We start from the raw sequence: 57,671 nt of genomic DNA on the forward strand, positions 1-57,671 counted from the left end.
GTAAGAGTAAGGGTAAGAGTAAGGGTGAGGGTGAGGGTGAGGGTGAGGGTGAGGGTGAGGGTGAGGGTGAGGGTAGCGAGTGGGACGGGATGAGTGTTGAGCGTGCACACGGGTAGGGTCGTTACCTTCGGTGACGACCCTACCCGTGTGCTACCTAATCAAAGACACCGCGGAGGTGATTTTCTTAAATGCCAACTCATACCGTTCATGCATCGGGCATGAAGGCAATTAATCTAAGACTGCATCGCCGTCTCTTAACGCCTGCTGCAGCTCGGCGATGTTAATATCGCCCGGATTCAAGCCGTGGCGAATCGCGATGCCTGCTGCTGTTCCGGCAGCTTGCCCAGTGGCCATGCAGCTCGGAGTTAGCCGAGTGGTAGCTAATGCTTCGTGAGTAGTGGAGATGCATCTTCCACCTGTCAGCAGATTCCGGATACCTTGCGGAAGCAGACAGCGGTATGGAATGTCATAAGCGCCGTCGCCTTCAACCCATGCGGCTGTGACGCCTTTGCCTGACGGATCGTGGATGTCGATCGGATATCCGCTGCGCGCAATTACATCATCGAAGCGTCGGCCTTCCACGACATCTGCAACCTGAAGCGCATATACGCCATCGATGCGTCGTGTTTCCCTGACTCCGATCTGCGCACCCACCTGTGAAATAGATGCTCGTTCAAAGCCGGGTAAGCTCTTAGTCATAAAGTCAGCAACCTGCATGACCTGCTTGCGCCCCAAAGTTTCCGCTTCAGTCAAGTCCTCGATGTTAGTCCCGTCCATCCCCTGTACCCGCGTGGTATTCACAAGCACCTCATCCTCATTCGGACCTGTAAAGAACAAAACCTGATCGCGATTAATAGGCAGGTTCGCTTCCTTCCAATGCTTGAAATAGCCCATTACGCCAGACAAAGGCAAATCAGGCAGCTCGGCGAACGGAGTTTTTCTATAAAACTCGTCCGGATGGTCCAGCATATATTGCTTAACCTTCGCCAGATCGACTCCTCGCATACGAAACTTCATCGTCATCGGTTGTGTTTTGCCGTCCTCCTCACGCCCTTTTAAGCAGGGAGCTCCTGATAAATAAGCGATATCGGCGTCACCTGTTGTATCGATGAAGATGCTGCCCTCTACGTTGAAGCGTCCGGATTTGCCAGTAACCTGAATCGATTGGATATGCCCGTCGGTCACTTGGACAGCATCAGTGAAGCTGTGTAGCAGCAGCCGAACTCCGGCTTCCTTAAGCATGTCGACGGCTAATATTTTATAGACCTCCGGATGGTACGGCGTAATAGTGTGTACGAATCCGACGGTATCCCGTAAGTGACCTGGCGAAGCCCCTTGAGCGGCTAGACGGTCAATAATTTCTTGGCCTAACCCTCGTATTACCTGCTTACCAGCAGTTGTGTGAAAGGTCATCCAAGGATACACTAATGCTGCGGTGGACATTCCTCCAACAAAGCCGTAGCGTTCGATAAGTACTGTCGATGCTCCGCTCCTTCCCGCTGCAATAGCGGCACATACACCAGCGGGGCCGCCTCCAATGACGACAATGTCTGCTTTTATAGTTTGGCTAGCTGTGGACATTCGGTTCACTCCTTGTGATTTCATCATGAATTGGCTTCAGTATAAAAGAAAATTAACATTAAAATTAGTTTAACTTTAGTTTAAAATATAGTTGTATCCATACGAACCTGAGAAGGGGAGGGAAGAAGCCTTGTCGAGAAAAAAAAGTGTCACTTTAAAGGATTTAGCCGATGAGCTGGGCGTCACGATTCAAACCATTTCCAAAGCGCTTCGGGGTCATCCGGGTATGTCAGAGGAAACGAGGCAATTGATCTGGCACAAGGCCAATGAAAAAGGTTACCGGACCAAAGAGCAGCTGCGGCAGCTGGAACAGGATCGCATAGCTCCTTATCCTCTATTTCAGCGCAGGTTTGTACTGGTGCAAAGTGAGCAGTCGCTCGGCTTTCACCGGCTCTTAATGCAAGGGCTTCATGAGCGGTTTGCTGAGTATGGACACCGCATCACTCCATTGGTACTGCCGCAAAGCTTGCAGCCTGCGCGATTCGAGGAATGGGTAGAAGAGCAGTCGATTCTGTATGCGGATGGAATTTTTATTGCTCCACGCGTGACGCCGGACTGGTTTGAAGGGCGGCTTTTGCAACTGGATGCACCGCGAATATTACTGAATTATCCGCCGCCGGAAGCGAAGGTGGACAGTGTGGTGTGGGATGTGTACGAAGCGATGTACGTATGCGTTCGGACCTTACACCGTAAGGGACATCGTAACATTATGTATGTTGGTGACATAAGCTCGCAGAGGGGATTTATTTTGCGCTGGCAGGCGTTTGTAGAAGCAATGAAAGAGGTCGGAGGGGACACCCGCATGGAGCAGCATGTTATTGAAGAACGTCAAACTGATGAGCAGTGGCTGGACTTAGTGGAGCAAAGATTCAAAGAAACTACGCCAACAGCGATTATTTGTGGCATAGATGAGGATGTGACTCCGATCTATTACAGGCTGAAGTCCCTTGTGGAGATCCCCCGGCAATGCTCGTTCATTGGGTTTCTTAATGAGCCTTCGACAATGCTGCCATTAGTGGACAGGCCTTCGCTGCTTATTCGTGAGACGGGCTATCGGGCGGCTGATCGGATGCTATGGCGTATTGCGAATCCTCAGCAGCCATATGAGCATATTCGACTGAGGGCTGATTTTCAGCATGGAAATACGGTGGCTTTAGCCCAGAGATGAGTCATGCCAAGTAATGGGAAGGATGATCAGCTGCTTCATATATAGTAGCAATTACACAAGTTGACAAGCTTTCTGGGCGGGTGTACTCTGAACATAGAAATAGGTCAATTTACCTAGTGATATCAGGTGCAGGAGGCGGATAGAATTGAAAACAGAGTACGAACACGTGAACTCAATGAGGAGTCTCGGACTTCAGGAGAGCGGCTTGGATGCTTTGAGTGCGGGCGGTTTGCTTAAGAACAGCATGCACTTTTGCCCGGTACAACTGGGTAAGCGTACGAATGTTGGCCTTTGGATTCTAATGGGAATCAGTCTGGCCACTGCGGTTTGGTTGAATTCTACAAATTACCACCCAGCACTGTTAGGGATATATGCTGTACCGGTCATTATTTTCTCTTTATTTGTGATGAATGTATATTGGGTAGGTGCATTCGCTGCGGCTGTGGTTGCTTTGTGGCTCTATTTCACGGAAGCTGGCTGGATTGCAATGGCAGGCGCGGGAGGCATGCTGTTAATGGCTCTGCTTATGCAGCGTGTTGTGATTGTGTCCAGGCGTAATTTCCAGCAAAAAGCAGAATACGAAGAATTGTTTATGAATACGATCTTATCCTTTTCCAAAACTATTGATGCTCGCGATCCCTACACCTCGTTTCATTCTAAGAATGTGGCTGGCTATGCACAGAAAATCGCTACAGAGCTGGGGCTGTCGAAGCGGGAGGTAGAGGCTGTACATCTCGCTGGATTAATACATGATATCGGCAAGATCGGAACACCTGAAAGCATTCTGCAAAAGGAAAGCAGACTGACGGATGAGGAATTCGATATTATGAAGCGTCATGCGGAGGATGGCTATCAAATTATAAAGGATATCAAACGGCTGCAGGAGCTTGGAGCATCTGAGATGATCCGACATCATCATGAGCGTATGGACGGACGGGGATATCCTCTTGGTTTGAAGGGGGACGAAATTCCTCTGGGAGCACGAATTCTGGCAGCCAGCGATGCCTTCGACGCTATGACGACGAACCGTTCCTATCGGCAGAAGCTGTCTATTGAAACAGCAGCCGAAGAGCTGCGGAGGCACAGTGGTACACAGTTTGATCCACAGGTGGCTGACGCGCTCTTAAAGATTCTGGTACGAGAAGAGATAATACCTGCGGAGCAGCGGTTAGAACCCGACCTACAGTTGGCTGCGTTGCAAAAAACATACTGAATGAAACGAAACCGCCATACAGAATCAGCTTATTTAAAGGCCGATCTGAATGGCGTTTTTTTTAGTTGAATAGAATAGAAGCTTGTGTACTGTGCTGCACTCAGCATTGACCACCAGCCAGCTGATTCCCAATGATGGCTCAGCGGTTGGTATAAGAAGTGAACGTGTTGTACAGCATCGAGGTCAGGTTCAACCCGATATAATCGGCACCCCATGCCCGGTGCTGCTCCAGCGTTGCCCGATCAGGGGCCAGGATGCCCACGGGAACCCCATATTTGCGGCCGGAAGCAAGGACTTTATCCCGCATCGCTTTGAGCTCGGGATGATCCGGTTGGTCCGGGTATCCGGCGCTGACAGATAAGTCGGTTGGTCCGACAAATGCAAGATCGATGCCGCTTTGCATGATACTGTCGACCTGCTCAACCGCTTGCGGTGTTTCAATATGCACGCAGACGAGGACATCATCATTGCTTTGCTGTAAATAGCTGCTGCCTTTGTTTCGGCCGTATTGTGCGGCACGTACGGAGTAAGCAACTCCCCGGTTGCCTAGCGGAGGGAATTTGGCGGCTGCTACCACAGCCCGGGCTTCTTCTCCCGTGTTAATCTGCGGCACATGAACACCCTTGGCTCCACGGTCAAGTGCTTTAAGTATTTCAGAGGGTGCAGAGCTGACGACACGTACAATCGGAGTGACGCCCGACACTTCACAAGCGCGAATCATTTCCTCTACCTGTGACCAGCTGAAAGAACCGTGCTCATTATCAATGAGTACGAAGTCGAAGCCGGAATGCCCTAAAATTTCGGCTAGAGCTGGTGAATAAATACCGACAAAGCAGCCTAGTGCGGATTTGCCTTCTTTCATCATTTGCTTGATAGGGTTACTCATAGCTTGCTATCACTCCTCAATTAAGATTGTAGGATTTATATGTTCGAAATTATCCGTTAAACTCCGCAAGTGCAGCAAGCAGTGCTTTAATGTAGCCTACGGAATAAGTCCAAGCCAACAGGTGGTTGTTGTCATCCCCCTCTAATTGCGGCATATGGTCAGCGTTCAAACAACCGTTAAACCCTATTTTGTGTAAAGCCAATACGATTCTGAACATATTCATATCGCCATCATCCAATAGCGCTTCTTCAAAGCCATAGGCTGTCGCCAGGCTGCCCCTGACATTGCGCAAATGTACAGAAAAGATCCGGCCCTTGCGCCCGTAATTCTGGATCTCGTCCAACACGAGTGAGGATCCCCCAGCCTCGCCCCTTGTCCCTACACAGTACACATAACCGACCCTTTTACTAGGAAAAGCATCAATAATCCTGTGGAAGCCAAGGCTGCTATAGGGCATTCCAGGAAGCGGGGTATCCGTGGGATGCATAGCCAGCAGCAGCTTATGATCTTCAGCAGCCGGAACTAATTGAGAATAAACATCACAAAAGCGGGACCACCAGCGTTCCTGTTCCTCTTTGGTAGGTAGTCCGGTCATGATGTTGGCCCAATTCTCGCCACGGGCTGTCAGACCACCTCGCTGTTTGGCGCTGTACATGACATTTTTATCAAAACGGTTATCGCCTTGAATTCTTTGCCGTACCATGGGAATTCCGGCTTCGCCGAATGCTTTCATAGCCAGGACCGAATGCTCAAGCTCTTGCTCAGAGCTCTCTAATTGCTCCACAAATCGGCTGGATATATCCGGTAAAGTGACACGGTTAATGTCCATTCCCCAGAATTGAATTCGTTTCTTGAGTTTGAGAAGCTCGTCCAAATCAGGGTAGCCTTGTTCCTTAACCCCTGCAAATGAGGATCCGTTGCCAAAGTCAATGCAGTCAACACCAATTTGCGTTAGCAGCCGAAGATGGCTGTCCGATACATCCGTTCGAGTGAGCGTAACTGATACTTTCAACTGAGAATCTCCTCCGTTTCTGTAAGGAAAGCCGATTAACTAAACCTATTCTAGGGTGAATAACATGTCGATTGTACCATGAGGACAGTTTTTTGAGAACGTTTTCTTACGTAAAGACTATTCGTGAGTCCTTTGATATTTTGCCTCGAGGGTCATGAATGCTCCGGCCAGTCCATATATTAGTTTTGTATGGTGTGGATTGCAATTTTATATAAATGGAGTGAGTCTTTTGAGTGGACAACCGGCGGTACAGCAGTTAGTTTTGGATATTTCAGGGATGACTTGCGCAACATGCGCAGCACGAATAGAAAAGGTTGTGGGAAGGATAGACGGCGTGGAGCGGGTGAATGTTAACTTAGCGCTGCACCGGGCGTCATTGGCCATTATTCCGGATAAGACTAGTATGGAGCATATTGAAAGCAAGATTGAGCAGCTGGGGTTTAAGGTTCGTAAGCGAAGCTCTTTCACGTCGAAACAGGAGCTTCCGGTTGATGCTGATGCTTTTGAGATTCGACGCACGGGCATGCGGTTTATGATCTCTTTTATTATGATGCTGCCTTTTATTTGGGCGATGGCTAAGCATCATGGTTTCTCCTCATCGTTATGGGTTCCTGATTTAATCATCAACCCATGGTTTCAATTGGCCTTGGCGACTCCAGTACAGTTTATAATAGGCCTTCCTTTTTATATTAAAGCGTTTCATGCTCTGAAAAATGGCAGCGCCAATATGGACGTACTGGTTGTAATGGGAACTTCAGCCGCTTACGTATACAGTCATTATTTAATGTTTCATCCTAGCCTTGGTCATGTTGGTCATGCTGCTCACGAGGCATCAGGTATGGGTCAGCATGCGGCGCTGTATTTCGATGCTAGTGTGATGATCATGACCATAGTATGGTTTGGTAAATGGTTGGAAGCGGTGGCCCGCAAAAGAACGTTAGGCAGCTTGCAGCAAATGTATGCACTACGACCCGTAACGGCGCATGTGGTCAGGGGAGGCCAAGAGTTTCGGGTTCCATTCGCTGAGATTTTCAGTGGAGACCTTCTGATAGTGCGGCCAGGTGAAAGTATTCCAGTCGATGGTTATGTAGTTGAGGGCCATTCCGCTGTTAATGAGGCTATGGTCAGCGGTGAGAGCATTCCGGTAGACAAACAGCCCGGAGATCGTGTAATTAGTGGAACTATTAATACTAACGGTGTACTGAAAGTGAATGCAGTTGAGGTAGGCGGAAGTACGACATTAGCGAAGATGATTGGTTTGATGGAGGAAGCTCAGACCTCGAAAGCTCCGATTCAACGGCTGGCGGATACGATTTCCGCTGTATTTGTGCCTATCATTATTGCTTTAGCGTCAGTCGCTTATGCCATATGGTACTTGTTTCTGGAGCCAGGTGAAGCAGGGGGGGCATTGGAGAAGGGGATAGCGGTGCTGCTTATTGCCTGTCCATGTGCACTTGGATTAGCAACTCCAACTTCGATATTGGTTGGTTCAGGCAGAGCAGCTCACTTCGGAATTTTATTTAAAGAGGGCAAATATTTGGAAATGGTTCCTCGCGCAGATGTACTGCTTCTGGACAAAACAGGAACCATAACCATTGGAGTGCCTCAACTGGTAGGTGTTATGGCACTGAATGGATCTGAGTCTTCGCTGCTTCGCACGCTTGCTGCAGCAGAGCAGCATTCGGAGCATCCGTTGGCCCGTCCGATCGTGGAGGCAGCGAAGCTTAAAGGGTTAGCGCTGCCGGATTGCGGGAGCTTCGCAGCGATCCCAGGGCATGGCATTCGCGCTAACGTAGAGGGTCAGGTAGTGCTGGCAGGCACTCGGAGATGGCTGCTGGAGCAGGGTGTGCCGCAGCTTCCCGCATTCAGTCGCATCGAACGATGGGAGCAGCAAGGCTGCAACATTGTATTTGTAGCTATAGACGGCGTATGGGCGGGTGCCGTAGCTTTAAGCGACACAATCAAGCCAACATCACGCAAAGCCGTGCAGCAGCTTACCGCGCTTGGAATCACGGTGATGATGGTGACGGGAGACCACCGCTCCACTGCTGAGGCAATAGCAAGACAAGCCGGAATCCGGCATGTCTATGCTGAACGGCTGCCAGAAGGCAAGGCAGCATTGGTTAAGGCGCTCCAGGATCAGGGCAGCAGAGTAGCCATGGTGGGCGACGGTATTAACGATGCTCCTGCCTTGTCTGCGGCGGATATTGGTATTGCTGTAGCCCGCGGAACCGATATTGCCAAAGCGGCGGCAGATGTCATATTGCTAAAGAACGATCTGAACGGATTAATCCGTATGATCCATATTAGCCAGAGTACGATGCGCGTTATTCGGCAAAATCTTGGATTTTCGCTGCTTTATAACGCTATGGCGATTCCTTTTGCTGTGAGTGGCTATCTTGCCCCTTGGATGGCTTGCACGGCTATGGCATTCAGCTCGGTAACCGTGTTGTGCAATGCATTAAGATTGCGTCGCGCTTAATAGTTAACTAAGTATCTAGCTTCTGTTCCGCTGCTCACTACTAACCTCACTAATTTTTCGCATACACTTCCAATATGATTACACGAAACTAACTATTATGCACATTTTATTAATAGTTAGAAACTGTTGCAGGGGAACTTAGACTGACTCTAAGGGAGTGTTCATTATTGTAAATATGGACGGTCTTATGTTAGCTGCATTGACTGGCATTCTCGGTGCTCCTCACTGCATCGGTATGTGTGGGGGAACGGTTAGCGGCTTTGCTCTTAATGCCGAAGGAAGTGCATTTCGTGCGGTTTCGGCCTACAATCTGGGAAGAATAACGACCTATACGGGGCTGGGGGCACTTATGGGGACTGCGGGCTCCTTCGTTGAAACCGCAGGAAAGCTCGCTGGACTGCAGGGGATAGCCAGCATTGCAGGCGGTGTGTTTATTTTGCTTTGGATTTTCAGAAAATACGCGATTCCTTTGGGGAGATGGGGGCCTTTACGAATTCCTTTTCTCAGAAGCTTATCGCTTAGGCTAAAAAAAAGTAAAGAAATGGGAGCAATATATGGCAGCGGATTACTGCTTGGGTTTATCCCGTGCGGGATGACCTACGCGATGCAGATGAATGCAGCAGCCAGCAGTGAAGCGTGGAGCGGAGCCTTGATTATGGCTGTGTTCGGGCTTGCGACGCTGCCAGCGCTGTTTTTTGCCGGCTTGTTCGCCGGAGTATTCAAGAAATCACTGCGCGGTAAGCTGCTCTGGGCAGGTCAAGCTGTAGCCGTATGGATTGGGGTCTTATCAGTGCTGCGCGGTATGGCTGCAAACAGCTGGATTCCCAGCATACATCCATGGTTATGGTGAAGTATTCCAACAGAAACAGGAATTACATTCATCTATCGGCGTACAGTCAAAAAAGGATGCTCGACGGTAAAAGTCCGCCCCTCTAATTGCACCTTGACTTCGGCCGCCGAATTCCCAGCCATCAACGGGATCCCGTCTCCCTGATAAACTCCTGGCTGAATTTCCTTAGCTTTAACGGTACTCGTTCCACAGAACATATCAGGCATGAAAATAGTAATGTCTACCGCTGCGCCACTTACGGGGTGTTGATTGGCTTGGTGAATCGTTACGGTGAACGCATTAGGCTTCAGCATGACTGCCTCGGTAGAATTTGCCAAACTCACTTGAAACGTGTAATTGTCCTGCGCAAGCTCTGTTGTTGGCCGGTATGAGGGGGAGGCCGCACCTATACCAGCTCCTGTCAACAGCCATCCAAAAAATGCTATAACAGCAAGCACAGCAGCACAACAGAAAATCATGTTACCCCGGTTTATGCTCATCTAACCACCTGCTTTCCCTTCGGCGTAAGAGATGATATAACGTAGCCTGTATTGCCTCATCGAAAGGGATTCGAATAGAAGCCCTTCTAATAATTATCGCGGAATGTGAAGGTTTATGCCTTTTTCGATTAACAAGTAAAACCTGAGACTAAGCTTAAAAGCGTATGTTGCTACGTTAAGATGAAAATTGGGAGGGGGTTAGGTGGTTATTTAGTTATTTGGTTACGCCGCTGTTAATCCAAGAAAGTGAAGGACTTGTTCCTTTATTTCCTTGAAAGACACAAAAATAGAAGCATAACGGAACAGCCAGTTCCGTTATGCTTCTGTTTTTGTGTAAAGTGCTCATAAACAGCACAAATAACGGAATTCTGAATTCCGCTATTGCTTAAAATTGAAGCTGGCAGCTTGAATAACGGAACTCACAGTTCCGTACAAATTCTTCAGGGTACTGTTGGTCTTGCTTTACGCAACTGGTCTTGCTTTACGCAACTGGTCTTTGCTTTACGCTCTCGGTCTTGCTATATGATACTGGTCTTGCTTTACGCTACCTTGATCTTGCTTTACGCTACCTTGTTCTTGCTTTACGCAACTTGCCTCACTTTACTTTACTGCGTTAAGCTGAGCCTGAATCCAACGTCTTGCCTCTTCTATCTGAATCGGCATAGCTGCGCGATCCTCCCATAAACCGTGGAACATTTGCGCTACAGGAGGAAGGTCAAGGTTAGCTTCCTCCAGCAGATGAGGATGCTCGCAGAAGAGCTCTCTTGGGCTCATATTTCCCAAGCAAGCTCCATTCTTCACAACGATTACATGATCGGCCCACTCGGCAACAAGCTGCATGTTGTGAGTAGCGATAATGACGGTTTTTCCATTAGTGATGAGCAGCTCCATAATTCCTTGGATATGCCTTTGTCCGGAGGGATCAAGGAAAGCCATAGGCTCATCCAAAATAACTACGTCCGTATCCATAGCTATAACACCGGCAACAGCTACCTGCTTCTTCTGTCCGAAGCTCAGCTCACTTGGATTAAGGTCGGCCAGATGAGTGACACCAACCAGCTCCATACTCTCCATTGCGCGCTGTTTAGCCTCGCTTGCGGAAAGGCCCAACTGTGTCGGTCCGAACGCCACATCATCCTTCACAGTCATCGATATGATTTGGTCATCTGGATCCTGAAATACAACTCCAACCCGCCGTACTAGTTCTGCTTGTGTTTTCTTATTCAGTCGTTCGCCTTTGAACAGTATTTCACCGGATTCCGAGCTGAATAAGCCATTCATATGGAAAATTAGCGTTGATTTACCGGCTCCGTTTGGGCCGACAATGGCTGTTTTTTTGCCGAGGGGGATTGCAAAGCTGATTTCATTCAGAGCTGCCGCCCTATCCTGCTTGTAGCGATAGCTTACCTTTTTAAACTCAAAGACGGTACCAGCCGGGCTATCCATCATGTTCTCCATATCCCCGCTATCCATCTTATTCTCCATATCCACCCTATCCGTCTTATTTACCATATCCCCGCTATCCATCTTATTCTCCATATCCGCGAAATCTGTCTTATTCTCCACATCCACCTTATCCATCCAAGATCACCGCCCTAAGATATCATAAACAAAAACAATCAATACCGGGATCAACCAAGCCGGCATAAGAGCCCAATCGGTTCCTGTTGCCGGAGCAAGCTCCAGCTGAGGAGGGATGCCTCTATAGCCCCGTGACATCATCCCCATGTATATCCGCTCGGACCGTGCAAGCGAACGAAGCAGCAGATTGCCGAGCAGCTGCGAGAGCGTGGCATAGCTTGACCATGAAAAGAAGCTGCGCTGCTTCATCCCTCGACTCCGAAGAGCTTGAAACATTCGGACGGCTTCCTCACGGATCACATCTGTAAAGCGCAGCGTAAAGAGGATGAGCTCAATAAATATTCCCGGTACTCTTAGCCGAACCAAAGCCTGGAAAAATTCCGGCATAGTCGTCCGGTAAAACAGCAATGTAAGCAGCTGCAAGGTGAAGAGTAACCTCGTGGCATAAATGGATGCCTTTTCCACCCCATACATAGATATGTCAAGAAAGCCCACTTCAACAAGGGAGCGGTCTTCATACAGGGAGAAAAACAGCAGGGAGAACACGATAAAAGGAAGCGCAAATCGCAGCCGACGCCATAGAAAGGAGAGAGGGACTCGGCACAAGGTCAGCAATAGCTGCCCATATGCAAGCAGAAAAATAAGCGTATCCAAATGCTTGATGGAGACGCCCATAATAATAAGTAAAAGTACTATTATAATTTTATAAGGCGGATATTGAATAAGAAAGCTCATTGGTTACGCCCTGTAAGAAGTTTGCCAATCAGAAGGAAGAATCCGAAGGTAAGCGCAACTCCTAGTATTCCTGCCAAGCTTGAGGAGAACCATGATTCCATCCCAGGAATCGCATAATCAGGCAAAGGAGAAGGTAGAATGCTTGCGGCAGCATGTTCTATGTAGCCTGTTTCTTCACCTGCTTTTTCAAACCCATCAGGACTTGATGAAGCAAATAGCGATATGAATCCTCCGATAACCAGCGAAACAATAAACCAGCTTATAATATTTTTTTTCATTGAGTCAACGACTCCTCTTGTCTAAGTTGAAACGATGACCGAAGTGCGAACGGAAGGACGATTGCCGTAATGATGCCTTCTCCAATTCCGATGAAAGTATGCCAGAATAATAATGCTTTTACTCCTGTACCGAAAGGTACTACGCCAGATAAGGCGAGCTCAATTGCGACTACCAAGGTAACGGTCTGGACGCTGAGCCAGCTGGTTATAAATATTTTTACCGATCGCGAAATGAAGGAAACGGACCGCAGGAGTCGGTATACAAGCGCAGCAACACCGGGAGCTAGAATGGCCATGTTCAGCAAATTAGTGCCTAGAGCGGTAATTCCTCCGTCCTGAAAGACGATTGCTTGGATGGCAACTACAGTAGTCATAATGAGTGTAGCTGGCCAGAAACCGAATAATAAAGCGGCTAAAGCCCCTCCAATAAGATGACCCGAAGTCGCTGCTCCCAGTAACGGGAAATTAATCATCTGCGATGCAAAAATAAATGCGGACATAACGCCCATAACGGGTACGGCGCGATATTGCAGCTTGCTTCTGGAATACTGTACGCTTTTGGCGAGTACAGCCACTGTAACAATTGCAGAGGACGCCCATACTTTGGGATCCAATATACCATCAGGAATATGCATAGTTCATTCTCCCAATTTTATCGTTTAAAAAGCAGTTTTATCATATCACTGTGGCACGAACGTGTAAATAAGTAACACTAATTTTGTCAATTTTTACAATGTGAAGAGGTAACTCTTAGTGGTAAATTATAGGTACATGTTAAGGGGGGATGATGAGCGTGGAACGTAAACGAATATCGAAAACTACTCTAGATGCATCTGTTATTTGTTTAGGGACATCTAATATAGGAAGTACAATCAGTAACGAGGATTCGAATGACATTTTGGAAACTTATACGGCAAATGGCGGTAATTTTCTGGATACGGCAGAGGTATATGCAAACTGGTTGCCGATTGAGCCTAACAGCAGTGAGCGTTTTCTTGGCAAATGGATGAAGGAGCAGGGAAATAGAACCGACATGATTGTAGCAACAAAGGGGGGGCATCCGCCGCTGGACCAAATGTCAGTTTCCAGATTATCGGCAGAGGAAATCCGCAACGATCTCGAAGGAAGCTTACTGCGGCTCCAAACTGACTATATTGATCTGTATTATTTGCACAGAGATGACCTCGCTTTGCCTGTCGAAATGATGGTTGAAGCATTGGAATCGCATGTCCGCAAAGGGAATATACGCTATTATGCCTGCTCCAATTGGACGTTGTCACGGATGGAGGAAGCTCGGAGATACGCAGAGGAGAAGGGCTATAATGGATTTGTGGCTGTAAGCAACCTTTGGAATTTAGCGGAGGTAAACGAAGGGACTGTTGGGGACCCTACTGCGGTTATTACGGATCGCGAGCTGCTCATCTGGCATAAAAGTACGGGTATGCCGCTTATTCCCTACAGCTCGCAAGCGAATGGTTTTTTTAGTGGGAAATACCGCAAGGGGATGGGGATAGATCCAGCTATTGCAGGCAAAAATGCATTCCGTAAGTACGGCAACGATACCAACTTCGCGCGTTTGGAGCGTGTAGAGCAAGCTGCCAGCGAACAGGGGGCCACTTCGAATCAAATTGCGTTAGCCTGCCTCTTGAAGCAGTCTTTCCCTGTATATCCAGTAATAGGCTGCAAAAATAAAGAGCATTTAATCGACAGTCTAGGTGCAACCAATATTGATCTTACTCCCGAAGCCGTTTCGTATATTGAAGGGAGAGAGCATTAGTTTTCTATTAAATAGGAAGGAAGAAGAGTAGTGCTAATTACTTGCGTTCTGTGATACAATGTGCACAGAATAACCAATGAAGATTACAATGTTTACAGAGAGGTATCTCACCATGGATAACAAGTCATTGTTGGTCAAAATGCGCGAAATGGAGCAACAATATATAACACATTGGATTGATGCTTTGTATAACCAATCCTCAGGAGATACCAATCATGAGGAACTATCAAGAAGAGGACAGTCTTTTTTTCAGTATATTACGGATTGCCATATTCCTGCTGACAATCATCCTCTATTGCTTGAGGCGGTGAGTTGGGCCGATAAGGTTGAAAATCATGAGGACCAAATAAAGTGGATAATAAATAACTCGCATTTGTGGCGGAGTGCATTGCTAGAAGTAGGCGGAGACACGTTGTCTTTGGGGCTTTTTAAGCAGATTAGTTCTAGAATCGATCATTTTGAAATCGTGCTGTGCTGCTCCTGTTGGGAGAAAGCAAAGTCGCGAATTAAGGAAATGGATGTTGAATTTGATAGGTTTCACGAGGATAGAATCAATCTGATTGGTAAAATGGCTTCCAGTATGGCGCATGAAATTCGTAACCCGCTCACCTCGATCAAAGGATTTCTAAAATTACTTCGTTTAGGGATTCATCAACAAGCATTTGAAAAGGCAGACACCTACCTCGATTATATAGAGCATGAGTGTGATAACATTTTGATGCAGGTAACTGGGTTTCTCAGCTTTTCCAAGCGCCCGATTATCGAGGAAGAATTGGTATGTGTATCAGCAAGACAAATTCTCGATACTAACATATCACTGCTTAATCCGCGACTTATTGATGAAAATGTCGATCTGCTGCTTACTGTGCCCGAAAAAATGAAGTTAAAAGTTCAAAAATTGGCAATCCAGCAGGTGCTGTCGAATCTCTTAAACAACGGTATAGATGCTCTATCTGTCCTTAAATCAAATAAGAAAATGAGTATTTCCTGCTCTGAAGACAGCGCTTACAACTATATTCGTGTGAGTAATAACGGGCCCTCTATACCCGCGGAGTTAGCCCAAACGATCTTCACTCCTTTTGTGACCAATAAAGAGCACGGAACAGGGCTAGGCCTTGCTATATGTAGGCAAATCATGACGAAGAATAATGGGGATATTTCCTTTACAAGCAATGAATCGGAGACAGCATTCCTGCTTAAGTTCCCTAAAAAAGGGAAGGCGCCAGAGCAAGGGGTACAAGTTGTTGTTTAGCTGGAAAATAAAACGCCTGCTTAAGAGCAGGCGCGAGTTAGGTTGAGATGTAGGGGGAAGATGCCCATTCATTATTGCTTCTGTTCCCACCACTTGAGATAAGAGAATGGATCAATGGAGTGCCATGAGGGGGTCGTGCTGTATATGCCGAAATGCAAATGCGGCACGAATTGATCCTGAGTACCTTCTGGACCATAGCCTGTGCTGCCGACATAACCAATAAGCTGACCTTTTGTAACCTTGGTCCCTTTAGCGATGCCGTCTGCATAACCATTCAGATGCGCATAGTAGAATTGAGTCGTATCATTAACACGAATGGTGAGACGCCATCCTCCGAGCTCGTTCCAACCGAAGTTAACAATCTCGCCATCTAACACACTGTAAACGGGAGTACCTTTTTCAGCGTATATATCAACGCCTTCATGCTTACGGATCTCATCTCCATTAGCAGACCAATACCGTTCATCGGCATAATTATTTTCAAACTGCTGTGTATAGGTTCCTTGAGCTAAAGGAAATATTCCGTCTGTTAATGCAGCCGGCTTTACTAAGCTGGGAGATGAGGCAACAACAGCGGTGCCATACTTATCGGGAATATTCAATATTAAACCATCCCAAACATTATTGGGGTTGCTAATTTGCGGATTTGCGGTAATTAATGTCTCAAGGCTAACACCTTGTTTAAGGCTAATATCCCACATCGATTCTCCGCCTTTAACAGAATATGTAGCAGATCCGGGAACTTGAAGTGTTTGACCTGGATAAATCTCGTTGGATGCGAGTTGGTTTACCTGAATCAATGTGCTAGTGTTGGTGTTGTATGTTTGTGAAATTTTCCATAAGCTGTCTCCGGATTTTACTGTATACACAGCTGCTTGGGCTGACCCTCCAAATAGCAGCATACCTGCCGTCATTACGGCAATTCCAGCTGTAAAAACTCTCTTCAAACCTATCAGCTCCTTAATTGAGGTAATTTAATAGTTTTATAAGACATATTCTCATGATAGCCAAACCATTTCCTTTTGGGTACCGAGAAATAATGGTAATGATACGTCTAGTAAAAAAAAGAAGGAGCTGTGGAGACAGCTCTTTTTGTCATTTTGGATAAACATTGGATATAGCGACGTAGGGATATTTTTCGGAAAACAATACTTGCATTTAATATATGTATGCGATATATTGCATATTAAAGGAGATGCTTATGCCGATACCTACCAATTTTTCAACGCCAATTAGAATGACTGCTAAAGAACGTGCGTTTTCGCAAATCCAAAGATGGATCATAGATGGAACTCTCCAACCCGCAGAAAAGCTGATTGATGCTGATTTAGCAGAAGTCTTGGGTGTTAGCAGAACACCGATTCGGGAAGCCTTGCAATTACTGGAGGTCCAAGGACTTGTAGAAATGCACCCGGGAAAAGATACGAGAGTGAAGAATATTGAAAAAGATGACATTCTGAAAATGTACCCTACGCTTGCTGCCTTACATTCTCTAGCTGCTGAGTTAGCGGCGCCCCTCATCTTATCTGAGCATATTGAGCTGTTAAAGGGGTTTAACGCTCAGTTCACAGAAGCTATCGAGAACGGGCAACCGTATCAAGCGATGGAATTAGATGAACAGTTTCATAATGTCATTGTTGATGTATCCGACAACTCGTATATTTCGTCTTTTAGTTCATCTCTGCAAATTCATATACGCCGATTCAAATATGTGTTTCTGAAGCAACGTATCACTTCAAATCATGAATCCGTTCTGGAGCATGCTGCTATAATTAGCGCTTTGGAAAACCGTGACCCAGACAAAGCAGCAGCCATGATGAAGCAAAATCTATTAAGACCTATGCGTGAGCTGCATGCGCTGATCTAAATTCTAAACTAATTTTAGAAAGGATGGATAACATGTCAGGTAAAGAAGATTTGCGGATACGCAGTAAAGTCATTAGCGAGGGTGTGAATCGGGTTCCGAACCGAGCTATGCTGCGCGCTGTAGGATTTCAAGATGAGGATTTTAAAAAGCCCATGATCGGAGTAGCCAGCACTTGGAGTGAAGTGACTCCCTGCAATATTCATATTGATCAACTTGCTGTAGAAGCTAAAAAGGGAATCAAAGAACATGGCGGAGCTCCTTTAATTTTTAATACGATTACTGTATCCGACGGAATTTCTATGGGGCATGAAGGTATGCTATTTTCCTTACCCAGTCGGGAGATTATTGCCGATTCCATTGAAATTGTGGTTAATGCGGAACGTTTTGATGGGGTGGTTGCGATTGGGGGATGCGATAAAAATACTCCTGCTTGTTTGATGGCAATTGGGAGAATGAATCTGCCAGCCGTCTATGTATATGGGGGAACCATTCAACCAGGGAAGCTGGATGGAAAAGATGTTGATATTGTTACAGCATTTGAAGCGGTGGGCCAGTACCACGAGGGAAAAATCAGCGATGAACAGCTGCATCAGGTTGAATGCCATGTTTGTCCCGGGGCTGGTGCGTGCGGAGGCATGTACACGGCAAACACTATGGCCTCAGCTGCTGAAGCTATGGGGATGAGCTTGCCTGGTTCCTCTTCTACTTCGGCTATTGCACACAGTAAAGCAGAAGAATGCGCCGCAGCAGGCAAGACTGTGCTGGAGCTTTTAGAAAAGAGGATATTTCCGCGAGATATAATGACCAAAGAGGCATTTGAGAATGCAATAACGGTAGTTATGGCACTCGGTGGCTCAACCAATGCTTTTCTGCATCTACTAGCTATTGCACATTCGGTTCAGGTGGATCTAACATTGGATGATTTTGAACGGATACGCAGAAAGGTGCCTCATCTGGCTGATTTAAAGCCAAGTGGCAAATACGTTATGCAGGATCTGAACGATATCGGTGGCGTGCCAGGAGTTATGAAGCTGTTATTGGAGCAAGGCTTGCTGCATGGGGATTGCATGACAGTTACAGGTAAAACTTTGGCTGAGAACTTGGCGGTATTAGAGCCTTTAAAAGAAAACCAAGTGATTATCCGCCCTTTTGATAATCCATTAAAATCAAGCGGTCCCTTGGTTGTACTTAAAGGAAATCTTGCACCGGATGGTGCAGTAGCCAAAATGTCGGGGTTAAAGAAGCTTCGTTTTGCTGGTCCTGCTCGTGTCTATAACAGTGAAGAAGAAGCGACACAAGCTATTATGGGAGATGAAATACGGAAGGGTGATGTAGTAGTCATTCGATATGCGGGTCCCAAAGGTGGGCCAGGCATGCCGGAGATGCTCTCCGTTACGGCAATGATTGTAGGAAAAGGGCTCGGAGGAGAGGTCGCACTAATTACGGATGGAAGGTTTTCGGGAGGCTCACATGGGTTTGTAGTAGGACATGTTGCGCCTGAAGCACAAGTGGGTGGACCGATTGCCTTGCTGCAAGAAGGGGATCTCATAACAATTGATAGTGAAACGCAAGAAATTAATTTTCAAGTATCTCCAGAGGAACTGGAACTAAGAGTGAAAAGCTGGCAAAAGCCTTCACCTAAGTTCTCATCTGGCGTACTGGCAAAATATGCACGGCTCGTATCTTCTGCTTCCAGGGGAGCAGTGACAGATCTGGATATTTCATGAGGTTGTGAGGAGTGATACGAAGGTGGATTTTTACGGACAAAAAGTGCTTCCCGCTGTACGCAAAATGAGAGATTTGGAGCTGTTATTGAACAGCCATTTCGAATACCTGGTACTTCTAGATTGCCATATATCCCAGCTTATGAGTGTATCACAGCTGGCAAGAAGTAATCATAAGAAGCTGCTCATCCATGCTGATCTTATACACGGATTAAAAAATGACGAATATGCTGTTGAGTTTTTGTGCCAAACGGTGAAGCCAGCAGGCATTATATCTACGAAGAGCACAGCGATTGTGACGGCAAAGAAAAACAAGCTATTGGCTATCCAGCGGCATTTTCTGCTGGATACAACAGCTTTGGAGATGACCTATAAAATTACAGAGAAAAACCAGCCTGATTTTATTGAAGTGCTTCCAGGTGTGATGCCGCACATTATTGCCGAAATGTGCGGCAAGCTAAGTATACCTATTCTTGCCGGAGGGTTAATCCGCACGAGTGATGAAGTAGAGATGGCTCTGCAGGCGGGAGCTGTTGCGGTAACGACCTCCCGCAGAGATATTTGGAGCCAGTATTAGGAGAAGCTTAGAGTAAAGATAAGTCCAAATGCTAAGTCTGCTATTTCTTCAATGGCTCGGTTGCATCATGGATATGACCGTCAAGGGTTTGCATTAACGCGGCTGAAACAGAAGACTCCCATCCGAACCGCTCAGCCATGTAATCCATAACAGGCTGCTTCAAACGTTTTACAGCGTCTATATTGAAATAAAGCGAGCCTGTTCTGCGGATAAAAAAGTCGAGCGGCGTAACAACCATCTCCGCTTCGATGCCGTAGAGCAGCGCTGCGAACCATGCGCCTGGCAGTGCATGCTGCTTGGCTTCATCACGGTGTGCGATGTATAACTCGAGTACACGATCTATGTTGGAGCCGTAGCGGTGTACGAGAACGGAAGCATCGGCTTCACTCAACCCGGCGCTGATGCCGGCTCTGATTTTGGTTTTGACGAATGCTTCAAAGCCACTCGAGCCGCCGACATCACCGCCGGAAAGACGAATGCTGTCCGTCTTGCAGCTAGGGTATGGAGCATTCCCTTCTTGCTGCAGCTGTGATGCCACCAGATTGACGATCCGTTCGGCCATTTTCCGGTAGCCGGTCAGCTTGCCTCCGGCTATTGTGATTAAGCCGGAAGGTGCAATAAAGATTTCATCCTTACGGGATAGCTCGGATGGTGATTTGCCGTCCTCGTGGATTAACGGACGCAGTCCCGACCAACTGGACTCCACATCATCCGGCCCCAGCTGGAGTGTCGGGAACATGAAATTAGCTGCGCGCAATATATAATCCCGATCCTCTTCAGTCATCCGAGGATTAACGATATCGCCGACATAATTGGTATCGGTTGTACCAATGTAGGTTTTACCATCGCGTGGAATGGCGAACACCATCCGTCCGTCAGGTGTATCGAAATAAATGGCTTGATTCAACGGGAACTTTTTGCCGTCGATTACAAGATGAACGCCTTTCGTCAGATGCAACCGCTTCCCTTGCTTGGAGCCATCGATTTCTCGAATTGTATCGACCCATGGGCCTGCTGCATTAACGATCCGTTTGGCGCGCACGTCCACGCTCACTCCTGTTAGCTGATCAACGACTTTTACGCCGACCAACTTTCCTTGGTCATATAGAAGCTCCTCGGCTTTGGCGTAACTGACCGCCTTCACCCCGCGGCTCACAGCTTCCTTCATCGTCTCTATCGTTAGACGCGCATCATCGGTACGATACTCGACATAGTACCCTCCACCTTTGAGCATATCCGTACGAAGCAGCGGCTCCTTCGTTAATGTTTTGTCCTTGTTTAGCATTATTCTGCGTTCTTGCCTTCGTACACCAGCCAACAGGTCATAAACAAGCAGTCCTACGGATGTTGCCAGCTTGCCATACGTTCCTCCTTGGATGATAGGCAGCAGCATCCATTCAGGATTTGTCACATGGGGCGCATTTTCGTATACGATTGCGCGTTCTTTACCTACCTCAGCGACCAGCTTAAATTCCAACTGCTTTAAGTAACGAAGTCCGCCATGAATGAGCTTGGTTGAACGACTGGAGGTACCGGCTCCGAAATCCTGCATTTCGATCAAGCCTGTACTCATGCCGCGGCTCTGTGCATCCAAAGCAATGCCCGCTCCTGTGATTCCTCCGCCAATAACCAATAAATCCAACGTTTGCTGACCCAGCTCTTTTAAGTTTGAAATTCGTTTCTCGCTCGAAAAGTGTGCTCCCATAAACAATCCCATCCTTTTTCTATATGATTACAAACAAAAAAGACCGCAAACATGATCCCATTGCAATGCTTATGCATTGGGTATGTTTCGGTCTCTCTGGTTCTCTGACCTGATTATTAACTTGTTAGTGCGTATCATATCATGCCCCAGAAGATTAATCAATACGGTTGACAGTGAAAATGATAGTGTGTTAGATTGCATCTGATGAAAGCGTTTTTTATCGTCATAGGATTGTGGCAGGAGGGGAAAAGCCATGAAACAAAAACGTTATGTAGTGGCCATAGACCAAGGGACAACGAGCTGTAGAGCTATCGTTTTTGATCCACAAGGGGCTATTGTCAGCACGGCTCAGAAGGAATTTACGCAATTTTTTCCGAAATCCGGTTGGGTAGAGCATGATGCGGAGGAAATTTGGCAGGTGCAGCTGGAGGTACTTCACGAAGCGGTAAAATTGCTTGATCTGGAGGAGATTGCAGCAATCGGTATTACCAATCAGCGCGAAACGACTGTGGTATGGGATAAGCAGACTGGCAAGCCGCTGCATCCGGCCATTGTTTGGCAGTGCCGAAGAACGAGCGCGATGTGTGAGGAGCTGAAGCAGCAGGGCTGGGAACCCATTATTCGAAGCAAAACAGGATTGGTGCTTGATGCCTATTTTTCGGGAACGAAGCTGAAGTGGCTGCTGGATAACAATCCTGATATAAGGGCTAAGGCAGAGCAGGGAGAGGCTCTGTTCGGTACTATCGATTCATGGTTAATTTGGAAGTTGACGGAAGGCCGCCAGCATGTCACCGATGCAAGCAATGCCTCAAGGACAATGCTGCTCAATATTCATTCCGTACAATGGGATGATGACATATTGCGTGAATTAAACATACCGAAGGCCATGCTGCCGGAGGTTAAATCATCCAGTGAGGTGTACGGATATACGGAGCTTCTAGGTACAACCGCTGGCGTTCGCATTCCAATTGCTGGAGCCGCTGGAGATCAGCAGGCGGCTTTGTTCGGTCAAGGCTGCTTCACCGAAGGAATGGCTAAGAACACCTACGGTACGGGCTGCTTTGTATTGAAACAAACCGGAGAGAAGCCGGTCATGTCTGAGAAAGGGCTTATTACTACCATAGCCTGGAGCTTGAACGGCAAAGTGTATTATGCCTTGGAAGGCAGTGTATTTAATGCCGGTACTGTTGTGCAGTGGCTTCGTGATGGACTCGGCATTGTAGGAACCGCCGCTGAGACGGAAGTGATTGCAAAATCCGTAGAGCATACAGAAGGCGTCTACTTCGTGCCGGCCTTTACCGGCTTAGGCACTCCATATTGGGAGCCTGATGCACGCGGCATGATTACTGGCTTGACCCGCGCTTCAACAAGAGCACATATTGTTAGAGCAGCATTGGAGTCGATAGCTTTCCAGAGCTACGAAGTTCTACAGGTGATGGAGGAAGAGTCCGGTATTCATCTGCGCGAACTGAGGGTGGACGGCGGCGCTGTGAAGAATGAGTTCCTCATGCAGTTCCAAGCTGATCTGCTTGGTGTTGCTGTAACCCGGCCTAGGGTTATAGAGACGACAGCGCTGGGAGCTGCATTTCTTGCAGGGCTGGCAGTTGGATTATGGAACGATTTGTCCGAGCTGGAGCAGTTGAAGGGATACGACCGTTCCTTTAGACCGGCCAAGGACGAGGCTTATCGCAAACAGGCGGTTTCTGCCTGGCAGCGTGCGGTAGCTTATCAATTGGGGTAGTAGTAGGAGTTAATGCAAAAATAAATTGTAAGCAACGAAATGGCTGCCCAAAAGGGATACGCTCTAGTGAGACTATAGCAAAATATGTGAAAATGAACCTTCCAACAACCTATACAAGTTGAGTTGGAGGTTCTTTTTGCATCTAATTTACGCTTAAAGAGGGTGTTGGAATTTTCCTGTAAACTTGATTGGATCTGAGAGCTAGTCAAACTCCTGACTTTAAACAGGGGCCTGATGGTTACGAAAAACCGTGAACCACAGCTTAGCAAATTCACATTCTGCAGCATCCAATTCAACATTTAAACATTACTCAATTATCGATTCATGTAAACGGTTTTTGGCAAATTCGGCTACAATGGGATACGCACTTTGAAGGAACTTCCTTCACCTACCATGCTGTCCACATGAATAGTACCCCGACCCGCATCCACGATGTTCTTGGCAATCGCAAGACCCAGTCCATGTCCGCCGGTCTGGCGCGTTCGCGACTTATCCTGCCTATAAAAACGGTCGAAGACACGAGGGAGCGCTTCGGCAGCAATGCCGATACCGCTATCCTTGACCTCGATTGTGAGGATGTGGGCCCCTTTTTCCATCCCATCCTCAAGAAGTACAGTGACCAACCCTTTTTCCGGCGTATATTTAACCGCATTATCGATTAACAGAACGAGCAGCTGTGTCAATTTCTCCGCGTCCCAATTCACCGTCAGCTCGTCGGGAGCGTGCAGCCTTAAGACAATGTCCTTTGCTTGGGCCAATGGCTGAAGCTTATTAACCACGCTTACGGCAGCATCTCGCAAATTAAACGAGGAGCGATTTAGCACGAATTCTCCTGAATCGGAGCGGGCCAAGTGCAGCAGCTCTTGAACCAGCTTGGTTATTGAGTTTACCTCATCTTTCATACCCTTAAGCACATTCTTCGAGAAGGGATCGTTATCGATGCTCGCTTCGAGCTGAAGTGCTTCAATCGATGTCAGCATGACACTCATTGGAGTACGCAGTTCATGGGAAGCATCAGCTACGAACTCACGTTGTCTCGCATAAGCTCTAGCAATCGGTATAATCGCTTTGCGCGACATTAAATGACTGAGCCATAAGGCTAGAATAAAGAAAAGCAGTACCATTCCGACCAGCAGAATGAGCAGCCAACGAAACAAATCATGTTGGAATGTGACCTCCTTTCCCACATATAAGGTGCCGATTCTCTCCCCATTCCATTGCAGCTCGCGGCTCGTAACAAGGAATCTTGCATCCGCTCCTTGCTTTGGGCGTCCTGGCTCGTCCGGGGGCGGATTGTCAAACGTTTGCAGGGTAACCTTTTCTATTGCTTTCCCCTTGAAATAGCCCTTTCTGATGGACTCCATCACCTGAGTGCGCAGTTCCGGCTGAATCTCACCCCCCAGCTCCACATTTCCATTCATTGCAATTAAGTAATAAAACGATTGATCGGTGCTGATCGAGAAGGCATCCTCTACGGAGCGCGGGGGGCGTCTATTCGGATTGTTATCTTGGTCCGCCCACTTTTGTAGTGTGCGTATTTCACTGTCTGCGAGCTCGTTCAGACGAACCCTCTGATCGTTCCAGATGAACAGATACAGTAGGGCATACACAATAATCACGAATAAACTGAGGAAAATAATAAGCACACCGCTGTATTGCAGAGTGAGCTTATTGCGCGTACGGTCGAATAAATCGCCTTCATATAGCCACTTTTTTAACGAACCCCAGTTACGCATCAATTTTATAACCTATACCTCTCACGCTCTGAATAAGCTCCCTTGAGTCGGAGGGGACGAGCTTCTTGCGTATTAATTTGACGATAGCATCAATCGACTTCAAATTCACTTCCGCATCAAGACCCCACACCTTGTCCAAAATGACCTCGCGTGTCAAGGTACGACCCTTGTTTTGCAGTAGCAGGTCCAGAATTTGAAACTCACGCGGGGATAATTGGATTTCTTGGTCACCTTGAATAACGATCTGATTCGTCCTCTGCAGCTCTAGATCTCGGATGCGGATTACATCCTCCTGCAACGGAATGAAATTTCTGCGCATCAGTGCTCGCAAACGCGCTAGCAGCTCGTCCATCTCGAATGGTTTGACCAGATAATCGTCAGCACCGGCATCTAGACCTTCAACGCGATCCTGTAATGCATCTTTCGCTGTCAGCATTAGAATCGCACCGAGATATCCCATTTTGCGGAGTCTGGCGCATGTATCGCGGCCATTTCCTTCCGGCATCATCCAATCGAGAACAACAACATCATAGCTGGAAGCCGTCGCATAATCGAACGCATCATTCCCTGTTGTTACCCAGTCAACGGCACAGCCCGTTTTTTTCTTCAGCATATGTACGGTTAGCTCTCCCAGCCGATCATCGTCTTCCGCCAATAAGATCTTCATAGGCTTGCCCCATTTCCTGATTTATCCTTTTTAAAACAGTATAATCGAAAGTCTTCATGCTTTCACCGTAATTTCACCAAGTCCAAGTAATATAGGTTTCAAGGAATACAAAATCCAATGAGATGAAGGGAAGATTACAATGAACACAAAAAAGAAACTCATTATCGCCAGTACGTTGATAGCCATTCTTGCAGTGAGTGGAGAAAGTGTGTTAGGCAGCAATATCAAGGCTTTGGCTGAACCCAGTGCCCCACATTCGACAGCAGGAATGGCAAAGAATAAAGCGGGTAAAGACGCACCGAAAAGGGAAGATGGCAGCAAACGAGGGAAGGCTGGAATCGATGGAAAAGGAAATCCATGCCGCATAGAGGGACCAGATGGTGAATTAAAAACCAATAAGGCTGAAACGGCTGGAGCTGACGCCACAAGCACTAATTCATCAGCAGGCTCAGTAACCAGCGGCAATAATTCGGAACAAGCTACTTCAGTAGTTATTTCCAATGGATTTAACACAGACCCGCAGGACAAAGGCAGGCCGGTAGTACTGATTGCCGCAGCACTAGGGGTTCCTACCGAAGTTTTTAGAGAAGCATTTCGAGGAGTAACTCCTGCAGGCTTGGAAAGTCAGCCCAGTCCCGAACTGGCTCAACGAAACAAAGCAGCCCTTCTTAAAGTTCTTGCTCCTTATGGGATTACAAACGAACGTTTAGATGAGGTATCCAACTATTACCGTTACAACGGAAGAAAAGGTGAAACCTGGAAAAAGACTGAAGCTGCTGCAACTGCAACAATAGTGGATGGCGTCGTGACTGGTGTAACCATCACAAATCCAGGATCAGGATATTCTTCAAATCCAACAGTAACCGTAACGGGACCAAACGGTGTAATTACTGGGACAGCAACAGTTATCTACGCGCAAGATTTTAAAACAAATGGAAGTATTTCGGCTATAGCTATCAATTAAGAAAGTGGAGTGCTCATTCGTTTGGGGTAAGTAAACCAGTCGTAATGCCCCAAGTTCCACTTGCCAGTTACGGCTCGCTAATTTTCACTGCCGATTTTCAGTTGCACATAAAAAGTTCTTGCATTTATGAGAGGTAGAACCGATAATGGGGTAAAGTTGCAAACGGTTTCAGTGCAAGGATGTTCCCAATTGAAGATCATGGGTGGAGACATTGAGAGAACCCAGGTATCTATTATTTGCTAGGCGGCTCGCGATTTTGCGAGGTATCCGCTCCGGCTGGTAGAGGCCTGGTTTTTTTGTGCATACGGACGAACTCTTCGGACAGAAACGGTTTGGTGAAAATGAGGAGGGAAAATATGAATCGTAAGTTTAAACAAGCAATTGTAACTTCGGTTACCATGTCACTATTCGCGACATCGGCCGTGTTAGGCATTCGGGCTGTACCAGCTGCGGCTGCGCCATCGGCACCCGCAGTACTTATCACTGAGTTAGTGCCGGATTCGAAAAACTTATCTTCAAATGATGCTTATGAATATGTCGAGCTGTATAATGCAACTGACAAAGCTATTAGCTTGACAGGGTATAAGCTTCGGGGCAAAATAGACGGCACTTCTCAATGGGAAGGAACGCTTAGCGGAAATGTGAGTATTCCCCCGCGTGAAACGATTTTGATCTGGACGCAGAATACCACGATTACACCACTGGGGTTGAATCGTGACCAGTTCAGAAGCAATTATGGCATTTCTGCGTCCGATCTGCCGGATGACCGTATTCATATCCTGCAAAACGTAGCAGGCCTGTACAACGGAAGCACAACCCAGAAGAATATTACAATTAGCTTAGCTGATCCACTGGATGTTGAGATTGTTACCGCCACCTATTATTTAGACGGTCAGGACGATACGTTCGAAAATAAAGGCATCTCATTTAAGCAGCCATGCTCAAGCGTTGCTATGCTGCATAATAGTGGAAATAAAACCGCCACGCCAGGCAGAATAACCGATGAATTGTCGGGAGTTGCACCGAGTGATGCCGTTGCTGTTGGTGGAGAACGCAGCTTGAATTTGTCGTGGACGCCTTGCACCGTTTCGAATCTAGCTGGCTACCGAATAGATTCTCAGGACGGGCTTCCGTCAGCGTCGGTGACGGGAGCGACGTACACATTTACAGGGCTGACGAATGGAAAGGACTATACGTTCACTTTATCATCCGTTTATAACGATGGTCGCGTTTCGCCAGCCTCCCTTCCTGTACGGGGGAAAGCGGGTATCCCGGTTATTCCGGCTAATATAAGCGGGCTTCAAGCACTCCCTCGCGATGGAGCGATACGGTTGAGCTGGGATGCTTCCAAGGAGGGAGATGTTGCCGGTTACCGCATTTATAAAAACGGAGTGCAACTGCCGAATTTGGTTACTGGCTCTTCCTATGTAGCACCAGGTTTAACCAATGGACAAAGCGTCACGTTCGCTGTCTACACTGTTAATCAGACGGGGTTAATGTCCGCAAAGCCAGCTGTAGTTGCCCAGAAACCCCAGGCTGCTCCTTCATTCTTGGTTACCGAAATGACTCCCAATTCGAAAAACGTTGACTACAAAACCGGAGGGACCGACGCATTCGAATTCATCGAACTGCATAATACGACCTCAACACCGATCAACATTAAAGGCTTTAAATTAAAATACAGTGCAGTAACCGATCCTTATCCGATTACTGAAGACAAGATTGTTGAACCTCAAGGGACTTTTATTATTTGGTTCAAAAATACAAATGTACAGCAGGTCGGCCTGACGGAGTTCAATCTCGCCTACGGCAGCTCGATTACGGAGGATCAATTATTCGTAATCGTAAACGGCGGGATGTCGAATACAGCGGCAAGAGGTGTGAAATTCCTGGACCCCGATAATAATGTGCTTACGGACACGACCTACAATGTAGAAGATGTCGGCGAGAGCATCAGTGCTAATTTCATTCCCAATCGCAGTAATGGGGTTATCTCGACTGAAAGATTTTCTGCGCAAGCTAATCCAGGCTTCCTGTATCCCGTGCAGAAAATAGCAGATCCATCTGATACGGTTGCTCCTGCAATGCCTTCAGGTGTAAAGGTGACAGCAGGTATTGGCGGAGCAAAGGTAGTCTGGAGTAAAGATCTTGAGCCAGACGTTGCTTATGTGAATGTATATGTGGACGGTGTGGTGAAAAATAAACTCCTGATGCCGCAAAGTGAGGTCATTATTGAGGGATTGGAAAATGAAAAGGCCGTTTCCTTGCAGGTGAGCGCAATTGATACGGCTGGCAGAGAGTCTGGACGTACGGCTTCGATAGTTGCAACCCCGACGGCTGATGCAATGCCAGCCTTGCTGATTACGGAGGTCGTACCCGATACGTGGAACACGGAACCGTTAGAGTCGAAGGATGTTTATGATGCATATGAGTTCATCGAGCTGTACAATCCGCATTCGCAGCCGCTTGATCTGAATGGCAAGACTGTTCGTTTCACGCAGCCAGATGATGCATTGAAAAGCTGGTCATGGACTTTCAATAAGCCTACGGTTATTGAGCCGAAAAAAACATTGCAATTCTGGGTGCGTCCGAATGGATTAAACTACTTGAAGTCGGACGGATTTAATTTCTTTTATTACGGCTTCCAGGAAGCGAAGTATGTACCTGAATCCTCATTCGTATATGGGGACGGTGCGGGTGGATTAGCTAACGGCGGTGGTACCATCGAAATCGTTGAAACTAATGGTAATGTACTCGTTTCGGCTACGTATACAGCAGGCCAATTTCTGGAGAAAAAGGGCATCACTTATGCTTATCCTATGTTTGGAGGAAACGTAATGCGGATTTCAGGCTTGCAGCAAACGGGCACGCCTGGTGTTGTGGGTTCCCAACAAATCCCACGTGAATCTTTCACTGATCAGACTGCACCTGCCTCACCTGCAGGGTTTCATGCAGTTCCAGGTCCTGGAGAAGCAACAATGAACTGGCTGCCAAGCACGGAATCAGATTTGGCTGGGTATCGACTGTACATGAACGATCAGCTTGAGCTGACGTTGCCTGCTTCTGCTACATCTTACAAGATGCCGGCACTTTTGGGTGAAGTCTCAACGAAGTTCGAGCTAAGCGCTATAGACGATTCAGGCAATGAATCCTTGCGTGTAACGGCAACAATTAAGCCAACCTATACGCCAATGACTCAAATAGAAAGAGATCCAAGTCCTGCGAACGCTCTGACCCAATCAAGGTATCAGGCAGCCTGGGATGTTGGAGAGAAAGGTCCAATAATACCTGGACTCGTACAAGGGCATGTACCTCAAGGGATGTCGTATTACAAGGATGAGCAGCGTGAATGGATGCTGATGGCAGCATATCACTATACAGGGGACCCAAGTACTCTTGCAGTAGTCGATGCAAAAACGGGTGTTTTGGTGAAGTATGTTAATCTGAAAAATCCTGACGGTACGATTTACACTGGGCACGCGGGTGGTGTTGCGGTAAGCCGCGAAAATGTATGGCTTTCATCCGGGAAAAAGATGTATAGGATGCCTATTCAGACCTTAATTGACTCGGTAGATCAAGGCTTCGCGCAATTTGCGGATTCGTTCGGAGTTGTGACTAATTCTTCTTTTACGGCCTATGAGAACGGCATACTGTGGGTTGGAGAATATAGCAATCCGCCTACCTATACAACCGATCCATCGCACCAGCTGCAAAACCGAAATGGGGAGACCCATCTGTCATGGATCGCTGGCTATGAGCTGGATTCAAATGATCGACTTCCATCCGGTACACCGAGCTTCCGTGAAGAAAACATAGACAAATTTGTTCCTAAATATGTGATAAGTATCGGAGATAAAATCCAAGGTATAGGGTTTAACAAGGGAGAGGTTTTGCTCACTTATAACCAGGGGCGCTCCTACAACTCCATATTGCGCTATGCGATGCCGAACGTAACTGATCTGTCTACGAAAAATGCACAAACCATCATCGCTGGTGTTACAGTGCCGGTATGGTTGCTGGATGGCGTAAACAAAAATGGTTCCATCAACATCCCAACTGGTGCTGAGAACATGTTCATCCGCAAAGTGAATGACACGGACCACCTGTATGTAAACTTCGAATCCGGTGCCAACCATGTTCGGTACATGTCGTCGTATTCGATGGATCGATTGCTTGACCTAAACCTTGATCAGATGCGAGCATATGACACCCGGACTTTAACGGGGGTTCCACAGGAACTAAAAGTTGGTGCAGAGGCACAGGTAAGCGTACTGGCTAACCGGGGGAAAAGACCTGCTGAGAACGTAACCCCCAGCTATACATGGGCGAGCAGCGATTCATCAATTATCGAGGTAACTGCAGATGGTCGAATTCGGGGTATAAGACCAGGTATAGCTAAGGTTGTAGGTACGGCTGGTGAGAGTTTACTGGAAGCTTCCATAACCGTGTCCTCCCCGAACTCGATTCGGTCAGATTTACCTTCGAGTGGGAAGATAACGGCAGGCACAACATTCCAACTAGAAGTAAAAGCGGTCTATACGGACGGATTTGAAAGTGATGTGACGTCTCAGGCTGCTTATGCGATCATAGGGGGCACTGGTGCGGTTGAAGTAAGCGGCACAGGACTAGTTCGAGCTATTAAACCTGGCAGTGAATTGATCTCGGTAACATTCGATGGAAAAGCGATCGAGCTTAGAATCATTGTCAACAACAGTAGCGAGAATAATGGAAATGGCAACAATAACGGAAATGGCGAGAATAATGGAAATGGCAACAATAACGGAAATGGCGAGAATAATGGAAATGGCAACAATAACGGAAATGGCGAGAATAATGGGAATGGCAACAATAACGGAAATGGCGAGAATAATGGGAATGGCAACAATAACGGAAATGGCGAGAATAATGGGAATGGCAACAATAACGGTAATGGTGAGAATAATGGAAATGGCAACAATAACGGTAATGGCAACAATAACGGAAATAGAAACAAAAGCAAAGGTAATGCAAGCATCGTAACGACTAACCCGACGAACAACCCTAAGCAGCAAAATGTAACGCCCAGATGAGATCAAATCAGGCAATGGAGCTGTCAAACTGAAGCTGGCTGCAGACAAAACGGAGCTGGCGATTTCAGGAGACATACTGAAGCAGTATGATGGTAGTTCGCTAGAAATTGAGCAAGGTAATGCAAGTCTGGTTATTCCTTCTGAAACGTTACAGTCAGCAGCAGCTTCGGTAAAAGCTGCAGAGGGTAGTCAAGCACAAGTCATCGTGACTTTAAAGCTAGCTGCGGTACCTAGTCAATCCAAGGAATATAAGATGGCCGGCGGAGCCTTTTCGTTAGGGTTGTCCGTTGTGAAGCCTGACGGAGCGGAATCGGCAATGAACCAAGTGGATCAATCCGTCGAAGTGAAAATCAAAGTCGAAGCTGAGCGCGATTCTCGATTATTAGGTCTTTACAGAGTCAATGCCGACGGGACAATTGATTATGTCGGCGGCAAGGTAAAGGACGGCGTGCTGACGGCGTAGTTGGTAGGCTCCGGCACCTATGTCGTATTGGAGTATAGCAAATCGTACGCCGACGTTCCGCCTGGCAATTGGGCTTACGAAGCACTTCAAGTGCTTGCCGCGAAGCATGTGGCCGAAGGAGTCACCTCTGATACATTTACACCTAATGAGCCGGTAACACGGGCGGAATTTACAGCACTGCTCTTTCGCGCGTTCGAGTTCGCCCCTTCCAAAGAGGCGGTTGGCTTCTTAGATGTAGCGTCTGACGCTTGGTACAAGGAGCCCGTTGGAGCTGCATCGTCAATCGGACTTATCCAAGGTGTGGAGCAGGGACGCTTCGCACCGAATGAGCCGGTCACTCGCGAGCAGATGGCGGTGCTGTTAGTACGTGCTTGGGAGCGAAAGGTAGCTCTGATTGAGCCTGGAAAAGGTAACCCATTTAAAGACTCGGTGAATATTGCTAATTGGGCAGCGGATGCGGTGTCCAAGGCACGCAGCGCGGGACTGATTAGCGGAAAAGATGGGGATCGTTTCGATCCGAAGTCTGTCGCAACGCGGGCTGAGAGTGTTCAAGCCATTTTCAACGCCTTGTTCAAATAGAAATAGGATAAATGCTCCCGCTATAATTGAGTGATTTTTTCTGTTCCTTCAAGGAATGTATTGCAACGCAATAAGGAGCCTGCCATTTGAACTTCAGTGGCAAGGCTCCTTATCGTTTGTATTAATAAAACTCATTAGTTTTTGAGCTTGAAATGCAGCAGCGTATGATCCCCCATGGACCAATGAGCAATATACATTTCGTCTCCGGCTATATAGAGGGCAAGCGGGCGTGCCTCCGTTACTTTTTGCCGACCCGTCCCGTCAATACTTATACGTTCAATAGGGTTTGAACCTGAGATACTACCAGAGCTGACAATCGTATAGTAAACCCAGCCGTTCCAGTAGGTCATACTCGAAAGCTGTGGTTTTTCGAACTCATACAAAGGAATATCAACGGATCCGTCCAGGCTCATTTTGTGTATTTGCTTGCGGTCACGAATGTAATATATCCAATCATCGACGACTATAAAGTCTGTCACATCATCTTGAAGTAACTCTTGCCCTGACCCATCCAAATTCATCGTATAGAGCTTTGTATGTTCGTCCTCTTTGGTCCGAAAGTAGATTCTTTCGTCAAGCACATATAAACCGAAGACCTTCGAATCGACAAGCAGTTTTTGTTCACTTGAGCCGTCCGTTTTCATCCGAAAGATCCCGGCAGCAGTTTGGTAAGCTCCTCGTATTTTGTCATTCTGTTCAACCAATTGAATATAGTACATCCACCCGTCTCGCACCCACAATGAGCTTGCAGCCGTTTGCGATACCATCACTCTGTCCGTCCCGTCGGTTCGGATTTTATAGATTGCATTCTGCTTGGAAGATTCAGTGGTGACGTAATACAGCCATTCTCCCACTACGTTGATAAACATTGCATTATCATCTGAAAGCTTTAACCGGTTGGAGTCATCCACGTTTGCTTTAACGAGACTGTGAGGCCCACCTGAGCTCTTTATAGGGTTCATATAGATCCAATCGCCCTTCGCGGCAAGCTGCCCCCCGTTTTTCAAATTAAATGAATCCCTTTGGATGAGCTTTTCCTGAATCGGCCTCTCGCATGACTGAATTTCATAACCGCGTAAATTATCCCAAGTAGTCTTCCAGGCGAACTCCTCTCTCGTATACCTCCATGTCATAGGAAAATAGGTAATATTGTTGTAAAACAAAACAGGATAAGGTTCCTTCGAATTATCAATTAAGGATCCATTTACCTTCACAGGAAAAGGGGGAAGAATAGCCGAGGTTGAACCGCTGCTGCTATTGGCCTGAGGTAAGAGTGTTTGCCTGAGGGGAGTGCAGCCTTTATTTTTATCCAGAATATCAATCGAAAGACCGGTCTGCTCATTCCAGGTAATGGACAAGCCGAGTGCGGACGTATAATCCCATGTCATAGGGAAATAAGTTATATCGCGATAAAGGAGGAGAGGATAAGCACTGTGTATCTGGTCTGTCTTCGTTTCATTGATATTAACTGGGAACGTCGGATACGATACTGGGTACATAGTAGACTCCGCTTGTGAAGCTGGAAGCGGCCCTCCTAACGCAAGTCCTGCTGTAATCGCTATAGTAATTGTCCATCGGGTGATAATAGTAAGCATGAAAGGTACTCCCTTCCGAATGTAATATATTACCATAATACTCTAGTGTAGATAAAGTTTAAACCATCAATATGCTATTGTGACTCCCAAGGTGGGGATACGATGTAACGCAATCCGATCTTTGTAGACTCAATGAAAAAGGAGCCTGCCACCTGTAATTCAGTGGCAAGGCTCCTTATCGTTGTATGGGTTCTATAGGAGGAACAGAGCAGCCGATATCGCTTATAGAGCTACGATTTGGCGCTGTTTTTGCTTGAAGTAAACCCATTCCTTGAAGCCGATTTCCTTCAGCCTCTTGGCTACCAAGTCCCAATCATCGCCGACGCGACCAGGGACGTGTGCATCGGAACCGAAGGTTACTCTGACACCGTAATGCAAAGCGCGCTCAAGGACAGCATCCACCGGATACCAGCCGCCGCAATCCTTGGTTTTGCCGGATGTGTTAATTTCAATAGCGATATCTTGTTCACCGATAATTTTCAAAGTACGGTCTACCGCATCAGTCGGAATATCGCTGAACGGTGTGTAATAAGCGCGCATCGCATCGATATGTCCGAGAATTTGGAACATGCCGCTGCGCGCCGACTGCTCGATCAGAGCGTAATACTGCTCCTTGTGCTCAATCTTTTCCTTGTCCGATAAACCTTTGAACCGTTTTTTATTAAAAATACTTACACCACCTGAGAGATGAACGGAGCCAATGATGTAGTCAAATGGATATTTCTCATAAATACTATTGTACAAGCTTGCATGCTCAGGGAAAAAATCAGATTCCACGCCGAGCAATACATCAATTTTACCGCTGTATTCCTGCTTGAGCTTGAGAACTTCCTCTACATAACGTGCAAATTCGCTCTTGGCCATGGCGATTCCCGGCTGCTCTTGCTCGACATTGCTTCCGAAATAGGGAGAATGATCGGAGATTCCAATCACCGATAAGCCGTGTCGGATTCCCGCTTCAACGTAATCGCGTATCGTTCCAACTGCATGTCCGCAGCGTTCATGATGAGTGTGCAAATCGAATTTCATAGTAAAAGTCACTCCGATCCAATAAATTGTATTTCCTGCATACCTTTGAGATCCAGTAAAAACTGATTCAGTGCTGAACTTAAATAACGGCCTGATTTGTAGACGACTCCAACCGGATGACTGATCTCAAGCTCATTGACTTTCACCATCTTTAATGTACCCAATCTTAACTCATTGGAAATAGAAAGCTTGGAAATAATTGCGGCTCCGAGGTTCAGCTCCACCATTCGTTTCACTTCCTCGCTGCTCGACAGCTCCATAACAATCTCCGGTGAGATGTACAGCTGCTTGAAGATTTGATCAACAAAACGGCGTCCGGCCGTTTCCGGCGACAGCATGATCAACGGAATATCATGCAGCTTCTCAATCGGCACATGGGCATAGCGGCTTAATGGGTGCTCAGGCGCCACTACCAGCTCAAAGGTATCATAATAAAGCACAGAGCTTTCAAGTGATGGATGCTTTTCAAACAGATAGGTGATACCTATATCAATCGTTCCGTTCTCTACACTCTGCATAATTTGTGAGGAGGTCATGGAATGGATTGTTGTTTTGATAAGCGGAAACTGGTTCTGAAAATAAGACAGCACACGCGGCAAAATTTGAATCGCAATCGATGTGGTGGTTCCTAAATGAATATGCCCCTGGGGGATTTGATTTAAATCAGCGAGACGCTGCTTCAGATCCTCAACAGTTTGCAGCACCAATTCCGCATGTTCCAAAAACACACGACCGCTATCAGTTAGCGTGACAGGCTGATTTCGATCAATCAGAACCGTCTTAAATTCATCCTCCAGGCTTTTAATCTGGGCAGAGACGGCAGGCTGGGTTAAATTCAGTAATTCGCCAGCTTTACGGAAACTCATAGTCTTGGAAATGGTCAACAATGTTTCCAATTGGTTTAGATTCATAGAACCCTCCTTTCCCCTTAAAGGGTGAGTGCTCAAAAAAAGCAGTCAAAATAGATATAATTTATCAACTTTACAAATAATATAAATACATTTTCTCAGATGAATTTATTATATGACACTTGGGGCTAGTGCGCAAACCTATTCCTTGAGCCTTAATATTAAAAAAATATTGGATTCTTATCCATTTGATGATTGTAATATACTCTAATTTGAGTATAATAATTTGAGGAAAATCAAATGGGAATGAGGATAAATCATGACAGAGAAAAAATCGAATGTGCGGTGGACGATAGTCGGTTTAATGCTAGGACTGCTGCTGGCGGCCTTGGATCAGACTATTGTGTCTACTGCTATGCCAACAATAGTAGGTGAATTGGGAGGCTTGGAACAGTTTGTTTGGGTCTTCTCAGCTTATCTTATTGCAAATGTAGTTTCTATGCCGATCTTCGGCAAGCTGTCGGATATGTACGGGAGAAAGCTGTTTTTCCTGCTAGGGCTTGCTGTCTTTATGATAGGCTCCGCGTTATGCGGAACCTCGCAGAACATGATTCAATTAATTATATACCGCGTCATTCAAGGAATCGGGGGAGGGGCCTTGATGCCGATTACGTTCACGATTGTATTCGACTTGTTTCCTCCAGAGAAGCGTGGAAAAATGCAGGGCTTGTTCGGTGCGGTATTTGGCATTTCCAGTGTGCTGGGTCCGTTAGCCGGTGCTTATTTTACAGATAATATTAACTGGAAATGGATATTTTATATCAATCTACCACTGGGCGTTATTTCCTTTTTACTGATTACCTTGTTTTATCGTCCTTCTCTTGCAAAAAATCCGAATCAAAGGATCGATTGGATGGGAACTATCACATTTGCTGCATCCATTCTTTGCTTGATGTTCGCCTTGGAGCTTGGAGGCAAAGAATTTGCTTGGAACTCAATTGAAAGCTATTCGCTGTTCACTGGCTTTGTGGCCCTGCTAGCCTTATTCTTATGGGTGGAAACAAAGGCAGTCAGCCCGGTTGTACCCTTGGGATTATTCCGCAACAAGCTGTTTACCGCGAGTATGGGAGTCAGCTTGTTCTACGGAGCGCTGATGATGTCGGCGGCTTCCTATATCCCGTTATTTATTCAAGGTGTGTATGAGGGATCAGCAACGAGCGCAGGTCAGGTGCTTACGCCGATGATGCTTGGGGTTGTGGTCAGCAGTATGTTTGGCGGCAAATTAATCGGTAAAACGTCCTACCGTAACATTTTATTAATTTCCAGCGCACTGCTGCTGATAGCGACATCGCTGCTTGGCACATTGTCCTACAACTCTCCCGAATGGATGAAAGAGCTGTATTCGATGTTTGGAGCAGTCGCTCCTTCATTGACACCGCGTTGGTTCGTTGTGGTGTACATGATCTTTTTAGGACTTGGAATCGGGATGTCTTTCCCTGTGACCTCTATGTCGTCGCTTCATAATGTAAGTGCCCAGTACCGGGGAGTAATTACTTCATTGGTTTCCTTTTTCCGTTCGATTGGTTCGGCAATTGGCATTACCGTGCTGGGAAGCGTGCAGGCTGCTGCATTAAAAACACGCATGACAGAGCTGCTGCCGAACTCAGGAATGGCGGAAAATCCGATCGATGCAAGGGCGCTCCTGCAGCCTGCAGTAAGAGCTGAAATGCCGCCGCAAGTATTGGAAAAGCTGACGTTAGGCTTAGCGGATTCAATCGGGTTTGTTTTTCAATGCACCATTTTTATGGCGGTTATCGCCTTGTTATTCGTGCTGCTTATGGGAAAGGCCAAGCTGGAAATTCCCGCTTATGCGAAGCAAAAAGCTTAGAGGTGGCTGACAATGTCTATGAAGCTCGTCATACTGGGCCTTTTAATGGAATGTGAAAGTCATCCTTACGTCATAAGGCAAAAGATGATAGAACGGGAAATGCATCATTTTGTAAAAATACGGGACGGTTCCTTGTACTATGCCATTGATACTTTGAAGAAAGACGGGTTTATTGAAACCGTTGAAAAGGTAAAGGACAGTGCGCGCCCTGACAGGACTATATATCGGATTACTCAGAGCGGTGAGCAACTCTTTCAGAAGCTGCTGCTGGAGCAATTCGAAAATCAAGCGCAGCTGTTTCATCCAATGGGACCGGCTTTAATTTTCTCTCTTTATGGGAATCAGGATGATATTTGCCGGATTTTGCTCAAAAAGCTGGAGGAGCAAAAGCTCCGGGTTCAGCAGATGAAGGATTTGTACGAGGAGCATGTGTCTATCGTACCGCGAGGTGTGCTGCATATGATGTGGGGGGCATACGAGCATGCTGAAACCCAGCTTCGTTGGCTGGAGCGGCTTACTAAGGATGCAGAAGCAGGACGCTTGAAGGAGCGCGGAGTTCCTTTGGATTTATAAGGAAATTTTTATAGAGGCTGTTCGAAGGTAAAAACTAAGAAGCTGACCTAATCTGCGCGAGCGCAGACTCAGGTCAGCTTCTTGTGTTGCGTACAGAATCACTTGTGAGCTGAGTTGAGCTTAGTTTAGCTTAGCTTAGTGGATGCTTCAGTTTCCTAACACTGCGATCATAAATACCAACCATCCGGCAAGGAAGGCCAAACCTCCAATTGGGGTGATGGCTCCGAGTTTTTTGATACCGGATAGACTGAGGGCATAGAGACTGCCTGAGAACAAGACGATGCCTGCAACAATCAACCAACCAGCTGTAATGATGAGAGACCCGTTCACAGACGGCAGATTGGACACAACTCCGATCAAAATCAGGCCAAGAGCATGCGCAATTTGATATTCAACACCTGTGTGGTACACCTTGAGCATTTCCGGTGACAGCCGCTTCTTCAAGGCATGTGCCCCGAAAGCGCCTAATGCAACGGAAATCAGCATATTCAAGCCTCCGAGCATAAATAATGTATTCAATTATGTCATCTCCTATGAATTTTCTTATGATCATGAGCCGGTTTCTCAGGCTCGCTCACGCCTTCGAGAGCATCCCAGCCAGCTCCATCAGCTGGCCGCACACAAGCTCCGGCCGGACGCCGGTCAGTTGCTGCTGCTCCTGCAGCGTGTCCCGGCTCACGAGGCCGGAAAGCACAAGCGCCGTGCGGCAGCCTGCAGCCAGGCCGCCCTGAATATCGGTCAGCAGATTGTCGCCGACCACCCAGATTTGCTCCAGCGGCAGCCCTAGTTTGCCGATGGCGTAGTTCATAATGATCGGCGATGGCTTGCCGATCACAACGGGCTTCGCCTGGCTGGCTCGCTCGATAGCAGCCCCGATAGAGCCTGCTCCCGGCTGCAGCTCGTTATTCCACGGAAGCAGATGATCGGGGTTCGTAAGCACCGATGTGGCCCCATTGCGTATATGCCGAACGGCTGTTGCAAGCTTCCCATAGTTAAAATCCCGATCTATCCCCTGCACTACATAATCCGGTGTCTTCAACTCATCATCAGAAATTACAGTGAAGTCGGCATCGTGCAGTGCTTGTCTTAATCCATTCTCTCCTACGGCGAATACACGTTTCCCGGATTGCTTTTCCTGCATGTAGAGAGCTGCAGCCTGAGAGGATGTAAGGACTTCACTTGGTTCAGCTTCAATACCGACTTTTCTTAAATGATCGGCTACTTGCTCCGGTGTTCGTGATGAATTGTTCGTTACATATAAATACGGATAGCCTTGTTTCCTCAGCCAACCAATAAACTCAGCCGCATACGGAATAGGCTTGTCTCCATGATACAAAGTCCCATCCAAATCGAGTAAAAATCCGAGCATTCCTTATCCTCCTCTAATGACCCCTCTTAATTGCAAGCATACACAAAACTCATTGTAACAAAAAAGTTGTGTCATCGGCTATTCATTGCAAAAAGTCCCTGTATTCGTCGCTATTTCATGCATTTCCACAGGGGTTATTAACCAAATTATTCGAATATCTGACACAAGAAAGCCGGGTATTGAATACAAATAACGAAATGACATATAAGATAAATTTATACAGAATGATAATTATACTTATAACATCGGACTAAAACCTAGGGTTTCTTATAATGTCTCTATAAAAACCATTTCGGAGGTATCGGAATCATGAAACTACTTGAATCCATTGAGCAAGCGTTTCGCAGCGTTACATGTCCTGCACCGCATGAATTAAAAGCAATAATTACTAGCCTGGAGCTCACATCAGAGAAGGTAACCCCACACATAGTGGAGCCTTCCTATTTACCTTATGGCCGGAGTGTGTTGTTCCAATCAGATGATATAGAGGTAATCCTGGTCCACCTGCCTCGAGGGCGTAAAACCCTAATTCACGATCATGGAGCATCTGTGGGGTGCGCATTTATTTTGGAAGGCCAGATGACTAACACGAGCTATCGGCTTGACGGTTACGGTTACGCCCAAGAATGTGGGGAAAGCACCTTAAAGCAGCATCAGTTTCTATATGCCCCTAAGGGACAAATTCATCAAATGAGCAACTCGGGTGAGGGACGTATGTTATCATTTCACGTATATGCCCCGAGATTAATGGGGATTAAGTCGTACCGTACTTACGAGGAAGTATTAGATTATGTGATTTAGGCAGCCGATTCAGCCGTTTGTTCATCCCTCACTTTCTTTCTGCGACACAGTTTACATTAGAGAGTAATCTGTGATACTATGGTAAAAATTTTCCGGTGGGGGACGCTATGAAGGCTATTGAAGCGATAGTTTTAGATTTGGATGGAACGCTGTTGGACAGCAATCGTCAAATAACGGATCGGAGCCTTCGCGCTGTATTGGATTGTTACGACCGTGGAATTCAAGTGATTATAGCAACCGCGCGTCCAGCAAGGTCCGTTCGTATGCTGCTGCCTGACGCGCTGCTGGATTTGGGCTGCATTATTTACTATAATGGTGCGCATACCGTTGACTCGGCCCACAGTATAGAGGATCGTGTATTGATCGATCAAGCAATCGTTTCCGAGCTTTATGAAGCGATGATGGCCGTAAGCTCTGAACAAATGGTAAGCTTTGAAGCACAGGATGCCATGTTCAGCAACTGTTCCTTAAGCGAGGAACAGAAGGTCATTCTGGGATTTCCAGATGGAGGTCCTGTGCCGATTGTATTAACCAAGGAGGAAATTCTTCGGCTTCATCCGGCTAAGCTGCTGTTGACTAATGAATATAACATTTATGCAGAGCTTGAGCGCAGATTCGCAGACCGTGTGAAGCTTATCTCAACGGACGGGAACAAGCTCATCCAGATTATGAGTGCTGTCGTATCCAAAGCGGCAGCACTGAAGCATGTATTGCAACGTAGAGGCATACTTCCGGAGCATGTGATGGTATTTGGTGATGATTACAACGATCTTGAGGTTTTTGAGCTTTGCGGGCACCCTGTTGCTATGGGGAATGCAATTGCCGAGCTGAAGAACATAGCGGCACTTATAACGGAGACAAATGACAGGGATGGCGTGGCCATAGTGCTTGAACAGCTAGCAGCGTTCCGTATTCAAACATGACAATTGCCGGACAGGCGCGTTAGGTAGAAAAGGGCAAATAGCCTATACTGAAGAGGCAAGCAATTCTGCTTAAGGAGTTGTTGGTCTCGTGAGCCGTATGAACGGTCAGGAAAAAAAGCTAGTCATTGTATGTGCAGTAATAACAGTAATCTTGCTGCTATCCATTTTGCGTAAATTGTTCAGTTAAGGCTTCATTACGGAATGTCGAGGCCCTCGAGCTCATAACTATGTAGTAACAGGAGCGATCCAGATTCAATTCAAGGGGGGGCTAGTCCGATGTCATTTTTTGAAAAAATGAAGCAAGGCGCATCCGATGCTGCAAAAAAAGCACAGCAAACGATGGAAATTACAAGGCTTCGCACACAAATTTCTTCCAAGGAAAAGGAACTGGAGAAAATCTTTACCTTGATTGGCGAATCCGTTTATAATGCCCACGCGGCAGGGGATTGGAAGAAATCGGAGCCGGACGTTACTGCTTACTGCCAACAAATTCAATTGCTTCGGCAGGATATTCAGATTATTGAATTGAAAATCAATGAAGCCAAGCATGAAAAGGTATGCCAGTGTGGTAAGGTTGTTGCCCGCGAAGTGAAGTTTTGCTCGGTTTGCGGCCATCAATTCGAAGAGCAGCGAGAACAAGCTGAGCAAGCAGAAACGGTGGTACACACGATCTGTCGCGTTTGTCGTACAACGAACGAGCCTGATGCGAAATTTTGCGTGAGCTGCGGTATTACGATGTGACTGTAACGACTGTTTGAAGCCATGGTACCTCTTTGAATAATTACCAATTTTTTCTTGTAATAGTTGACATGGCATGATAGTATATAACAATTAAGTGGGAGGGCTTCTAGGGATCCGACGGTGCAGTAAGGCCGGTTCGAACCAAGCGAAGCCGAGCGCGGACCAATGCGTCGCGTTACACCGTAGGGATAAAAGACCTCGAGCAAGTTCCGCCTTCCAAGGCGAACTTGCTCGAGGTCTTTTTTGCTTTAACACGGGAAAGGGGATCACATACAATGAGTGCAATACGAGTTGAAGGGTTAAGCAAATCATTCGCAGTAAAACAGAAGGCAAGCGGGCTGTTAGGCAGCGTGCAATCGCTTTTTAGGCCTCGTTATACCGAGAAATCGGCGGTACATAGCATTGATCTGAACGTAGAGCAGGGAGAAACTCTAGCGTTTCTCGGACCGAATGGAGCGGGCAAGTCGACCACGATCAAAATGCTCACGGGCATTTTGCATCCGTCCAGTGGCAGCGCACAGGTACTAGGTCTGTGCCCATGGACGGAGCGAAGCCGCTTAGCGTACCATATCGGTTCTGTGTTCGGGCAGAAATCGCAGCTGTGGTACCATCTGCCGCCAATAGACTCATTCGAGCTGATGAGTCGGATTTATGAGCTGAAGAGGGCGGATTATTACAGCCGCCGCGATGATTTGGTTCAGCGCTTCGAGCTGGAGCCGTATTTGCACACGCCAGAGCGCAAGCTGTCGCTTGGAGAGCGGATGAGGTGTGAGATAGCGGCCGCAATGCTTCATCGGCCTAAGATTGTATTCCTCGATGAGCCGACCATTGGGCTCGATGTTATCGTTAAGCACAGAATCCGCGAGCTGATTCTGGAGATGAACCGTGAGGAAGGCACCACGGTTTTCTTGACCTCACATGATGCGGGCGATATTGAGCAGCTGTGCAAGCGTGCTGTTGTAATCAACCATGGTCAGGTCATCCTGGATGATGAGGTTGAGCGAATGAAGCGGGACTTGCTTACCGCGAAGACCATACGCCTGCAGCTTCAGCAGCCTGGAGCTGCGTTCAGCTTCCCCGGCGTAGAAGTGCTGCAGCAGGACGCAAGCGCGATGAAGCTTTCCGTTGAAACGACGGTGGCCAGTATCGAGCAGGTGTTGGCCCATATCGTAGGCCATTACCGCGTTGTCGATGTGACTATTGAAGACCCGCCAATGGAGCAGATTATTACCCACATCTACGCTAAGGAATCAGGAATTCAGCGGGAGGAAGAGAGGGAGCTGTAATGCGTATAGATGCGGGTAACGAGAGTACATTTTCCGATGAGCCTCTAGTAATAAGGAATCAAGCCGGCTTCGACAAGCCGCAAGCTCCGCCCACTTCATTTTACGGAAAGCTGATCAAATATGGCGCTATAGGCAGGGTTACGCTGCGGAATCATTTTGCCTATGTATATGACTTCCTCATTCGTTCCATCTTTCTCATCATAATCATGTACATTTTTATGCAATTATGGCGTGTCACCTATCAAGGCGAAGGCTCGGCACTCATCGAAGGCTACAGCTACGAGCAGATAATCTGGTACATATTATTCGCAGAAGCTCTCACAACATCATTCCCAAGTCTAGCGACCAAAATAGAGGAGGAAGTAAAGAACGGAGATGTCGGCTACAAGCTGACCCGTCCTCTCAGCTATATCGGTTATCACTATGTAGGGTATGTCTCTGAAGTAAGCATCCGCTTATTGGTTAATGTGTGTATTGGTGGATTGCTTGGAGTTATGATGTTCGGATGGCCTTCATTCGGGTGGGGCTGGGTAGAGTTCTTGATAGTTTCCTGTGGGGCGGTGACGATTAATTTCTTACTAAACATGGTACTGGCGTTATGCTCATTTTGGGTGGAGGAAACCAGGGGACTAGAGTTCGTATACCATAAAATGCTGTTCACAATAGGCGGTATGTTGATGCCGCTTGAGCTATTTCCACAGCAGCTGCAGGACGTCTGCCGGTGGCTGCCATTTCAAACCGTACTCTATTTTCCTGCCAAAACGATGGTACGATGGGCCGATGTGCAATTGCTCTCGATGCTTCTGACCCAAGCAGTATGGATTGCGTTACTGGCTGCGGTTGTCGGGCTTATGTATGGGAGAGGTGTGAGGAAGCTGAACGTAAATGGAGGATAGTGAGAAGGGGGAGAATTCGAATGATGAATAAAGGGATAGGACTCATTGCCTTCGTCTGGAGCTGCTGGAAGCTGAATCTGGCAGGAGCGATGGAATTCCGCATGAGTTTTCTGCTGACCGCTGGAATGATGGTAGTAAACAATACGGTTTGGATTTTGTTCTGGGGACTTTATTTCGAACGATTTCAAGTCGTGAATGGATGGTCGCTGCAGGATGTCATGATGATGTGGTCTGTAAGCGCGGGCGGATTCGGTTTGTCGGCTGTACTGTTCGGCAACGCATATCGTCTGGCTTCTCTTATTGCAGCAGGGCAGCTGGATATTTACCTGTCGCAACCCAAACCAGTGCTGCTTCATATTCTAATAAGCCGTATGTCAGTTTCAGCTATAGGTGATGTATTATTCGCAGTAATCTTGTATGGATTGTTTGGCGACTGCTCGGCTATTGGGCTGCTCAAATTTGCGCTTGCTTTGCTTATTACTATGTTGATCTTCATGTTTTTTGTCATTATTTTTCAGTCTCTTGCTTTCTTTTTGGGTAATGCGGAAGGATTGAGCCAGCAGATGTTTAATGGGCTGCTTGCCTTTTCAACTTATCCGACAGGCATTTTTACCGGTTGGGGTAAGCTGCTTCTATTTACGGTAATTCCCGCAGGCTTCATCAGCTATATGCCGATTGGCTTGCTGCGATCGGTTGAACCCTTATTTTTAGCGAAAGCAGTCGGTGTGGCGGTATTGCTGACCTGTGGCGGCACGGCGTTCTTTTACTACGGATTAAAACGTTACAGCTCCGGCAACATGATGGGAGTTCGAAATTGAAATGAAACTTTTGCTCCCCTAAACACGTCTACCAAATGTGGGAAAAAATGTTTAGGAAGAGGTTGGAAATGACTGCAAGCACAAAGTATTCGTATAAAGCTAACAAGGTGCTAGTACACCAAGAATCATTACACAAGTCTGTGCTCTACTGGCTATTTCTTTTGTTCATCGGGTTGTTTTTATTTGGCTGCTTGTTTCAAACAGCCCTCTTTTACGGCTATTCCGTGCAGTATGAGCTGCCGTTGAGTTCTGCCCTAATCGCTGCGGGGGTTATGATGTTTTTGTTAAGCATTCATTACTTTTACCGTTGGAAGCTGGAGAACGTTACGGATTTGCTGACCTTAGGAATATGGAGCATCCCAGCCATTTATTTCATAGCTTCCTTTCAGGCAGCTTCCGGCCATTATGCGATGCTAATGGTAATGCTGAATGTGATGTATGCCACTTTCTTTGCACTGGCTGCCGTTGTTACGAAGCAGAGGCAGGGAGCACAATGGGTGCAGTACGGGATCGTATTTGCCGGTTATGCAGCCGTCTTCTACTGTTTTATGAACATGTTCGGCAACGCTTATTACAAAGATGCGGTTATGTTGTCGGGTGAGGGGCTGCGTTTAACCTCCGTCTTTCAATATGCTAATGCGTATGCAGCGTATTTGTTGGCGCTGCTGCTGTCAGCTCTGTGGCTTTTGATGAACTCCCGCAGATGGTACATGATTTTACTGCATGGGAGTATGGTGGTGCCGCTTCTGCTGTCGTTTTTCCTGACGCTTTCCCGTGGTGGCCTCGTGATGCTTCCAGTCATATTGCTGGCTATTCTTCCTTTCTATAGGTTAGTCCGGCAAATTAGCTTTTTTCTTTATTTGGCTGTTGGTTCTGCCGGTGCATTGCTGATTGCCGAGCCGATCAGAAAGATTACAACTAGCTTGTTCGAACAGGTTGCCGGCAGAAATCCGATGAATCCTAATACCGTCAGCTTGTTTGATCCGCAATCGTTGAAGGGATGGTGTATGGTAGGCTCTATCTCCATCATTGCCGGTCTAGCCATTCTTCTAAGCGAACGTTATCTAGTTCCAAGGCTGGAACAAATAATGCTGAAAATTAGTGAATATCGCTTCGCAAACCTGTTTATTCCTATCGCGATGATTGTCTTTGGGCTGCTAGCTTTACTCCTTATTTCTGAAAATAATGGGATAGTAAAGCTGCTTCCCTCTGAGCTGCAAAAACGTGTGCTATCCATTAACTTTCAACAGCACAGTGTGTTGGAACGGCTGACGATGTACAAGGACTCGTTAAAAATAGTCGAGGATTATCCTGTCACCGGAGCAGGAGGAGGAGCTTGGACTACTTTATACCAGCAGTATCAAAACAATCCTTATATCGTCAAGCAAGTTCACAACTTTTTTCTGCAATATTTGGTTGAAACAGGCTTGCTAGGCTTCTTGGCTCTTGTTGTATTGCTTGTTTCGGTTTATGGGTTATATGCGCTGCAATTTTTCAAACAGAATGAGGATAGAGGACATTACCAGGTTTTTTACTTGATTTCAGTATCTATTTTGCTCCATAGCCTGCTTGATTTTGAGATGAGCTACGCTTATTTGGCTGCTGTTGTATTTCTTTGTTTAGGAGGATTGTCAGCTGGAATCAAGCAAACACTGGCAAGCCGTAAGATGGGCTGGATTCCACATTTGAATAAAGGTGTATTCCGATTTATTTATCCAGTTGTAATGGGTTTGCTTTCTATTGTTGTTATTTTTGTTGCGGTAAAAGAACTTCAAGGAAATCATTATTACAATCAAGCTGTGGCTAAGCTGGATTCGCCAGCAAATTTAAGCATGGAGGAAATATTCGAACCGTTGGAAGCGGCGATCCGCTCGTCACCGGCACATCCCGATTATTTAATTTTGAAATTACAGCTGCTTTATCAGGCATACAGTCAATCTAAGGATGTTCGGTATGAGCAGGAAGCCAAGAAAATAGTAACTTTGCTTAACAGCAAGGAGCCCTATAATAAACCAGTATTGGAGATTGAATATAATCAGAATGTTTCAGCCGGCAAATTAAATGAAGCATTGAAATTAACAGAACGCAGCTTAAAGCAGGTGACTTGGGGGCTTAATGTTAATCAAGGAGGGCCCAATTGGTATGATCGTGCAGTTGCCTTGAACTATGAACTTGGCAATAGAGCGTTGACCGGCAATCAGACAGAGGCGAATGTTAAGCATTGGAATCAGGCCATGGATTGGTATCGGTTGGTTGTATCTAAGAAAGAGTCGCTAAAGAGTCTCCCGAATGGACAACTTCAAGGAGAGCCATTCGAAGTTACACCAGGTACATCGTTAATTATTGGACAGTTGAACTATTCCAGACATAATTATAAGGAAGCAGTTGAGGCTCTACATAGAAATGTGAACGATCAGACGGACACTCCTGTAACGAAACTTATTGTCAGATGGTATTTGGCAGCACTTCAAAAGCAGGGACAAACTGATCTGCCGATTTACGAAGCTTTCGTTCTGAAGCATCCGGAGGAAAGAGCTGAAATAACTAAGCTGGCAAGCGGAGCGCCTTAGATCTATGAACAGAATGATTGAATTTATTACCAATTAATGGATTAGGGTCGTCTTGCGGGAATCAGATCCTCCAACAATTATTCGGCGAATCATCGTTTAATTGGCAGCCTTGTTTTTTTAATAAAGGTATACTTATTCGACATATTTAGGTATAATGTAGCAATAATGAGACCTACAAATCTACGGGATTTTGTCGCAAAGGGGACCGATTTATTTATGAAGGCAGAATACATTAATCCATTTTTGGAGTCAGCTAGAATTGTCATAGAGCAAGTGGCTAACATCAGACCTTCAACCGGACAGCTTGGGATAAAAGACGTAAAATTTGTAGAGAAGTTCATCTGGATCCAAATTGGGATGACCGGGCAGATGCAGGGCGATATTGTGTTTGGACTTCATGAGGATGTAGCTCTGAAGGTGGTATCCGCTATGATGGGCGGTTATGTTATAACCGAGATGGATGAAATGAGCAAGAGCGCCATTTCCGAGCTCGGCAATATGATCAGCGGCAACGCAAGCACCATGCTGTTTAATCAAGGCGTCAGAGTAGACATTACTCCTCCTAAATTATTGCATTCCGCGACATCCGCAGGTTTCTTACCTAAGAAGGCTTTGACGATCCCTCTTATCATGGAAGGAATCGGCGAGTTGGATATCCAAGTTTTGATCGTGTAATCAAAATCATTTACAATACAAAGTGGGAGTTTCCTTAAGGAAGGAAGCATTCCGCTTTTTTTTGGTTGAATAGAAAGTTGTGGAGGAATAGCGAATGTTCAATGGGAAAATTGCTGTCATTACTGGGGCGTCCAGCGGGATCGGGGCGATTATGGCTAAGAAGCTGTCTGAACGTGGTGCAGTTCCCGTGCTGATGGCACGCTCCGAGGATAAGCTGACACAAGTAGCGGCCTCCCTGAATGGAAGGCCGCATGGGATATACAGGCTGGATGTTACCTCCAACGAGCAGGTGATGCATACGATGCAGCAGGTAATTGAGCGCTTCGGTCGTATTGATATCCTCATTAATAATGCCGGATATGGAGTGTTTGAGACATTCACTGAAGCCTCTTTGGATGAGATAGAGAGTATGATGGATGTCAACTACATGGGCACGGTACGGTGTACCAAAGCAGTGCTTCCTCATATGCTTAAGGCTAAGAGCGGCCATATCGTGAATATTGCTTCAATGGCTGGTAAAATCGGATCAGCCAAATCAACCGGATATTCCGCGACCAAACATGCGGTGCTGGGCTTTACAAACTGCTTGCGTCAGGAGCTGACAGGCTCGGGTATACACATGTCAGCGATTAATCCGGGTCCGATTGATACGCCTTTTTTTGACAGAGCTGATCCGTCAGGCAACTACGTGAAAAACATACAATGGTTTATGCTGAAGCCTGATCAGGTGGCCGATAAAGTACTTAAAGCCATTGAACGGCGAATTCCTGAGATTGATATGCCGTTCGTAGCAGGCTTAGGTGTTAAGCTGTTTCAGCTGTTCCCGCGGGCATTTGATAAAGTAGCAGGGAAAATGATGAATAAGAAGTGAGGAAGCAAGCTCCCTCCGCCCTGAACTGCTTTTCATAGTCTCGCAATTAAAGGGAATAATTACATTACTTATTCGGACTCTGGCTTCTGGTTCTTTGCTTTGAGCTCCAGATTAAGCTGGCGTACCTCTTCATATAAGCTGCGGATGATCGCTCTGCTTTCTGGATGAGATTGATTCCAATGGCTGGCCAGTGCAGGCATCGTTTTGTGAATATGGTTGTAAACCGACCAAATTTTAATTTTCTCCACCATTTCTGGAGAGCTGCTTCCGGTTAATAGCTCGGAGAATTTTTCGACCAATGCTTCGAACTCAGTATGAAATTCAGAATTCATAGAAACTCCACCTTTCAGAACATATTTCAAAGTAAGTCTAGCGCACGAAAAGTTTTCTGTCAAAAAAAGGGGCAATACCTTGCACAGCACCGGAGAATGGAGTGAGTGGTTGTGTTGGAAACCGTGGATGAAGGGCAGGATCATTTAGAAAATGGCTCATCCAATGGAGCTATGATAGAGAGGGTACAATTACGTAGTCCGATTAAAGGTGTTTTGTTGTACATGCTCACTTATGTTAGTGAAGGGCTTAAGGTCAAAGGCTATTTGACTGTTCCGGAGACTGGGAAGCCTAGTCCTGGCCTCATCTACTGCCGCGGCGGTATCCGCAAGGTAGGTATGGTCCGCAAGCGACGTATTTTATCCATGGCAAAACGGGGATACGCTGTGTTTGCTCCATTTTACCGCGGGAATGAAGGCGGAGAGGGCAAGGAGGATTTCGGCGGAGAGGATCGCTTCGATGTGTGCCATGCGATTACACTGGTACAGTCGCTGCCAGAGGTTCAGCCGGGTCCTGTACCGTTGATTGGTTTTTCGCGCGGAGCGATGATGGCAATGCTGGCAGCCAAGCAATGCGAGCAAGCTGGCCCGGTTGTGGTTTGGGGAGGGGTCAGCGATTTATTCGACACCTATGAGCAGCGAGTAGATCTGCGGAGGATGCTTAAGCGGGTGGTTGGCCATCCACGCAAAAATCCCGAGGCTTATGAAAGCCGCTCGCCTGTGTATTGGCTGGAGCATGTACGGGTTCCTATTCTGATTGTACACGGTACAGCGGATCCTCTAGTTAACGTGTCCCATGCCCGCAAGCTGGCTGAAGCCTTAGAGCAGGCAGGCATGGATTATGCCATGGAGCTGTACGAGGGATTGGAGCATCGCTTTCCAAAAGCATTGGATGAGAAAGCATTGGATGCCGTATTTGCATGGATCTCACAGAAGCTTAAGGAAATGGGATAGGCCATAAGCCTTGATGTTGGGAGCATGCATTGGTATGATGCTAATAATAAAGGGGGAGTTCGATGAACAGCGGTTTTTCAGCTTTAAATATTGATGAGGTTTATGTTAGTAAGCTTCAGGACCTAAATATTACGACGCCTTCGACTATTCAGGCGGAATCGATACCTGTTATTTTACAGGGTAAAGATGTAGTAGCCCAGTCACAGACTGGATCGGGAAAAACATTGGCGTATGCGCTGCCTTTACTGCATAAAATAGATAAGAGCTCTAAAGAGCTGCAGACGGTTGTGTTGGTTCCAACACGAGAGCTAGGGATACAGATCATACAAACGATAGAGCTTCTTACAGAAGGTAGCGGTATCCGTGTGCAATCTTTAATTGGCGGTGCAGCCATCAGCAGACAAATCGACCGTTTGAAGCTGCGTCCGCATCTCGTTGTCGGTACACCGGGACGTGTGCTTGAATTGCTGAAGAATCGCAAAATAAGCATGCATTATGTAAAGACTGTTGTTGTTGACGAGGTGGACCAAGTATTTGAGCTGGGCTCAATGAATGAGGCAGAAGCTATATTCAAAGGGATGCAGCGTGAACGCCAGATGCTTTTCTTCTCAGCGACGATGCCCAAGCCGATTCAAGTGGTGATTGAGCGCTGGATGCAGGAGCCGGTATATGTGCAGGTAAATCCGCAGCAGCGCACCTCTGAAACATTGGACCACTTGTACTTTGTATGTCAGGAGCGGGAAAAGATCGATATGCTCCGTCGAATTGTCCGGTTGTACAACCCTCCTGCTGCTATAGTGTTTGTTAATGAAATAGATGCTGTTGCAGAAGTTGTTGAGAAGCTTAAATATTCCAATTTATCAATCGAAGCGTTGTATGGAGATGCGGGTAAGCAGGAGCGAGCCAAGGTTATGCAGGATTTCCGTGGCGGAAAGTTCCAACTGCTCCTTGCTACTGATATTGCAGCACGCGGATTGGACTTTCCTCATGTAACGCATGTAATTAATTTGGATCCTCCTATTGATGCAGACCATTATGTGCACCGTGTTGGACGGACCGGACGGATGGGGAAAAAGGGAATTGCCATTTCCATCATTACACCTAAAGAACAATTTATTATAAATAAATTTTCGAAAACGTTGGAAATAACTATTGAAGAAAAAGAAATGGCTTATGGCAAAGTATACGAGCCGGGGAAGAGCCGAAGTTCAGCTGCATCTCAGCACCGTTCGCAAGGAGAGCCGGCCAAACGGCGTTCCGCTTCGGAGCAATCGCCGAAGGCTGCGGAAGGCAGGAAGCAGGTTGGCGCTGGAAGGTTGCCAAGGGAACAGGCAGCTAAGCCGCATGTGGCAGCTTCAGCCGACTTATTGTCCAAACCAGCGGCTCCTAAAGCTGCTGAGAAGCCTGCTGCGCCTGCTGTTAAACGGAAGTCGGAGAAAGAGCTTAAGCGGGAGCGCAAGAACAAGGGAGCGCCACGTTGGCTGAAGGACAAGCCGAATAAGCCAACAACGTAAGCTGATTGCTTAACTTTTTTTGGGGGTATTCGGAGAGGAGCCGTTCACAGGAGCATGGGGAAGCTACTGCGAGGATTAATTGTATTTGTGCTGTTGATAGCATTACTGGTGGGTGGTCTCTATTGGTATGTCCAACCGCAGACTGCGTTGGATCTGACTTACACAGATCTGTCGGTACGCAACAAGCTGACAGAGATGCTGGCTTCACGGAAGCTTGAGGTTGAGCTGAGCGAGCCTGAGGTAAACGACCTGTTGAAGAAGGCGCTTGTTACTCGAAACTCTAATTCTGCTTCTAACCGCGGTGAGATCGAGATAACGGGTGCACGATTTACGCTGCATGGAAACGAGCTCATCGCGGATGTGAGTCTTCTTTATAAGAAGCAATGGCGAATTGGCGCTGTGCTGCAATTCGCCGTATCCTGGCAGGAGCCCTATGTAACGGCCGTGCACACTGGGACTCGAATCAGGCAAATGAACCTTCCGTTGGAATGGTTTCAACTGAAGCCTATTCAAGTGCCTCTTAATGACTATATGCCGAAGGTGGCTGGAATAAAGAGCATCACGTTCCTTGAGCACAGCCTTAAGCTGAGCTTAGCTCTAAAGCTGCGGTGAGGTAGGGGAGACCCGAGGGTTGGATGATGAAATTTAACACACTCAATAAAAGCACCTGCTCCAAAGGAAATTCCTTTGGAGCAGGTGCTTTTATGTGACCGATTAATGATTGGAGTTATCGCGCATTCGTTTATGAATCTTCTTCCAACGCTCCTTTTCGGCTCGGGCAGCTCCAGCGTCAATCTTGCGCTCATTATAGGCAAGCTCTTTTTGCAGCTTGATGTAGCTAGTCAGACGCTCCTGGCTTAAGGTTCCGTCCGCCAAGGAGGATCGGATCATGCAGTCCGGCTCCTGCTTATGCCGGCAATCCGTGTACCGGCAGCCTGCAGCCAGCTCCTCGACATCGTGGAAGGCTGCGCCCATAGATTCGCTGCCTTCCCACAGCTGCAGCTCCCGCATCCCCGGCGTGTCGATGATCAACGCGCCGCTCGGCAGGACGACGAGCTCGCGGTGCGTCGTCGTGTGCTTGCCGCGGTCGTCGCCATCGCGGACGCCGCCGGTTTTCTGACGCTGCCCGCCGTATAGGCTGTTCAGCAGCGTCGATTTGCCCGCGCCGGAGGAGCCTAGCAGCGCGATGGTTTCACCCGGCCGCAGGGAGGCCGCGATCTGTTCAATTCCGTCATCGGCCAAGCTGTTGACGGAATAGACGGGCACGCCGAAGGCGATGGTCTCTACCTCGCGCAGCCGAGCTTCCAGATCCTCGCATAAGTCCTTTTTGGTCAGGACGATCTCGGGTGCTGCTCCGCTTTCATAGGCCAGCACCAAGTAGCGTTCCAGCCGCCGGACATTGAAGTCCCGGTTCAAGGCCATTACAAGGAATACGCGATCTACATTGGTTGCTACAATCTGTTCCTCCGTAGTGGGACCAGTTGCTTTACGCGAAAACTTGCTTTTGCGTTCAAGAACCCCATGAATGATCGCTCTTTGCTCCCCAAGCAGCTTGGTCATCTTAACCCAATCCCCTACAGCCGGATAATCCTCACGTCGTACAGCTTCATAGCGGGTTTTTCCAGACAGCTCCCCCAGCCACTCGCCATCCTCTGTGTAAATGCGGTATAAATGCTTATGCTCTAGCGCAACACGGCCAATTGAGTAGCCTTCCGTATCTTGATTAGCGAAAAACGGCTGATAGCCGTAAGCCTCCAGTGACTTGTTATTCTCCATGAATCCTCCTCAAGTTGCTTTAGCCCTAGCCCTATTTGAATCATTTCTTCTAGTGGTTTCCAAACCTTGTTTCCAGTTACACTCATCCTACATCACTCCGTTCCTTTTAGTTAAAGGTTAGTATATACAAATTCAGATGAACCCAACAGGGCGAGAATCATTATAACCATTAAATCTTTAAGCAAAATAAATCTAATCCATGCATGCAAAAAAAGACCCCAATGCTTTCATAAAAAGCATGTAGGGTCTTTGTCTGTTCAAAAGATTTTGTAAGCAGAGCTTACTTCTTCCGTTTGTTCACATAAGCAGGGTAGACGATTTCTCCGGTGTCCAGCTTAGCTATTTCATCAGCCGTCCAGCCTGCGATCTTATTATTGCCGGTGACTCCGGTCACTTTTATTTTGTATTTACTCTCCAGGTAGCTGTTGAGTGCAGGCATATCGGGCTCCTTCAATTCGCGGAGCTTCTTCTTACCCTGCATCTGGCCTAGTATAATGCCTATTGATTCTGCTGCAAGGCTTGTGTTCGGCTGAATCCGGGCGCTGCCGTAAGCGATGGCCGAGGACCCGACATTTTTCCCAGCTACAATGACGTTATCGTAATTTTTTAGTAAAAAGCTGCGCAGCGGCATTCCATATTTATCCGGACGGCCCATTTCGATGCCCCACTTGTTTTCGCTAGTGCCTTGAAGATCAAGCGGATACCCGGCGATACTAACGTTATCCCAGAACATTCGGGCGCCCAGCATATCGGACGGTTTAAGCACATAATCGGTCTCGTAATGGTTATATTCACGGATGTATAAATAATTAGGGAAGCCATTCAGCTCCGCATTCTCCCAGCCGGTAATGTTTTTGCGGAAATGATTCAAAATAAGCGGAATTTCTTTTTTCCCAAGCTCCATAGCTTCAGCAACCGATTTATCATCCGATGGGTCTACTGTATAGATTAGAAATGCATTGATAATGACCTCGCCGTCGCGTTGGTTCACCGCATTTAATCCCCGCAGGAATACTCGATCGTTGCTTGGTTTAAATCTGTTCGTCATGCCGCTCAAACCAATCGCAAAGCTCTCGCTCACGGAGCCGCCGCCATATTTGGCACTGCGCTGCTCAGGGGTTAAGCTGTTGAAGCTTGAATTAAATTTGTTCCAATCGACATTTTTGAATTTTAACATCATCCCGGTGCTCATGTATTCGATCTTATTTTGACCATAGAATTGCTCTAAGCCTGGCATGCGGGTGGATTGAAGCTTGCTGAGCAGTGCGGCGAAATCTGTATTGTCCACCCAATAATCCGCTTTAATATTCTTCTTAGACCCGTCTTTGCCTGAATAGGTGACGGATTCTATGGCATGAGGCCCGAACTGGCCGGGTATTTGCTTGATGTCTTGAATTTTAATGCCCGATTCTATAGGAATATCTTTTTTTAGCTTATCAAAATATTGCGTAAACTCGGGAAGCTTGCGGATCTTGCCGTTACGGAAGCCGTCGAACAGCTCTTTGGCTCGGCCTTGAACCAGCAGCTGCCCCTTGGCGTCACGCGTTTCATCCAAAAACAGCATTTCGCCCTGCAATACTTGACCACCGAAAGCTTCACGCGGATCAAGAACCTTAACCGTCAGACCTTCGTCTGCGGCTGCTCTTGCCAAATAAAGCCCTTCTAATTCACTACCGAATATGGCTACATCGACCTTTTCCGAAGGGATAGGCGGCTCTGGCGGAACTGCGGGTTGTTTGTTTCCTTCTGCTTTGGTCTCCTTGGACGGATCAACAGTAGTTATTGGTGAAGTCTTGTCCCCTGAACTGGTTTTACCAAAAAAGGGCATAGACGTGAACACGGCAGCCAAGCCGACTAACGCTAACACCGCGATCCCTATTGAAAGACCTTTACTTTTCCACTTCATATGTACGTTTCCTCCTCTTACTCCACTAAAGCAACCTATCATATTCATATGTATTTTACTATAAATAGGTTTCTTTCGTTGTTAGTTTACCATATTTTGTTGAAGCCGATCAAAATGACCCCCACAAAGCGTATGCAGACGGCGAAAGTTTTAGTAAATCCAAGGAACTCTTCGCGAAGGTCCTCAATCATGTTCCACGAAAAATTCATAGCAGGGAAGGCGAAACTACTACATCCTGATCGCCACTATTCATTGGCAGGTCTAAGGGCATATTTGTTATGCCTCCAGCCCGCCGCTGGCATCTGGTTGATCCGTATTTAGCACTTCACCTAACCAAAAGGAGAAATGATGATGAATAATTCATTCAAGAAGGTTGTCGTAACAGGATTGACGCTAGCGATGGTTATGGGTGGTTCCACTGCAGCATTTGCCAGCAATGATAAAGGCAAAGGCAACGACAAAGATAAAGACCGCGGACGCGATTGGAATAACGTTATTGAAACCAAATATAACGACAAAAACAACGACAAAAACAACAAAGATATTAACATAAACAACTTGAATGTTAAAAATTTAAACATCAAATTATCCTTTGACGATGTAAAAGGCGCAGACGTAGAATGGGCAGCACGCTACATTGCAAGCTTGGCTTCCAAACGAGTGTTTGAAGGCTATGAGGATGGCACCTTCCAGCCGCGCAAAACCATTACCCGCATTGAAGCGATTACTGCAGCTGTAAGGCTGATGGGACTTCGTGATCAAGCAGAATCTGCAGAAGCAAAAGCAGCGAACTTGAACTTTAAGGATGCAGACAAGTTGAAAAACAGCTATTCATGGGCAACCGGTTATGTAAGTGTCGCGCTTCAAAACGATTTGTTTGAGGAATCCGACGATATGATCAACCCTGGCAAGGAAGCAGACCGCTTATGGGCAACTACACTTTTGATCAAAGCGATGAAGCTGCAGGACGAAGCAAAAACGAAGATGAACACGAAGCTAACCTTCAAAGACGCTAATAAGATTCCAGCTGGTTCCGTTGGCTATATTGCACTAGCGATTGAGAAAAACCTTATTGATGGCTACGAGGACAACACATTCCGTCCGAACAACCCTGTAACTCGCGCTGAATTGGCAGCTTTGTTGGATCGTACAGGCAGCCAATTGCCGGACAACGCTTCTATTAGCGGAACAATTAGCTCCACAGTAAGCAACAATTTACTAACATTGACTGTAAAAGGTCAACCGTACAGTGTAGAGTTGGATTCTGGAGCTTTCATTTTCCGCAATGGTGCTAAAGTAGCGGCAAGTGAACTAAGAACAGGGGACGAAGTGATTGTTCGCACTTATGGCGGCAAAGCGATTTTTGTAGAAGTAAAGAAGCTGGGTAATGGCAGCTCAAACCAACTACCTGATAATACTAACTTCACAGCTTCAGTGAACGCCGCGGTAAGCAACAATATTTTGACAGTGATCAAAGATGGTCAATCCTATAGCAACGAGCTTGCTTCGAATGTTTCTATTATTCGCAACGGTCAATCCGTAGCAGCATCCGAGCTAAGAGTAGGCGATGAAGTACTTGTTCGTACATCTGGCGGTAAAGTGGTATTTGTGGCTGTAACGACGCTTGCGAACGATCAACAGGCTAATTTTATAGTAAACGGTACGTATAATTCTTATACAACTAATTCCAGCGATCAAGTTAATTCGATCTCCATCAACAAAATATTGAACGATGGTTCCGTTCAAAACAATGTATACTACAACACAACTTCCAATGTAACATTCCTGTATAACACTTCGAATGGAACTATTCAAGGCGATCGTTCCCAGCTGACATCAAACCGCTCAGTTGAATTGAGAGGCACTAATAATGTCGTTCATACGATCGTGATTAAATAATAGAGATAACAAGTAAGCAGGTAA

The 57,671-nt window shown here is 46.8% G+C and carries 49 protein-coding genes; 29 read left to right on the top strand and 20 right to left on the bottom strand.

Features of this window, described 5'->3' with window-relative positions:
• Nucleotides 1–228 precede the first annotated feature (228 nt).
• Nucleotides 229–1,581 (bottom strand): FAD-dependent oxidoreductase, encoded by a 1,353-nt coding sequence (locus GC093_RS24065; protein WP_171654461.1) that lies wholly within the window; start codon nucleotides 1,579–1,581, stop codon nucleotides 229–231.
• A 130-nt stretch (nucleotides 1,582–1,711) separates the two neighbouring features.
• On the opposite strand from GC093_RS24065, the gene GC093_RS24070 reads away from it, so the two are divergent.
• Entirely contained in the window at nucleotides 1,712–2,749 is a 1,038-nt protein-coding gene (locus tag GC093_RS24070) for a LacI family DNA-binding transcriptional regulator (RefSeq protein ID WP_171654462.1), read from the top strand.
• 145 nt (nucleotides 2,750–2,894) lie between these two features.
• Entirely contained in the window at nucleotides 2,895–3,962 is a 1,068-nt protein-coding gene (locus tag GC093_RS24075; protein WP_171654463.1) for an HD-GYP domain-containing protein, read from the top strand.
• Between the two features lie 139 nt (nucleotides 3,963–4,101).
• Here the strand turns inward: GC093_RS24075 and GC093_RS24080 are convergent, their stop codons facing one another.
• A complete protein-coding gene (locus GC093_RS24080; RefSeq protein WP_171654464.1) occupies nucleotides 4,102–4,848 on the bottom strand; it encodes an HpcH/HpaI aldolase family protein in 747 nt (248 codons plus the stop codon).
• Between the two features lie 49 nt (nucleotides 4,849–4,897).
• A complete protein-coding gene (locus tag GC093_RS24085; protein WP_171654465.1) occupies nucleotides 4,898–5,860 on the bottom strand; it encodes a mannonate dehydratase in 963 nt (320 codons plus the stop codon).
• A gap of 220 nt (nucleotides 5,861–6,080) precedes the next feature.
• Between GC093_RS24085 and GC093_RS24090 the strand changes: the two genes are divergently transcribed.
• The gene (locus tag GC093_RS24090; protein WP_312886601.1) at nucleotides 6,081–8,342 is read left to right on the top strand and encodes a heavy metal translocating P-type ATPase; all 2,262 of its coding nucleotides are present in this window, start codon (nucleotides 6,081–6,083) and stop codon (nucleotides 8,340–8,342) included.
• Between the two features lie 157 nt (nucleotides 8,343–8,499).
• Nucleotides 8,500–9,192 carry a sulfite exporter TauE/SafE family protein gene (locus GC093_RS24095; protein ID WP_312886602.1) on the top strand — a complete coding sequence of 231 codons (693 nt, stop codon included), beginning with the start codon at nucleotides 8,500–8,502 and terminating at the stop codon, nucleotides 9,190–9,192.
• A gap of 32 nt (nucleotides 9,193–9,224) precedes the next feature.
• On the opposite strand, the gene GC093_RS24100 is transcribed toward GC093_RS24095, so the two are convergent.
• The 5 genes from GC093_RS24100 to GC093_RS24120 form a co-directional block, all read right to left on the bottom strand.
• Complete coding sequence (locus GC093_RS24100) at nucleotides 9,225–9,671, bottom strand: FixH family protein (protein ID WP_171654467.1); 447 nt, start codon at nucleotides 9,669–9,671, stop codon at nucleotides 9,225–9,227.
• Between the two features lie 600 nt (nucleotides 9,672–10,271).
• Entirely contained in the window at nucleotides 10,272–11,252 is a 981-nt protein-coding gene (locus GC093_RS24105) for an energy-coupling factor ABC transporter ATP-binding protein (RefSeq protein ID WP_246315197.1), read from the bottom strand.
• 6 nt (nucleotides 11,253–11,258) lie between these two features.
• Nucleotides 11,259–11,987 (bottom strand): cobalt ECF transporter T component CbiQ, encoded by a 729-nt coding sequence (gene cbiQ / locus GC093_RS24110; protein WP_171654468.1) that lies wholly within the window; start codon nucleotides 11,985–11,987, stop codon nucleotides 11,259–11,261.
• Nucleotides 11,984–12,265 (bottom strand): PDGLE domain-containing protein, encoded by a 282-nt coding sequence (locus tag GC093_RS24115; RefSeq protein ID WP_171654469.1) that lies wholly within the window; start codon nucleotides 12,263–12,265, stop codon nucleotides 11,984–11,986. Before GC093_RS24115 ends, cbiQ begins: the two co-directional genes overlap by 4 nt.
• Nucleotides 12,262–12,900, bottom strand: a complete 639-nt coding sequence (locus GC093_RS24120) for an energy-coupling factor ABC transporter permease (RefSeq protein WP_171654470.1) — start codon at nucleotides 12,898–12,900, stop codon at nucleotides 12,262–12,264. Before GC093_RS24120 ends, GC093_RS24115 begins: the two co-directional genes overlap by 4 nt.
• A gap of 158 nt (nucleotides 12,901–13,058) precedes the next feature.
• On the opposite strand from GC093_RS24120, the gene GC093_RS24125 reads away from it, so the two are divergent.
• Together GC093_RS24125 and GC093_RS24130 are read left to right on the top strand one after the other, a co-directional pair.
• Nucleotides 13,059–14,042 (top strand): aldo/keto reductase, encoded by a 984-nt coding sequence (locus GC093_RS24125; RefSeq protein WP_171654471.1) that lies wholly within the window; start codon nucleotides 13,059–13,061, stop codon nucleotides 14,040–14,042.
• Between the two features lie 112 nt (nucleotides 14,043–14,154).
• A complete protein-coding gene (locus tag GC093_RS24130; RefSeq protein ID WP_171654472.1) occupies nucleotides 14,155–15,294 on the top strand; it encodes a sensor histidine kinase in 1,140 nt (379 codons plus the stop codon).
• Nucleotides 15,295–15,365: 71 nt separating this feature from the next.
• Here the strand turns inward: GC093_RS24130 and GC093_RS24135 are convergent, their stop codons facing one another.
• A complete protein-coding gene (locus tag GC093_RS24135; RefSeq protein ID WP_171654473.1) occupies nucleotides 15,366–16,241 on the bottom strand; it encodes a M23 family metallopeptidase in 876 nt (291 codons plus the stop codon).
• A 254-nt stretch (nucleotides 16,242–16,495) separates the two neighbouring features.
• Between GC093_RS24135 and GC093_RS24140 the strand changes: the two genes are divergently transcribed.
• The 3 genes from GC093_RS24140 to GC093_RS24150 are packed head-to-tail and all read left to right on the top strand — an operon-like array spanning nucleotide 16,496 to nucleotide 19,462.
• Nucleotides 16,496–17,161 carry a GntR family transcriptional regulator gene (locus GC093_RS24140; protein ID WP_171654474.1) on the top strand — a complete coding sequence of 222 codons (666 nt, stop codon included), beginning with the start codon at nucleotides 16,496–16,498 and terminating at the stop codon, nucleotides 17,159–17,161.
• A 32-nt stretch (nucleotides 17,162–17,193) separates the two neighbouring features.
• Entirely contained in the window at nucleotides 17,194–18,888 is a 1,695-nt protein-coding gene (gene ilvD / locus GC093_RS24145) for a dihydroxy-acid dehydratase (protein ID WP_171654475.1), read from the top strand.
• A gap of 22 nt (nucleotides 18,889–18,910) precedes the next feature.
• Nucleotides 18,911–19,462, top strand: a complete 552-nt coding sequence (locus GC093_RS24150) for a glycerol-3-phosphate responsive antiterminator (RefSeq protein ID WP_171654530.1) — start codon at nucleotides 18,911–18,913, stop codon at nucleotides 19,460–19,462.
• A gap of 40 nt (nucleotides 19,463–19,502) precedes the next feature.
• Here the strand turns inward: GC093_RS24150 and GC093_RS24155 are convergent, their stop codons facing one another.
• On the bottom strand, nucleotides 19,503–21,167 hold the full coding sequence (locus GC093_RS24155; RefSeq protein ID WP_171654476.1) for a glycerol-3-phosphate dehydrogenase/oxidase: 1,665 nt from the start codon (nucleotides 21,165–21,167) through the stop codon (nucleotides 19,503–19,505).
• Nucleotides 21,168–21,420: 253 nt separating this feature from the next.
• Between GC093_RS24155 and glpK the strand changes: the two genes are divergently transcribed.
• Nucleotides 21,421–22,908: a glycerol kinase GlpK gene (gene glpK, locus GC093_RS24160; RefSeq protein WP_171654477.1), complete on the top strand. Its 1,488-nt coding sequence runs from the start codon at nucleotides 21,421–21,423 to the stop codon at nucleotides 22,906–22,908.
• Nucleotides 22,909–23,258: 350 nt separating this feature from the next.
• Here glpK and GC093_RS24165 read toward each other — a convergent pair whose 3' ends face one another.
• Together GC093_RS24165 and GC093_RS24170 are read right to left on the bottom strand one after the other, a co-directional pair.
• Nucleotides 23,259–24,644 (bottom strand): sensor histidine kinase, encoded by a 1,386-nt coding sequence (locus GC093_RS24165; protein WP_171654478.1) that lies wholly within the window; start codon nucleotides 24,642–24,644, stop codon nucleotides 23,259–23,261.
• Entirely contained in the window at nucleotides 24,637–25,311 is a 675-nt protein-coding gene (locus GC093_RS24170) for a response regulator transcription factor (RefSeq protein WP_171654479.1), read from the bottom strand. Before GC093_RS24170 ends, GC093_RS24165 begins: the two co-directional genes overlap by 8 nt.
• 139 nt (nucleotides 25,312–25,450) lie before the next feature.
• On the opposite strand from GC093_RS24170, the gene GC093_RS24175 reads away from it, so the two are divergent.
• From GC093_RS24175 to GC093_RS24190, 4 genes are all read left to right on the top strand, one after another.
• On the top strand, nucleotides 25,451–26,275 hold the full coding sequence (locus GC093_RS24175; protein ID WP_171654480.1) for a hypothetical protein: 825 nt from the start codon (nucleotides 25,451–25,453) through the stop codon (nucleotides 26,273–26,275).
• 356 nt (nucleotides 26,276–26,631) lie between these two features.
• On the top strand, nucleotides 26,632–31,344 hold the full coding sequence (locus tag GC093_RS24180; protein ID WP_171654481.1) for a lamin tail domain-containing protein: 4,713 nt from the start codon (nucleotides 26,632–26,634) through the stop codon (nucleotides 31,342–31,344).
• 205 nt (nucleotides 31,345–31,549) lie between these two features.
• A complete protein-coding gene (locus GC093_RS24185) occupies nucleotides 31,550–31,807 on the top strand; it encodes a hypothetical protein (RefSeq protein ID WP_171654482.1) in 258 nt (85 codons plus the stop codon).
• Between the two features lie 27 nt (nucleotides 31,808–31,834).
• Nucleotides 31,835–32,386: an S-layer homology domain-containing protein gene (locus tag GC093_RS24190; RefSeq protein WP_216624791.1), complete on the top strand. Its 552-nt coding sequence runs from the start codon at nucleotides 31,835–31,837 to the stop codon at nucleotides 32,384–32,386.
• 134 nt (nucleotides 32,387–32,520) lie between these two features.
• On the opposite strand, the gene GC093_RS24195 is transcribed toward GC093_RS24190, so the two are convergent.
• From GC093_RS24195 to GC093_RS24205, 3 genes are all read right to left on the bottom strand, one after another.
• Complete coding sequence (locus tag GC093_RS24195; RefSeq protein WP_171654484.1) at nucleotides 32,521–33,981, bottom strand: DUF5050 domain-containing protein; 1,461 nt, start codon at nucleotides 33,979–33,981, stop codon at nucleotides 32,521–32,523.
• 222 nt (nucleotides 33,982–34,203) lie between these two features.
• Nucleotides 34,204–35,010 (bottom strand): histidinol-phosphatase, encoded by an 807-nt coding sequence (locus GC093_RS24200; protein ID WP_171654485.1) that lies wholly within the window; start codon nucleotides 35,008–35,010, stop codon nucleotides 34,204–34,206.
• Between the two features lie 8 nt (nucleotides 35,011–35,018).
• Nucleotides 35,019–35,921: a LysR family transcriptional regulator gene (locus tag GC093_RS24205; RefSeq protein WP_171654486.1), complete on the bottom strand. Its 903-nt coding sequence runs from the start codon at nucleotides 35,919–35,921 to the stop codon at nucleotides 35,019–35,021.
• A gap of 256 nt (nucleotides 35,922–36,177) precedes the next feature.
• On the opposite strand from GC093_RS24205, the gene GC093_RS24210 reads away from it, so the two are divergent.
• A complete protein-coding gene (locus tag GC093_RS24210) occupies nucleotides 36,178–37,746 on the top strand; it encodes an MDR family MFS transporter (RefSeq protein ID WP_171654487.1) in 1,569 nt (522 codons plus the stop codon).
• A 12-nt stretch (nucleotides 37,747–37,758) separates the two neighbouring features.
• Nucleotides 37,759–38,319 (top strand): PadR family transcriptional regulator, encoded by a 561-nt coding sequence (locus tag GC093_RS24215; RefSeq protein ID WP_171654488.1) that lies wholly within the window; start codon nucleotides 37,759–37,761, stop codon nucleotides 38,317–38,319.
• A gap of 147 nt (nucleotides 38,320–38,466) precedes the next feature.
• On the opposite strand, the gene GC093_RS24220 is transcribed toward GC093_RS24215, so the two are convergent.
• Nucleotides 38,467–38,838: a DUF423 domain-containing protein gene (locus tag GC093_RS24220; RefSeq protein ID WP_171654489.1), complete on the bottom strand. Its 372-nt coding sequence runs from the start codon at nucleotides 38,836–38,838 to the stop codon at nucleotides 38,467–38,469.
• A 55-nt stretch (nucleotides 38,839–38,893) separates the two neighbouring features.
• A complete protein-coding gene (locus GC093_RS24225) occupies nucleotides 38,894–39,688 on the bottom strand; it encodes an HAD-IIA family hydrolase (RefSeq protein WP_171654490.1) in 795 nt (264 codons plus the stop codon).
• 309 nt (nucleotides 39,689–39,997) lie between these two features.
• On the opposite strand from GC093_RS24225, the gene GC093_RS24230 reads away from it, so the two are divergent.
• The 9 genes from GC093_RS24230 to GC093_RS24270 all read left to right on the top strand — a co-directional run bounded on the left by GC093_RS24230 (nucleotide 39,998) and on the right by GC093_RS24270 (nucleotide 49,269).
• Nucleotides 39,998–40,489: a cysteine dioxygenase gene (locus GC093_RS24230; protein WP_171654491.1), complete on the top strand. Its 492-nt coding sequence runs from the start codon at nucleotides 39,998–40,000 to the stop codon at nucleotides 40,487–40,489.
• Between the two features lie 107 nt (nucleotides 40,490–40,596).
• On the top strand, nucleotides 40,597–41,412 hold the full coding sequence (locus GC093_RS24235) for an HAD family hydrolase (protein ID WP_171654492.1): 816 nt from the start codon (nucleotides 40,597–40,599) through the stop codon (nucleotides 41,410–41,412).
• Nucleotides 41,413–41,688: 276 nt separating this feature from the next.
• Nucleotides 41,689–42,153, top strand: coding sequence for a zinc ribbon domain-containing protein (locus GC093_RS24240; RefSeq protein ID WP_171654493.1), 465 nt, complete (start codon nucleotides 41,689–41,691; stop codon nucleotides 42,151–42,153).
• Nucleotides 42,154–42,428: 275 nt separating this feature from the next.
• Nucleotides 42,429–43,439: an ABC transporter ATP-binding protein gene (locus GC093_RS24245; protein WP_171654494.1), complete on the top strand. Its 1,011-nt coding sequence runs from the start codon at nucleotides 42,429–42,431 to the stop codon at nucleotides 43,437–43,439.
• On the top strand, nucleotides 43,439–44,335 hold the full coding sequence (locus GC093_RS24250; RefSeq protein WP_171654495.1) for an ABC transporter permease: 897 nt from the start codon (nucleotides 43,439–43,441) through the stop codon (nucleotides 44,333–44,335). Before GC093_RS24245 ends, GC093_RS24250 begins: the two co-directional genes overlap by 1 nt.
• Before the next feature lie 20 nt (nucleotides 44,336–44,355).
• Nucleotides 44,356–45,153 (top strand): ABC transporter permease, encoded by a 798-nt coding sequence (locus tag GC093_RS24255; protein ID WP_171654496.1) that lies wholly within the window; start codon nucleotides 44,356–44,358, stop codon nucleotides 45,151–45,153.
• A gap of 68 nt (nucleotides 45,154–45,221) precedes the next feature.
• Complete coding sequence (locus GC093_RS24260) at nucleotides 45,222–47,723, top strand: O-antigen ligase family protein (RefSeq protein WP_171654497.1); 2,502 nt, start codon at nucleotides 45,222–45,224, stop codon at nucleotides 47,721–47,723.
• 216 nt (nucleotides 47,724–47,939) lie between these two features.
• A complete protein-coding gene (locus GC093_RS24265; RefSeq protein ID WP_171654498.1) occupies nucleotides 47,940–48,398 on the top strand; it encodes a chemotaxis protein CheX in 459 nt (152 codons plus the stop codon).
• 94 nt (nucleotides 48,399–48,492) lie between these two features.
• Nucleotides 48,493–49,269, top strand: coding sequence for an SDR family NAD(P)-dependent oxidoreductase (locus tag GC093_RS24270; protein WP_171654499.1), 777 nt, complete (start codon nucleotides 48,493–48,495; stop codon nucleotides 49,267–49,269).
• Nucleotides 49,270–49,337: 68 nt separating this feature from the next.
• On the opposite strand, the gene GC093_RS24275 is transcribed toward GC093_RS24270, so the two are convergent.
• Entirely contained in the window at nucleotides 49,338–49,601 is a 264-nt protein-coding gene (locus GC093_RS24275; protein ID WP_171654500.1) for a DUF2573 family protein, read from the bottom strand.
• Nucleotides 49,602–49,772: 171 nt separating this feature from the next.
• Between GC093_RS24275 and GC093_RS24280 the strand changes: the two genes are divergently transcribed.
• The 3 genes from GC093_RS24280 to GC093_RS24290 all read left to right on the top strand — a co-directional run bounded on the left by GC093_RS24280 (nucleotide 49,773) and on the right by GC093_RS24290 (nucleotide 52,678).
• Nucleotides 49,773–50,552 carry an alpha/beta hydrolase family protein gene (locus GC093_RS24280; RefSeq protein ID WP_171654531.1) on the top strand — a complete coding sequence of 260 codons (780 nt, stop codon included), beginning with the start codon at nucleotides 49,773–49,775 and terminating at the stop codon, nucleotides 50,550–50,552.
• 62 nt (nucleotides 50,553–50,614) lie between these two features.
• Nucleotides 50,615–52,066, top strand: coding sequence for a DEAD/DEAH box helicase (locus GC093_RS24285; protein ID WP_171654501.1), 1,452 nt, complete (start codon nucleotides 50,615–50,617; stop codon nucleotides 52,064–52,066).
• Nucleotides 52,067–52,120: 54 nt separating this feature from the next.
• Nucleotides 52,121–52,678, top strand: a complete 558-nt coding sequence (locus GC093_RS24290; protein WP_171654502.1) for a hypothetical protein — start codon at nucleotides 52,121–52,123, stop codon at nucleotides 52,676–52,678.
• A 102-nt stretch (nucleotides 52,679–52,780) separates the two neighbouring features.
• Here the strand turns inward: GC093_RS24290 and rsgA are convergent, their stop codons facing one another.
• Together rsgA and GC093_RS24300 are read right to left on the bottom strand one after the other, a co-directional pair.
• Nucleotides 52,781–53,842, bottom strand: a complete 1,062-nt coding sequence (rsgA, locus tag GC093_RS24295) for a ribosome small subunit-dependent GTPase A (protein WP_171654503.1) — start codon at nucleotides 53,840–53,842, stop codon at nucleotides 52,781–52,783.
• A gap of 280 nt (nucleotides 53,843–54,122) precedes the next feature.
• Nucleotides 54,123–55,748 (bottom strand): FAD-dependent oxidoreductase, encoded by a 1,626-nt coding sequence (locus GC093_RS24300; protein ID WP_171654504.1) that lies wholly within the window; start codon nucleotides 55,746–55,748, stop codon nucleotides 54,123–54,125.
• Nucleotides 55,749–56,099: 351 nt separating this feature from the next.
• Between GC093_RS24300 and GC093_RS24305 the strand changes: the two genes are divergently transcribed.
• Complete coding sequence (locus tag GC093_RS24305) at nucleotides 56,100–57,647, top strand: S-layer homology domain-containing protein (protein WP_171654505.1); 1,548 nt, start codon at nucleotides 56,100–56,102, stop codon at nucleotides 57,645–57,647.
• Nucleotides 57,648–57,671: the final 24 nt, after the last annotated feature.

Origin of the sequence: Paenibacillus foliorum (genome assembly GCF_013141765.1) — a bacterium.
Taxonomy (GTDB): domain Bacteria; phylum Bacillota; class Bacilli; order Paenibacillales; family NBRC-103111; genus Paenibacillus_S; species Paenibacillus_S foliorum.

Bases quoted from the DNA above. Each gene is read 5' to 3' on its own strand.
- GC093_RS24210 (WP_171654487.1), top strand. From the start codon at position 36,178: ATGACAGAGAAAAAATCGAATGTGCGGTGGACGATAGTCGGTTTAATG.
- GC093_RS24300 (WP_171654504.1), bottom strand. From the start codon at position 55,748: ATGAAGTGGAAAAGTAAAGGTCTTTCAATAGGGATCGCGGTGTTAGCG.
- GC093_RS24165 (WP_171654478.1), bottom strand. From the start codon at position 24,644: ATGCGTAACTGGGGTTCGTTAAAAAAGTGGCTATATGAAGGCGATTTA.
- GC093_RS24105 (WP_246315197.1), bottom strand. From the start codon at position 11,252: ATGGATAAGGTGGATGTGGAGAATAAGACAGATTTCGCGGATATGGAG.
- GC093_RS24120 (WP_171654470.1), bottom strand. From the start codon at position 12,900: ATGCATATTCCTGATGGTATATTGGATCCCAAAGTATGGGCGTCCTCT.
- GC093_RS24260 (WP_171654497.1), top strand. From the start codon at position 45,222: ATGACTGCAAGCACAAAGTATTCGTATAAAGCTAACAAGGTGCTAGTA.
- GC093_RS24130 (WP_171654472.1), top strand. From the start codon at position 14,155: ATGGATAACAAGTCATTGTTGGTCAAAATGCGCGAAATGGAGCAACAA.
- GC093_RS24250 (WP_171654495.1), top strand. From the start codon at position 43,439: ATGCGTATAGATGCGGGTAACGAGAGTACATTTTCCGATGAGCCTCTA.
- GC093_RS24235 (WP_171654492.1), top strand. From the start codon at position 40,597: ATGAAGGCTATTGAAGCGATAGTTTTAGATTTGGATGGAACGCTGTTG.
- GC093_RS24195 (WP_171654484.1), bottom strand. From the start codon at position 33,981: ATGCTTACTATTATCACCCGATGGACAATTACTATAGCGATTACAGCA.
- GC093_RS24270 (WP_171654499.1), top strand. From the start codon at position 48,493: ATGTTCAATGGGAAAATTGCTGTCATTACTGGGGCGTCCAGCGGGATC.
- GC093_RS24305 (WP_171654505.1), top strand. From the start codon at position 56,100: ATGAATAATTCATTCAAGAAGGTTGTCGTAACAGGATTGACGCTAGCG.
- GC093_RS24285 (WP_171654501.1), top strand. From the start codon at position 50,615: ATGAACAGCGGTTTTTCAGCTTTAAATATTGATGAGGTTTATGTTAGT.
- GC093_RS24215 (WP_171654488.1), top strand. From the start codon at position 37,759: ATGTCTATGAAGCTCGTCATACTGGGCCTTTTAATGGAATGTGAAAGT.
- GC093_RS24175 (WP_171654480.1), top strand. From the start codon at position 25,451: ATGAACACAAAAAAGAAACTCATTATCGCCAGTACGTTGATAGCCATT.
- rsgA (WP_171654503.1), bottom strand. From the start codon at position 53,842: ATGGAGAATAACAAGTCACTGGAGGCTTACGGCTATCAGCCGTTTTTC.
- GC093_RS24170 (WP_171654479.1), bottom strand. From the start codon at position 25,311: ATGAAGATCTTATTGGCGGAAGACGATGATCGGCTGGGAGAGCTAACC.
- GC093_RS24100 (WP_171654467.1), bottom strand. From the start codon at position 9,671: ATGAGCATAAACCGGGGTAACATGATTTTCTGTTGTGCTGCTGTGCTT.
- GC093_RS24230 (WP_171654491.1), top strand. From the start codon at position 39,998: ATGAAACTACTTGAATCCATTGAGCAAGCGTTTCGCAGCGTTACATGT.
- GC093_RS24155 (WP_171654476.1), bottom strand. From the start codon at position 21,167: ATGGGAGCACACTTTTCGAGCGAGAAACGAATTTCAAACTTAAAAGAG.
- GC093_RS24290 (WP_171654502.1), top strand. From the start codon at position 52,121: ATGGGGAAGCTACTGCGAGGATTAATTGTATTTGTGCTGTTGATAGCA.
- GC093_RS24265 (WP_171654498.1), top strand. From the start codon at position 47,940: ATGAAGGCAGAATACATTAATCCATTTTTGGAGTCAGCTAGAATTGTC.
- GC093_RS24115 (WP_171654469.1), bottom strand. From the start codon at position 12,265: ATGAAAAAAAATATTATAAGCTGGTTTATTGTTTCGCTGGTTATCGGA.
- ilvD (WP_171654475.1), top strand. From the start codon at position 17,194: ATGTCAGGTAAAGAAGATTTGCGGATACGCAGTAAAGTCATTAGCGAG.
- GC093_RS24245 (WP_171654494.1), top strand. From the start codon at position 42,429: ATGAGTGCAATACGAGTTGAAGGGTTAAGCAAATCATTCGCAGTAAAA.
- GC093_RS24280 (WP_171654531.1), top strand. From the start codon at position 49,773: ATGATAGAGAGGGTACAATTACGTAGTCCGATTAAAGGTGTTTTGTTG.
- glpK (WP_171654477.1), top strand. From the start codon at position 21,421: ATGAAACAAAAACGTTATGTAGTGGCCATAGACCAAGGGACAACGAGC.
- cbiQ (WP_171654468.1), bottom strand. From the start codon at position 11,987: ATGAGCTTTCTTATTCAATATCCGCCTTATAAAATTATAATAGTACTT.
- GC093_RS24275 (WP_171654500.1), bottom strand. From the start codon at position 49,601: ATGAATTCTGAATTTCATACTGAGTTCGAAGCATTGGTCGAAAAATTC.
- GC093_RS24225 (WP_171654490.1), bottom strand. From the start codon at position 39,688: ATGCTCGGATTTTTACTCGATTTGGATGGGACTTTGTATCATGGAGAC.
- GC093_RS24205 (WP_171654486.1), bottom strand. From the start codon at position 35,921: ATGAATCTAAACCAATTGGAAACATTGTTGACCATTTCCAAGACTATG.
- GC093_RS24140 (WP_171654474.1), top strand. From the start codon at position 16,496: ATGCCGATACCTACCAATTTTTCAACGCCAATTAGAATGACTGCTAAA.
- GC093_RS24240 (WP_171654493.1), top strand. From the start codon at position 41,689: ATGTCATTTTTTGAAAAAATGAAGCAAGGCGCATCCGATGCTGCAAAA.
- GC093_RS24255 (WP_171654496.1), top strand. From the start codon at position 44,356: ATGATGAATAAAGGGATAGGACTCATTGCCTTCGTCTGGAGCTGCTGG.
- GC093_RS24180 (WP_171654481.1), top strand. From the start codon at position 26,632: ATGAATCGTAAGTTTAAACAAGCAATTGTAACTTCGGTTACCATGTCA.
- GC093_RS24065 (WP_171654461.1), bottom strand. From the start codon at position 1,581: ATGTCCACAGCTAGCCAAACTATAAAAGCAGACATTGTCGTCATTGGA.
- GC093_RS24200 (WP_171654485.1), bottom strand. From the start codon at position 35,010: ATGAAATTCGATTTGCACACTCATCATGAACGCTGCGGACATGCAGTT.
- GC093_RS24080 (WP_171654464.1), bottom strand. From the start codon at position 4,848: ATGAGTAACCCTATCAAGCAAATGATGAAAGAAGGCAAATCCGCACTA.